Consider the following 57671-nt stretch of genomic DNA (forward strand, 5'->3'; position numbering starts at 1 on the left):
TATTACACAAAGTCATACACTTGGTTTTAGCGGTGGAACAGACACAGGCGTATTCGATTTGAGTTTAGGATATTTAAAAGGTGATGGTATTACGATATTCACAGGATACCAAAGGTTTACCAGTAAATTAAACGCTTCTTTAAAAGTTGCAGACAATTTTACAATTAACGGCCGCGTGTTGTTTTCTAAAGCAAGCAATAATCAAGTTGTGGCCAACAGTGTAGTTTTCAATAGATATTTAGGAAACTCGCCAACTACAAAATTATATTTAGAAGACGGAACTTTAGCTCCAGGACAAAACAACATTAACGGAAATCCATTGTACCAGATGGGGAAAGTTAAAGGGAAAAATGAAAACGATAAGCTTCAAATGAGTGTAGATGGTGAATTAAGACTTGCGAAAGATTTTACTTTCACACCAGCCATTTCATTATACAGTGAGAATGAAAATGACAATACTTTTCAACAGGCATTTTTAAGCGGAAGCAGTGGTTTGGTTGATAATACAAGAACTGCAACAAGATTGAGCAATCAAACCTATCAAGTGCAATACGAAGGAGTTTTTGCTTATAAAAAAGATTGGGAAAATATTGGAAACTTTGATGCTAAACTAGGAGTTTCAAAATACGATAGAACCATTAAATATTTTAATGCAGCAGGAAAAGGAAGCCCTTCAGATTTAGCGCAGACTTTAGACTCATCTCCAATTCCGGTTTCAGTTTACAGCAACAATACCAAATTGGTTTTAAATAGTGTTTTCGGACGTGTTAATTACGATTATAAAAACAGATATTTTGCAACGGCTTCATTTCGTTATGACGGTTCTTCAAGTTTAGGGCCAGATAATAGATATGGTTTCTTTCCTGGAATTTCTGCAGGATGGAATATGCAGGAAGAGAAATTCTGGGCCAACACAATGCCAAAATTCTTTTCTTCTCTTAAACTTCGTGGAAGTTATGGTGTAAATGGAAACTTAGGAACTTTAGGAGATTTCCAAGCTGGAGGATTATATGCTGGAACTACAAACGGACTTCCAAATAGCTACAATGGGCAATCGGCGATTATCAACTCTCAAATTGCAAATCCAGGATTGAAATGGGAACAATCTGAAACGATAAATGGTGGTTTTGATATCGGATTAAACGAAGATAAAATTAGAATCATTGGAGATTTCTACAACAAATTGACATCAGACTTATTGACGAATCTGACATTGCCTTCAAATAGTGGTTTCTCAACTGTTTTAACCAATTTAGGAGGATTAAGAAGTAAAGGTTTTGAGCTAGAAGTTCAGGCAAATGTTTACAATAAAAATGATTGGAAAGTAAATGTTGGAGCAAACGTTTCGCACAATACCAATACAGTTGAAAAACTTCCATTTAATGGAAATGGAAATAATAGAATTGGAGGAACTGAGATCTGGGATGCAAAAAGTGGTAAATATGTATATGTAGGAGGTTTACAGGAAGGACAAAAAATTGGAAATTTCTACGCTCATAAACAATTGTATATTCTTTCAACTCAAGCAGAAGCAGATGCATACAATGCAAAAGTTCACGATACTTATGTAACGAAAACGGCTGCAAATGGTGGTAATCCTGATGGAAGAAAATTTGCTGGAGACGCAGTTTTTGAAGATACAGATAATAACGGAATCATTGATAGCCGAGATAGACAATATATGGGGAATATGTTCCCAACATTCGTAGGAGGTTTCAATTTTGATACTTCATACAAAGGTTTCTCTCTAACAGTTAGAACGGATTATTCTTTAGGAGCAACAATTTACAACGAAGCAAGAGCACGTTTCTTAGGTCAGTTTCAAGGTAACTACGGATTATTGGCAGAAAGCGCACAAGCATGGCAGAAAGAAGGAGATATTACAGATGTTCCTCGTTACCGTTGGGCAGATCAAACCAATCAGAACAACTTATTCAGATCTGAAGCGAGTGGAGCAGCTTATAATACCAATATGTTCCAAGGTAACAGCCGTTACTACGAAAGCGGAGATTATTTATGCATAAGAGAAATTACGTTCAGTTATAGTTTTCCAAAAACACTTATCGAAAAAGCAAGTTTAACATCACTTCGCCTGTATGTTACAGGAAGTAATTTATACTACTTTACAAAATACAAAGGATTAAGCCCAGAAGTACAAGGTATTGACGGAGGATCTAGTTTAGGATTAAACGCAGCTGGTTCTACAGGAACTTACCCAGTACCTAGAAACATTATTCTTGGTTTAAATATCAGTTTGTAAATTTTTAATTAAAAAATCATGAAAAAGAAATTTCTTTTATACACAATACTTTTTTCAAGTCTTTCTCTTTTTAATTCTTGTCAAGATGATTTAGAATTAACATCTGATAGTGTTATTACATCTGATAGTTTCTGGAAAACAGAAGATGATGCCAAAGCAGGCGTAAACGGAATGTATGTTAACTTCAGAATCCAAACTCAGCAAAATTATTATTTGTTAGGAGGGGCAAGAAGTGCAGAAATTACAGGAGGAGTTCAATCTCCTTTAACATTGGCAAATTACTACAACAACAATCTTACACCACAAAATATAGATGTAGATTGGGCTGGTTTGTATACTGTAATTCATTCGGCAAACTTGGTTTTAAAATATGTGCCAAAAATTACATTTAGTCCGTCAACAGTAAAAGAGCAAAAAAGATATATTGCTCAAGCCTATACAATGCGTGCGTTATGTTATTTCATTATGGCGCGTTCTTGGGGAGGAGTGCCAATTGTAACAGAACCAACAGAAAATACCAATCAGTCGCAATACATTATTCCGCGAAATACGATTGAAGAAACATTTGCCTTTATTAAATCAGATATTGATCAGGCCATTGCTAATTTTCCAGATGCAAACAATAACAAAACACAATTGGCTCTTCCATCAGTTTATGCTTTAAAAGCAGAGGTGAATTTATGGACAGCAAAACAATTAAACGGAGGAACAGCAGATTTAAATAATGCTTTAGCGGCAATAAATGCAATTCCGGGAACACCGACTTTAATGCCAAGTTTCAAAGATGTTTTTGCTTTTGACAAAAAAGGAAATGCCGAAGTGCTTTTTGCAGTCCGTTATTCATTAGCCGATTTAACGTCATCACTACTAGATAACTGGAACCAGTTTATGTTTGTTGGACCAAGTGATTTTGCACCATTAACATCAGCACAGGCAACAGCCGTTTTCGGTACACTAGGAACAGGGTCAGGAAATGCTGGTATTTCGAGAGTACAGCCAGACATTACAAGATTCAATTTTGCAGCTACAGATACCAGAAAAGATGCAACATATCTAACTTTATATAACGGTACAACTCCAGTAGTTACAGGTTTGGTAAAATACAACGGAACTGTAGACGGAACAATCAGAAGATTTGTGAGTGATATCATTATTTACCGTTGGGCAGATATTTTATTAATGAAAGCAGAGATTAAAAATGCTTTAGGTCAGGATCCAACCACAGAAATGAATTTGGTAATGAAAAGAGCTGACGCATCGGCTTCATTTACAAATGATACTCCAGCAGCAAATGACGATGTGATTTTAAGAGAGCGTTTAAAAGAAATGGCCTTTGAAGGAAAATCATGGTGGGATATTGTTCGTTTTAATAAAACAAGTATAGTTCCGTCAATGGCAGGAAAACAAGTATTGTTTCCAATTTCTCAAAACACAATCAATTTCAATCCTAAAATTGTTCAGAATCCGGGATATACCAATTAAACGAAACAAAGAATAAAAAAAACTAAAGTTTAAAATCAAACTGGAAATGAAAGCTTTTCCAGTTTGATAAAACGAAAAAATTAAAAATAAAAGTCATGAAAATCGAACATTTACAAGGTCTTATTTCAGCTCCATTTACTCCATTTGATGAGAGTGGAAAATTGGATGTGAGCCTGATTCCAGCTTATTATACTTTTCTAAAAAGAAATGGCGTAGCAGGAGCATTTATAATTGGTTCTACTGGCGAAGGGGTTTCGATGTCATTAGAAGAGAAAAAAACGGTTGCAAAAGCATGGGCAGACTGCTCTAATCATGATGCTGACTTTAAAGTAATGGTTTTCTTGGGCGGAACTTGCTTAACAGATTGTATCGAACTGGCAAAGTATTCGTATGAAATTGGTTTATATGCAGTTTCAATTACAGCTCCGTTTTACTTTAAACCTGGAAACGTTGATACGCTTGCAGAAACCTGTATCAAAGTGGGAGAAAGTGTTCCAAATATGCCATTGTATTATTATCATATTCCTGTTTTAACAGGAGTTAATATTCCGATGTTTGACTTAGTAAGAGCTTTGGATGGAAAACTGCCAAATTTTGCTGGAGTTAAATATACGCATGAGGATTTTATGGATTTCCAAAGCTGTATGAGTTATGCTGATGGAAAATTTGATATGCTTTGGGGACGTGACGAAAATATGCTATCGGCATTGGTTTTAGGGGCAAAAGGTGCAGTTGGAAGTACTTTTAATTATGCAGCTCCTTTATACTACGATCTAATTGATGCTTTTAATAATAATGATTTAGTGAAAGCCAGAAAGTTACAGCAGAAGTCAATTGATATGATTCGTTTCTTAGGAAAGTACGGAGGAATCTCAGTTGGAAAAGCTTACATGAAATTGGTTGGACATAATTTAGGCGAATTCAGATTACCAGTCAAAAACATGAGTGCAGCACAATTTGAATTGTTCAAAAAAGATGTTGAAGGTTTAAATTTCGACGAGTTTAAATCAAAATAATACGTTTCGTTTTCGGTTAAAACAAACAACTATGAATCGATTTTTTTCTTTCTCAATCCTTACTATTTCAATTATGTCAGCAACAGTTGGTCTTTCGCAGCAAAAAAATATTTCAAAAATAGAATGGCAAAAAGCAGCGCAGCTTCAAAATGCCGATGGAAGTCTTTCTCTAGGTTTTGCAGGACCAATTAATGGTGTGACAAATGATGTTTTGATTGTCGCTGGAGGAGCCAATTTTCAAGATAAAATGCCTTGGGAAGGAGGGAAGAAGCATTATTCAAAAGAAATTCATGTTTTAGAAAAAAGCGATAAAACCTTTCATTGGAATAAAAAATCAATAGCAGAATTACCAGAACCAATTGCATATTGTGGCAATGTTTCAACCAGTTTAGGAATCGTGTACGTTGGAGGAGAAAACGAAAAAGGTTTATCCAACAAAGCACATGTTTTAAATTGGAATTTTGAAAAAAACGAAATCGAAATAAAAGCATTGCCCCATTTTCCAATTAAAATAACCAATATAGCTCTTGTAAATGTGAGTAATGTAGTGTATGCAATTGGGGGCGATGAAGCCACAAAAAGTTCTGATTTGGTTTTTAGCATTGATTTGAATAAAACACAATTAGAATGGAAATCAGAACCAAAATTACCTTTTGCATTAGCAAATTCAGTTGCAGTGGTTCAGGATGAAGTCATTTATGTTGTTGGAGGAAGAACCAAAACAGCTTCTGGAATAAGTGATTTGCACAACACAACATTGGCTTTCAACCTGAAAAAACAAATTTGGGAAACTAAAGCAGTTATAACGGACGGAAAGAAAACGACCAATTTTTCAGCAGGAGCAGGAGTCGCCTTTGGGAAACACAATATCATTATTACGGGAGGAGATAACGGAGAAACATTTCATAAAATAGAAACCTATTTATCTCAAATTTCAAAGACAGCTTCAGAAGAAGAAAAGGCAAAATTAATTGCCGAAAAAAATATCTTAAATACAACACATCAAGGATTTTATAATGCCGTTTTATTGTACGATACTTTAAAAAATAAATGGACAAAAATTGGCGAATTGCCATTTCTGGCTCATGTCACGACAACAGCAGTACTTTGGAACGATAAAATTGTTTTATCAAATGGAGAAATAAAACCTGGTATTCGCACACCAGATGTTATGATTGGAACTGTAGAATAAAAATAAAAATCTAAGTTAATTAAGTTAAGTTGCTTAGAAACCTGATAGGTTTTTAAAACCTGTCAGGTTTAATTAAAGATTGCTAATAAAAAACCAAAAATCAACCAAAACCAAAATGAAAAACTCTAAATATTATCCTTGGCTCGTAGTCGCGTTACTTTGGATTGTAGCTTTATTAAACTACATGGACAGGCAGATGCTCGCAACCATGAGACCATCCATGGAAAGTGACATTCCGGAATTAGTTTCTGGTGAAAATTTTGGACGTCTAATGGCTGTTTTTCTTTGGATTTATGCTTTGATGAGCCCAGTGTCTGGAATTATCGCTGATAAATTAAATAGAAAATGGCTAATCATTGGGAGTTTATTCGTTTGGTCTGCCGTAACGTATGCAATGGGATACGCTAAAACTTATGATGAGATTTATTGGTTAAGAGCCATTATGGGCGTGAGCGAAGCGTTATACATTCCAGCAGGATTGTCTTTAATTGCCGATTATCATCAGCAGAAAACAAGATCACTTGCCATTGGTATTCACATGACAGGACTTTATGTAGGTTCTGCTTTGGGAGGTTTTGGGGCTACAATTGCAGCACGCTATTCTTGGCATTCGACTTTTCATCATTTCGGAATTATTGGAGTAGTTTATTCGGTTATTTTGGTTTTCTTTTTGTACGAGAAAAAGACAAAGATTTTTGATCCAGAGTTTAACAAAACCCATGAAAAAGCTCCTTTGCTAAAAGGTCTGGCGTTACTATTTACCAATATTTCTTTTTGGGTAATTCTGTTCTATTTTGCGATAATAAGTTTACCGGGATGGGCAACTAAAAACTGGCTTCCAACGCTATTCTCGGATAATTTAGGAATTTCTATGGATCAGGCTGGACCTTTGGCAACCATTACAATTTCATTTTCTTCCTTGCTTGGAGTTGTATTTGGCGGAATTTTATCGGATAAATGGGTTCAAAAAAATATAAAAGGAAGAATTTATACCAGCGCGATTGGTTTAAGCTTGACCATTCCCGCACTATTATTGATCGGATTTGGGCATTCGTTGTTTCACGTGGTTGGCGCAGTTCTGTGTTTTGGTATAGGATACGGAATGTTTGATGCAAATAATATGCCCATAATCTGTCAATTTGTTTCTTCAAAATATCGGGCGACGGCTTATGGTATTTTAAATATGACGGGGGTTGGCTGTGGCGCATTGGTCACCTCCTTATTAGGGAAATCAGCCGATGCTGGTAATTTGGGTTATGGTTTTTCTTTGATGGCCGGTATCGTCCTGATTGCCCTTATCACGCAAATTAGCTTTTTGCGTCCTAAAGTAAATGATTTCGAAGGAGCTTAAGTCAAAGTCACCTTTTTTTAAAATTAGATTGTTAGTTGCTTTTTTGGTTTTATAAGCCCGGGCGGAGCTATGCCGTTTCGCTCGGCTCATAACACCTCAATTTTAGTACAATGTAAAGAAGAATGAGAACACAAAAACGAAATTTACTACTGCTCATAACAGCATTCATTTTCCTATTTAATTTGGGGATGAATGCGCAGCAGACTGATATAAAAGTAGCTTGTATTGGAGATTCTGTTACAGCTGGCTATCTTTTGGCCAATTCGAAATCAGAATCGTATCCTTCACAATTGCAGATTTTGATGGGAAGTCAATATGAAGTGAAAAATTTTGGTTACAGCGGTGCAACTCTTTTAAAAAAAGGAAGTAAACCTTATTATAAAACTAAAGAATGCTCTGATGCCATTGCCTATCAGCCGGATATTGCGATTATCCATTTGGGACTAAATGATACCGATCCGAGAAATTGGCCGAATTACAAAGACGATTTTAATGCCGATTATTCTTGGCTGATTGATGCATTAAGAAAAGAGAATCCGAAGGTGAAAATTTACATCTGTCGTATGACTCCGATTTTTAACGAACATCCTCGTTTTAAATCGGGAACACGAGATTGGTTTTGGCAGATTCAGGAACATATTAATGAAATTGCTAAAGCAAATAAAGTCCATTTAATTGACCTTCACGAAAAATTATATTCACGTCCAGATCTTTTTCCAGATGCCTTACATCCAACAAAAGACGGAGCAAAGATATTAGCACAAACCGTTTACGAGAATGTTACGCAAGATTTTGGCGGATTAAAATTGCCTGCTGTTTTTACGGATAATATGGTTTTACAGCGAAATCTGCCGATTGTAATTTACGGAAATGCAAACGGAGGAGAAAAAGTGGAAGTGGGTTTTGATAAGCAAAAAGTAACAGTTTCTGCAAATGAATACGGAAAATGGAAAGCTGTTTTTCCTGCTATGAAATCGGGAGAAATACAGCAGATTTCGATTTCAACTTCCAATCAAAATCTTACTTTAAAAAATATTTTAATTGGAGACGTCTGGTTTTGTTCAGGACAATCAAATATGGCTTTTCCTTTGAAAAAAGCAGAAAACGGAATTTCCGAATTACAAAAAGCGGCAGCAAATACAAAACTTAGATTATTCAATTTTGAAGTCATTCAGGAAACCGATGAAAAAGCATGGGATTCGATCACTTTAGAGAAAACAAATCAATTAAAATACTTTTCAGGAAACTGGAGAATTTGTGATTCTTTAAGTGCCAAAGACTTTTCGGCAGTGGCGTATTATTTTGGACAAAATATTGTTCAGGAAGAAAATGTGCCAATTGGTTTAATTCAGGTTGCGGTTGGCGGTTCTCCAATCGAATCTTGGATCGATCGATATACTTTAGAACATGATGATAAAGAAGTGGATGTATTGACCAACTGGCGAAAATCTGATTTTTTAATGCCTTGGGTTCGATCTCGTGCTGACGAAAATTTAAAAAATGCTGTAAATCCAAAACAGCGTCATCCTTACGATCCTTGTTACACTTATGAAGCTGGAGTTTCTCAGTTTACCGATTTTCCAATCAAAGGAATTTTATGGTATCAAGGCGAAAGCAATGCGCATAATGTCGAATTATACGAGCATTCTCTACCAGAATTAGTAAAAAGCTGGCGGGAAGCATGGGGAATTTCATTGCCGTTTTATTTTGTGCAGCTATCAAGCATAAATCGTCCGTCTTGGGCATTGTTTAGAGATGCACAAAATAGAGTTCAGAAAAAGATTCCAAATAGTGCGATGGCAGTTAGTATGGATTTTGGCGACGAAACCAATGTGCATCCGATAAAAAAAGAACCCATTGGAGATCGATTGGCATTATTGGCTTTAAAATATACCTACGGAAAAAAAAGAACTGCCGAGGGACCAGTGCCAATAAAAGTCATTGAGAAAGGAGATGTTATTCTGGTTTCTTTTTCAAATGCAAAACAGCTATTTACAGCGGATAAAAAAGAGGTAATCGGATTTGAATTAGTAACCGATAAAGGAATTCGGATTGAAAGTAAAGCAATAATTATAAAAGATCAAGTGCAGATTAGCATTCCGAAAGACCAGAAAATAAAAGAAATTTTATACGCATACATGCCTTATACGACAGCAAATCTGGTAAACGAAGCCAGTCTTCCATGTTCCACTTTTAGGCTAGAACTGGATTCTGTGCACCAAAACTAGAAAACGTCTCTTACACTATATTTTTTCTTTAGATGAACTGAATTTACATCTAAAGCGATTTCACCTATCAACATAACAAAACCTGAATCGAATTTCAGGTGTAAAAACATATATTAAAATGAGCTATTCAAAAACTGATTTAATAGAATTAAAAGAGTTTTATCAGAACCAATTATTAGATAATACAGTTCCATTTTGGTTTCCGCGTTCAATAGATACTAAGCATGGTGGTTACTTACTGATGCGGAACCAAACTGGAGATTTAATAGATACCGATAAATCAGTTTGGTTTCAAGGACGTACTTCATGGCTGCTATCTACACTTTACAATACAATCGAACCCAAACAAGAATGGCTTGAAGGCGCAAAATCTGGAATCGATTTTTTAAATAAACATTGTTTTGATACAGATGGACGTATGTTTTTTCATGTCACACAAGATGGAAGTCCGATACGCAAACGCCGTTATTATTTTTCTGAAACTTTTGCAGTAATTGCTTTGAGTGCTTATGCAAAAGCGAGCGGAGATGAAGCGGCCGCAGAACAAGCACGTCATCTTTTTGGAGAATGTATCAAATACACCACAACTCCAGGTTTATTAGAACCAAAATATACCAATGTAAGACCTTCAAAAGGAATTGGTTCTCCAATGATTATGATCAATACTGCACAACAATTAAGAGAAAATATTGGCGACTCGCGTTGTGATGAATGGATTATGAAATGGATAGCCGAAATCGAAAATGACTTTGTAAAACACGATATAAAATGTGTGATGGAACAAGTCGCTCCAGATGGTTCTATAATTGATCATATTGACGGAAGAACATTAAATCCGGGACATGCGATAGAAGGCGCGTGGTTTATTCTGCATGAAGCAAAATACAGAAACAACGATCCGCATTTAATTGAACTAGGCTGTAAAATGCTCGATTATATGTGGGAACGTGGCTGGGACAAGGAACACGGAGGAATTCTATATTTCCTTGACGTTTACGGAAATCCTGTTCAGGAATATTGGCAGGATATGAAATTCTGGTGGCCACATAATGAGGTGATTATTGCAACCTTATTGGCTTACACCATGACAGGAAATGAGAAATATGCCAAATGGCATAAAATGATTCACGATTACTCGTACAGTAAATTTCATGATAAAGAAAATGGCGAATGGTTTGGGTATTTGCATAGAGATGGCAGCGTAGCGCAAACGGCAAAAGGGAATCTTTATAAAGGACCGTTTCATTTGCCAAGACAAGAGTGGTATTGTACTCAAATATTACATGAATATCTAGAAAACAATTAAAATCCGTTTCTTCCAATTATCCGCCGATCCATCAAGTTTTTAGATACTAGTTTTTGCTTATTAACCAATTTATAACCAAATATTAAAAACTATGAAAAATGTATTATTCTATTTTTGTTTGTGTTTGATGTGTTTCTACACTATAAATACAAAAGGGCAAAGCGGTAAGGTTTTAAACCTTGATGGAACTTCGGCTTACATGACAGTGGCAGATCATCCAGATTTAGACTTTGGTTCGGGTCAAAATAAAACCGTAACCTGTTGGATTAAAACCACAACGAATACTGGAACTCCAAGAATTTTTGCCAAAAGAAATGGCACATCTGGAAATGGCTATGAGTTTTGGACAGGAAACGGAACGAATGCCGGAAAATTTGCCATGAATGCAAGCGGAACAGGAACTCCAACAAATATTAGTACAGCAGGATATTCTGCTAATTCGATTGCTGACGGAACCTGGCATCATATTGCTTTGGTTATTGATGCTTCGAGTAATCGAACGATTTATGGTTATCTAGATGGTGTTTTGGCCAATACAGGAAAAACATTTACTTCTGTAACTTCTGATTTTTCTAATGCCGTAAACTTTGTAATAGGAGCAACTTCAGATGCTTCCAATAGTTTCAAATGGGCAGGACAAATCGATAATGTCCGAATTTGGAATAAAGCGATGACCGCAATGGAATTACAGGCAGATATGATCGCAGTTGTAAATGCTCCTACAACAGATCTTTTGGCGGCATGGAATTTTGAAAACGTAACGGGAACCTCAGTTCCAGATGTTTCAGGAAATAACCATCCAGGAACTCTGATTGGAACATTTACATTTTCAAATGCTTTTCCGATGGTTTTAAATTTAGATGGAATAAATGATTATATGCTTGTTGCGAATCATAGCGATTTTAATTTAGCAGCGGCACAAAATTTAACCATAACCTGCAAAATCAAAACCACTGATTTTGGAAAACGTATTTTAAGCAAACGACCAAATGGTTCAGGAATTGGATATGAATTTATCAATAACACTTCGGCAGGAGGAGGGCAGTTTGGAGTAAACCTGACCACAAGTGCGGGAGCGGCAGGACCTCCGTACGGGACTTCGAATATTGCCAATAATGTATGGCATCATTTAGCAATGGTTGTAGATGTTGCTACAACAAGCTGTAAAATTTACGTTGATGGAGTTTTACAGCAAACTAAAACATCCACAAATATTGGAGGAACCAATACAGTTTCTAATACTGGAGATTTATTTTTTGGAACTCTAAGCAATTTTGCCTCATACATGAATGCACAAATCGATGATATTCGTTTTTGGAGTAAAGCCATGACAGCAGCTGAAGTGGTAACAGATAAAACAGCCGTAATTACAGGATCAGAAACGAGTTTACTCGCAGCTTGGGATTTTGAAAACGTAAGTGGCATAAATGTTCCAGATATTACAGGAAATAATCATCCTGGGACTTTAATGAATGGAGCATCAGTAATTGCACAGACAAACGAAATGCAGATTAATTCTGTTTCATTAATACAAACCGAATTGCCAACAGGTTTAGGCGACACAGATCAGCGAATTATAGCGGTAAAAGCTTCTGTTTCGGGTAATTTAAATCCGTTGACTGTAAGTGCTTTAAAGTTTACGATGACTGGGACGACAAATATTTCAGATGTAACCAATATCAAAATTTATTCGAGTGGCAGTACATCGGTTTTTAATCCGACAACGGCGACTTTGTTTGCGACAGTTTCTCCGTCAAGCGGAAATCTTACAGCTAATGGCTCAAAAGCATTAGTTTCTGGAGATAATTATTTTTGGATTATTTATGATGTTTCGGCTAGCGCAACAGAAGGAAATTTATTAGATGCAACCTGCGAATCGATTGTGGCAAATACTGTAACGTATACTACAACAATAAATACAGTATCAGGAAATAGAGTGATTTTGCTAGCCAATACACTTTTGTTTACTCCTGGCGATGCAGGTTCTGCAAGTTATCGTATTCCAGCAATCATCACTGCTGCCGATGGTTCGCTGGTAACGGTAACAGACAAAAGATGGAATGGAGCAGGCGATTTAGCAGCCAAAATAGATCCAGTTGTCCGCAGAAGTACAGATAACGGAAAAACTTGGTCTTCGCCACTAACAATTGCCAATTTTGGAGAGGCAACAGGAGCAGGCGATGCGGCATTAGTTTTAGACAAAACAACGGGCGAATTATTATGTTTGGTCTCGGCTGAAAAAGGTTTTTTTGCTTCGACAAATGCAGCACCAGCAAAAGTTTTGGTTATTCGTAGTACCGATAACGGAGTAACTTGGGGAGCGCCTGTAGATATTACCAGTCAGATTTACGGACCAAACCCAAATTGGAAAGGATTATTTGTGGCTTCAGGAAGAGCACATCAATTGCGTGACGGAAAAATTGTTGCAGCAATTGCCGTTCGAGAAAATGTTTCAGGAGTCGAACATATTAATAATTATATGATCACGAGTGCCGATCACGGCGTTACTTGGACAGCTTCTACAGGAAGAGCAGAATTGGATGGTGATGAAGCCAAAGTGGTAGAGTTAAATAACGGAAATATTATGATGAGTATCCGAAATTCAGGAACACGCCGTTTTAATATTTCAACTGACAAAGGCTTGAGTTGGGGAACAGCTTATAATCAAACGAGTATTACAGACCCAAATTGCGATGGCGATTTTATACGTTATACTTCTACACTTGATGGTTATGATAAAAATCGATTATTGCATTCTATTCCGTTTGCCAGCAGCCGTAAAAATGTGAGTGTGCAAATGAGTACTGATGAAGGAACAACTTGGGGAACACCAAAAACTATTTTTGCAGGAGCATCGGCTTATTCGAGCTTAACAATTTTGCCAGACGGAACAATTGGTATTTATTATGAAAATGGAGAAAGTTCAACCTATCAAATGTATTTTGTGCGTTTTAGTTTAAACTGGCTGACAAATGGAACTGATACTTTTTTGCCTCCATCAAATTTATCGGCGAAAAAAGTAGGAGAAGCTGCAATTGAAAATCAGAATTTTGGAATTGAAATAAGTCCAAATCCAGTTACTGATTTGGTGAAAATTAAATTTAATAATGCAGACGGAATTGCAAACATTAAATTATTTGATTTATCTGGAAAATTAATCCGATCTACCTCTGTAAATTTGAACGAAAAAGAAATTTCATTTTCATTAGCAGATCAGCCGCAGGGCATTTATCTGTTAAATGTAAATGATGCAAAGACTTCAATTAGCAGTAAAATTATAAAGAAATAAATTAAAACATGAAACAGGCGATTGTAAATGCTGTGGTGCATACAGGCGATGAAATAATTGAAAATGGAGTGGTAATTATTGAAAACGGAAAAGTTATTTCGGTGCAAAAAGAAATCCCAAATGATTTGGAAAAAATTGATTTGGGAGGAAATCATCTTTCGGCAGGATTTATAGATATTCAGATCAATGGAGGAGAAAGACTGTATTTCAGTCAGACTCCAAACGAAGAAACGATTCAGGATATTTATGACGCCAGTTTAAAATATGGCACAACGCATGTTTTACCTTGTTTGATATCTTCTTCAAAAGAAACCATTTTAGAAGGAATTGAAGCAGTTCGCGCTTACATGAAAAAGCACAATAATGGCGTTATCGGAATGCATTTAGAAGGACCATTTTTAAATCCGTTACGACGCGGTGCACACAGCATTGATCAGGTTAGAAAACCGACTGATGAAGAATTGGATGAAATTATCGAAAAAGGAAAAGATGTCATTAAAGTAATTACAATCGCTCCGGAATGTTTTACAGAACAGCAATTAAATAAGCTGATTGAAAGCGGGATAACCATTTCAATCGGGCATTCGACTATTTCACACAAAGAAGCACAACCTTATTTTGCAAAAGGAATAAATCTGGTAACGCATTTGTTTAATGCCATGACACAGTTTGGTCATCGTGAACCAGGTTTGGTTGGAGCCGTTTTTGAAAACGAAGAGGTTTATGCCCCAGTTATTCTAGATGGCGCACATTGTGATTATGCCTCGGCAAGAGTGGCATATAAATTAAAAAAAGATAAATTCTTTCTAATAAGTGATGCAACTTTTTTAGGTCGAAAAGTAGCCAATTTTAAGTGGGATAATTTTGATGCTCATTTAGAAAATGGTTTTTATAGAAATGAAGATGGCAATCTGGCGGGAGCAACAATTTCAATGGCAGAAGCAGTACAAAATGCTTATAACCATCTGCACGTTTCTGCAGATGAAGCAATAAAAATGGCTTCTACAAGAGTAGCTTCTGCTATTGGTATGCAAGATAGAGTTGGAAAAATAAAATCTGGATTTCCTGCCAGTTTTGTCAAATTCAATGCTGATTTAAGCGAAATAGAAACACTTAATTTCTCTTAAACAGACTCATTTATTTTACAATGATTAAAGAAAAACAGCTTCCAATTTTAAGTCAGTTAAAAGAATGGAAAGTAATTTTTATTGGAATTATTTTCGCTTTTTTGTGGGCGTCTGCCTCGACAGCCACAAAAATCGGACTCCATTTTGCACAGCCTTTTGTGATTTCCATTTTTAGATTTTTAATTGCAGGAAGCATCATGCTTGTAATTTCACATGTTATAATGGCAAAACGACTGCCTCAAAAAAAAGAGTGGATTCAAATCAGTATTTATGGTTTGCTGAACATTACTTTTTATTTGGGGCTGTATGTTATTGCTATGCAAAAAGTATCCGCAGGTTTAGGGAGTTTAGCAGTAGCAACTAATCCGGTTTTTATTGTTTTGATTTCTGCAGTTTGGTTATCTCATAAAATCAATTTTAAAAGTGTAATCAGTTTAGTGCTTTGTTTTGCGGGTGTTTTTTTTGCGGCCTATCCCTTATTACAAAGCAGCTTTGCAACTCCCGGCGGAATACTCATTTTAATTGTCAGCATGATTGCTTACTCATTAGGAACTATATATTACTCAAAACAAGAATGGAACGGATTACACATTCTAACCATTAACGGCTGGCAGACCATAATTGGAGCTCTATTTCTGCTTCCAGCTTTAGGATTGACTTACGAATCGGATAAAAACACTTTTAATGCCGATTTTTGGTTTTCGACAGCATGGTTAGCAATTGCTGTCTCTATTGGAGCCATTCAGTTTTGGCTGTATCTTTTAAAGATAGATCCAGTAAAAGCTTCGTATTGGCTTTTCCTATGTCCTATATTCGGATTTTTAATCGCCTATTTTGTTGTCAATGAACCTTTGACTTTATATACTTTAGTCGGTGTTATCTTCGTTATATTAGGATTGTATATCAATCTTTATTCAAAAAAACAGAAGATAAAAAGATAACATAAGATGTTTGAAAATCAAAGTATTAAGTAATTTAAAAGTATAGTGTAAGTATACAAAATTCACAATTAGTAAACTTATAGTTCATATTTTTCTTGCAATACACTTGTTTTTAAAAATCATATTTATAGTTTTGCACCATATTTTTAACCCCAAACCTACTGACATACTGATGAGAAAAAACACTCACTTTTTTGTATTTGCCCTATTGGCAAGTATTATTTTTGGTTGTAGTGACGATGGAGATTCGTACAAACCAAATTATCTGCCAAGCATAGACGCTACAGCTTTACCAGCAGAAAATAAGCCAATGACCATGTTTGAAGATGATGAAAGTCCTTCAAAAATGTACGATAAAACAGACCGATGGTTTCGAGTAAACGAACCGCTTCAGGTTATCCAAAAAGGAAAAGATTCTGTACAGATTTCGTTGTATTCTCCAGTCGGACTTACAAATGTGAAAATCTATGCGAAACTGCCAAATTATGATAAAAAATTTGTGCTTTACACTTTTTCTAAAATACCAGCTTTTCATCGTTCGTTTCATAAACTTCCTTTAACAGAAAAAGCAAACGATTATTTATTAGAAACTGGAAATACAGTAACGATCGAGAAAATTGAAGGATTTTCTTCTGGAGCAATTCAATTTTCAGTAGAATCGGATGATCCTTTATTTCTAAAATTCAAAAAAATAAAATCAAATCATTTGGTTCAGTTTCATGATGGATACCACATTAATGAAATGGGTAAATTTCTTCCTATGAATCCAGCTTTGGCAAAAGAAGCGATTACCATGATTATCAATTATTCTTATGCCTTGAGTCATCCCTTGTATTACAGCACGTTCACCAATTTTGATAAATACAAACAAGAACAAGCCGCTGCAGCTGGAACAGGCATAAACGGTGCGTTAAACTGGCACGGAAATGCAGAAGATAAAGACGGTGTTTATGATTATTATTCTAAAGAAGAAATCGAAAAAATATACTGGAATTATTTAGATAAAAGAACCGTTTGGATGGCAATGGTTGGAGGAGATTCTGCTTGGGGTGGAGGAAATCTAGCATCGCAATGGGAATCGGGTTACGTAACGGGCCATTGGGTCGGAGAAATGTCGGTTTGGTCGCACGAATATTCGCATCACATCGGTTTCAGTCACAGCAGTAATTTAGCAAATAGCGGTGAAGGCGGTGGCCAACAGGAAATGCTGACAGATTTCTATAAATATTTAATTTATCTGAATGATCTTCCTTTTACAGATCCAGACGTTTTGAAAACGTATGAGAAAACAAATTACGTAAGCGGAAATTATAAAAAACCAGTGTTTAAAATTAATCCGAAAAATCCATTTTTAGTCAAATACAAAGGCGAAGGAAAATGGAACTAAAATATAAAACAACGATGAAAAATATTTTGCCCCTGATATTTGCTCTTTGCTTTTTTACCAATTGCAGTAAAGACGACAATGAGACCAAAGACTATAGTTATTATTACCCAACAGATGAAGCTTCGATTACAGCGGAAAACATTCCAGGGAGTGCAGAAGCATTTGATCCGAAAGGAATCGCAGTTGCAAACGAAAAACTATACGTTATCAACGGAAATGTTTTAGAAGTATTTAATGCTCTGACATTAGCTCACATTAAAACAATTAAAGAATATACAAAAGGAACAACGACAATTCCGCTTACAAGTCTTACTTCGGTTGCGGTTGACAATGGGCGCATTTATGTTGGAAGTACAGAATCTAGATTATTTGTTTTTGACGAAACTACAAATGCTGGAATCAGTACGGTAGGAAACGGACAATGGTGGCAGACTTTTGTGCACGTTTTTGGTGTTGTGGTAAAAGACGAATTGATATTCGTAAAAGAAAAGGAAAAAAGCATTAAAGTATTTGAAACTTCTCAGATTACAGAGACTAGCAATTGGAATTTAGAACCAATCGCTAAATTAAATACCTTAAATGGCTACACCGAAGTATATTCTATGGATGTGTATGGCGGAAATCTTGTGGTTGCAGGAAGAGATACAAAAAGTTACCTGTACTATGATATTGCAAACATTAAAGCAAATGCTAAGAATTCGCTAACAACTCCAATTGAACCAGATAAATTGCAATTTGTAGACATAAAACCAATTGCAGTTTCTTTTAGTAAAGATTGGGCAGTAACTACAGAAAATGAAGGAAGCACATCTTATTTAAGATTGTATCCAAAAGAAGAATTTATCAGAAAAAATTATAAAGCGGTTTTGAATGCTTCAGATATTTTTGGCGAGAATAAGTTCGGAACTATTGTGGGAACGGCACAGCTTGATGATCGTATTTTCTTATCAGATAATACCAATAAGAAAGTTAGAGTGGTAAAACTGAATAAATCTTCAATTGCAGAACAAAATAATTAGGTTTTAAATTCTAATTTTAAAAATTCCAAATTCCAATCCCGAAGTCTCGGAACAAATTGGAATTTGGATTTTTTTTTAATTGAAATGAAATTTGGAATTTGGGTTTTAATGATTGGAATTTCAAAATAACCTACTACATTGATAGGGTATTAAAAGTTTTAACAATTTATAGCTAAAAATTAAAAATAACTGTTTAAATTTGCACTCGCTATGAAGAAAGATAACCAGAAAATGAATAATTATTATCGTTACAGCATGATGTGCTGTGCTATTGTAATGGTATTTATTGATCTGGCTTAATATATAAAATGATAAAATTTATTTCAAGAAGGCCTTTCAACTAATTAATGGAAGGCTTTTTTGTTTTTAAACTGTAAAGAATGATTGAATTAAAAAATGTAACCAAAACTTTTCATCAGAAAGACAGAATTGTTGCTGCTTTGTCTGATATCTCTTTAAAGGTTCCTGAAGGGAAAATTTTTGGTGTAATTGGAACTTCCGGAGCAGGAAAAAGTACGCTGATTCGCTGCGTGAATTTGTTGGAAAGGCCAACTTCTGGCGAAATTATCGTTGACGGAAAAGCTTTAATGCAGTTATCAAACGCAGAACTGACGATTGAAAGAAGACAAATCGGAATGATTTTTCAGCATTTTAATCTGCTTTCTTCAAGAACGGTTTTTGAAAATGTGGCTTTTCCTTTAGAATTGGCTGGAACTTCAAAAAGCGAAATCAAAACTCGTGTTTTAGAATTATTGCAATTGGTTGGATTGGCAGAAAAAGCCAACGATTATCCAGCAAGTCTTTCAGGAGGGCAGAAGCAGCGTGTTGCTATTGCAAGAACTTTAGCCAATAATCCGAAAGTTTTATTGTGCGATGAAGCAACAAGTGCGCTAGATCCTGCAACAACTAGATCGATTTTAAATTTACTGAAAGACATTAATAAACGTCTTAATATTACCGTTTTACTAATTACGCACCAAATGGAAGTTGTAAAATCTATTTGTGATGAAGTTGCAGTGATCAGTCACGGAAAATTAATCGAGCAGGGAAGTGTTGGAGAAATTTTCGCCGACCCGAAACATGAATTGACAAGGGAATTTATTTCTTCTTCTCTTCATATCGAAGTTCCGTCTGTGTATCAAGATAAATTGGAAAAAGAAGATAATGGAAATTTGAATCCGTTATTGAAATTGGAAATGACAGGGAAATCGGTTAATGAACCTGTTATCTCAGAAGTTTCAAGACTTTTCGATACCGATTTTAAAATCGTTAGTGCACAAATGGATCAGGCTGGCGAAGTGAATTTTGGCGTAATGCTGATCGAACTTTCAGGAAAACGCGAAAATTACGATGCTGCTATTCAATATTTTAATTCAAAACACATTAAAACAGAAATAATAGGTTATGTCTGATTCTCTTATAGATTTATTGTTAAAAGGAACATGGGAAACCATTGTTATGACTTTTGTATCGGGCTTTTTCGGTTTTTTGCTAGGACTTCCAACAGGAATTTTATTGTTCTTAACGCGTAAAAATCAAATTCTAGAACAGCCAGTTTTAAATAGAACATTATCAGTTGTGGTTAATGTTTTCCGTTCTATTCCATTCATTATTTTAATCGTTTGGATGATTCCGTTTACACGTGCCATTGTTGGAACTTCAATTGGTGTGAGTGCGGCTTTGGTTCCGTTGAGCATTGGTGCGGCGCCATTTATTGCTCGATTGGTAGAAAATAGTCTGTTAAGCCTTCCTTCAGGATTAATCGAAGCAGCAAGAGCTTTGGGAGCAACTCCTTTGCAAATTGTGTACAAAGTATTATTGCCAGAAGCTTTGCCTTCTTTAATCAATGCAGCTTCCATTACTTTAATCACTCTTGTTGGATATTCTGCAATGGGCGGAGCTGTTGGAGCAGGCGGTTTAGGACAAGTTGGATATCAGTACGGTTATATTGGTTATGATGCTGTAACAATGAACTCGGTTTTGGCTTTATTGGTCATTTTGGTATTCGTAATTCAGTTTGCGGGAGATAGATTATCAAAACGTTTTGATCACCGATAAGATTTAGTCGAAAGTCAAAAGTCGAAAGTCAAAAGTCGAAAGTCAAAAGTGAAATGTTAGAAGTTAAAATTTAAAAAAGATATAAATTATTATGAAAAGAAATATTTTAAAAATAGCTGGAGTTTTGGCTTTGGCGATTGTTTTATCCAATTGTGGAAACAAAAAAAATAATGATCCTCATTTTATAAAAGTAGGTGTGGCTTCTGGTCCAGAATTGAAAGTGGCGGAAGCGGCTAAAAAAGTGGCAAAAGAAAAATACGGATTGGAAGTAGAATTGGTTTCCTTCAACGATTATGTAATTCCAAACGAAGCTTTGAGTCAGGGTGATATTGATGCAAATGCTTTTCAGCATAAACCGTATTTAGACGAACAATCAAAACAGCGCGGTTACAAATTGGCTATTATCGGAAAAACATTTGTGTATCCGATTGCAGCTTATTCTAAAAAAATAAAAAGCCTTTCTGAATTGAAAAACGAAAGCACGATTATTATTCCAAATGATCCAACAAACGGAGGACGTTCGTTATTGCTTTTACAGAAAAACGGATTATTGAAATTGAAAGATGGCGTTGGTTTATTGCCAAAGGTAACTGACATTGTGAGCAATCCTAAAAATTTAAAAATATTAGAACTAGAAGCGCCTCAATTGCCTCGTGCATTAGACGACGAAAATGTTTCTATTGCGATCATCAACAATACTTTTGCTTCTGCAGCAGGATTGGTTCCTTCTCGTGATGCTTTGTTTGTTGAAGATAAAGAATCGCCTTATGTGAATTTGGTAGTAAGTCGTGAAGACAATAAAAACGAAGAAAAAGTAAAACAGTTTTTACAAGCTTTTCAATCTCCAGAAGTTGAAAAAGCAGCCGAGCAAGAATTTAAAGGCGGAGCTGTAAAAGGCTGGTAAAAGAATGTGAGATGTAAAATGTGAGATGTAAAATGTTATTGATAAAGACATTTCGCATCTCACATTTTACATTTTACAATTCACAATTATATAAAACAATCTGTTGATTTTGTAAGGCTTACCTTTTTTAGATGAACTAAATTGGAGTTCAATTTTTAAAACAAATGTCATGAGAGCGATTTGGACAGGTTCGGTAAGTTTTGGGTTGATTAATATTCCGATAAAAATGTTTTCGGCTGTAGAGGAAAGCAGTCTAGATATGGATATGTTGGATGCAAAAGATCATGCTAATATCAAATTTAAACGGGTTAATGAAAATACGGGCAAAGAAGTAGATTACGCCAATATCGTAAAAGGATATAATCTGGAAGGCAAATATATTATTTTGGAAGATTCTGATTTTGAAGCCGCAGATGCCATTAAAACCAAAACAATTGATATTGAAAGTTTTGCTTTCGAAAAAGAAATCCAAAGTATTTATTACGAACAGCCGTATTATTTGGAGCCCGACAAAGGCGCAATGAATGCTTACGGATTGCTTCGTGATGCGCTTGAGGCTTCAGGGAAAGTGGGTGTTACTAGATTTGTTTTAAGAAACAAAGAAAGTCTGGCAATTTTAAAACCCTATAAAAACGTGATTGTTTTAAACCGAATCCGATTCGAACAGGAAATTAGAAGTACGAGTGAATTAAAGCTTCCGCCAATGTCTAAAAAATCCACAAAAGAAATGGATATGGCCGAAAAACTAATCGATCAGCTGACAGAGAAGTTTGATATTTCTGGGTTTAAAGACGAATATACTGCCAAACTTTTGGATATCATTAAAAAGAAAGCAAAAGGAAAACCACAGAAAGCGACTCCAAAATTAAAAGTCGTACACAAACAAAGCGACGATTTAATGGAAATGCTGAAAGCCAGTCTCGAAAATAAAAAGAAAAAATCGTCTTAACTGTTTTGGTTATTTTCCAGTTTGTGAATAATCTTTTTAATATTAGCCCCTTTAGATAAAACAGGTTTCCACAGATCGCCTTTTTTCTCAAAACGACTTAATACATTTTTAATCGTAAATTGCGATGGATGCAGTTTGTCATTCACTTCAACCCATTCCAAAGGCGTAGAAACTGTAGCGCCAGGTTGTGGTCTAACAGAATACGGTGCGGCCAAAGTTTGTCCGCGTCGGTTTTGCAAAAAATCAATGTACAATTTATTATTTCTCTTTTTAATGCTTCGATCGACTGTAGTACTATCAGGAAGTCTGGATTGCACTTCTTTGGCAATCAATTCGCCTAGAATTTTTATAGAATCATAATCGTATTGTGCTCCAAGCGGAATGTAAATATGAAGCCCCGAAGCTCCAGAAGTTTTGCAGAGGCATTCGGTTTCTAATTCGTCTAAAACTTCTTTTACAACCAAAGCAGTTTGCACAACTTGCATGAAATCATCTTTTGCAGGATCTAAATCAATTACCAGCCAATCTGGATTCTGAATATGTTTGATGGTCGAGTTCCACGGATTCATTTCAATACAGCCTAAATTGGCCATATACAGCAATGTTTCTTTATTATTGCAGATTAGATAATCAATGTCGGCATTGTTGGATTCTGAGAAGATTTTTTTGGTTTTAAGCCATTTCGGAATTTTATCGACATCAACATCTTTTTGATAAAAACTTGGAGAATCAATTCCGTTCGGGAAACGGTTCATCGACTCTGGACGATCTTTTAAATAGGGCAGAATCAGTTCTGAAACTTCATTATAATATTGCACAATATCGCCTTTTGTAATCTTATCTTTTGGAAAATAAATTTTATTCTGATTAGTGAGATGTAAAGTCGTTTTACCAATTTTTAGATCGTAATCATTTTCGGCCTTGTGGTTATTTGAATGTCCCATTTCAATTAAATTAGAATCTTTATTACTATTGTTATTTCCATTCTCATTGCCATTAAAATTAACTTCCGCAGCCTTTTTATCAATCCTTAATCCAAGAAAAACAGGATGTCTTAAATGCTGATCTTGGGTCCACTCCGAAAATTTAACCCGACATACAACTTTTGGTTTTACCCATTGAATCGGATCGCGTAAAGGAACTTTTTCATCAAGTGGTGATTTTTCAAAAAAATGCGGTTTTAGTTTAGTGTATAATTCTTTAAGGATTGCTTCTGTAAAACCCGTTCCGCATTTGCCAATATATTTTATTTTTTTGGCTTCATATTGACCAAGCAGAAGCGCACCGAAATACTTTCTCGAATTTTTAGGTTCAGTGATTCCGATAATTATAGCTTCTTCTTCGTTTACAGTTTTTATTTTAAGCCAGTTTGTACTTCTTCTATTTACAGCATAAATGCTGTCGGTTCTTTTGGCCATTATGCCTTCTGTTTTATTTCTAACGGCTTTTTCAAACTGTTTAATTCCATCTCCAGTAGTATGTTCTGAATAAAAAACATTCGAAAAAGAATATTTGTTGAAGAGAATTTTCAAGAGTTCTTTTCGTTCCAAGAGCGATAATTCGGTAATCAGATTTCCATCCAGATTCAATAAATCAAAAACATAATATTTAAGATTTCCAATTCCAGTTTTCATATAGTTTTGAAGCAGTTGGAAATCGGTTTTGCCAGAATTATTTTCAATCACAATTTCGCCATCCAAAACAACTGTATGATCTATTTGTTTTAATTCGTCTGCAATGGGTTTAAAACTTGCATTAAAAGAAATTTTATTCCTACTGAATAAATCGACTTGCTGCGCATTAATGACAGCAATGGTTCTATAGCCGTCATATTTATTTTCGAAAACCCATTCATCATCATTAAAAGGTTCTTCACGTACGCTGGCAAGCATTGGCTTTATAAATTCAGCTATTTCAACTTTCGAACTAGACTTTTTTTTTACAGCTTTTTTCTCGACTGTTTTTTCTTCTGTTTTTGAAGCCAGTTTTTCAGATTTGTCTATCAGCTGTTCCAAAGTTCTTTTAGAAATAACCGATTTATTTTTTTCTAAAATGTCTTCACTAGAAGCATATTTATCATTTTTTTTGATAAAAAGCCAGGCATTTTCTTGTTTGCCGTGAAGTTTAACCAACGAAAATTCGCCTTTTAGTTTTTTGCCTTTTAAAACAAAACTCAAACGTCCTTTTTCTAAATCGCTTAATAATTGTTTTTCGTCAGAAGCTGTTTTTTCATCAGAAGTATAGGTTCCGTTATCCCACACAATTACATTTCCTGCGCCATAATTTCCTTCTGGAATTGTGCCTTCAAAATCCTTGTAACTGTACGGATGATCTTCAACCATCATGGCGAGACGTTTTATTTCAGGATCCATTGACGGACCTTTTGGCACTGCCCAGCTTTTTAAAACGCCATCCATTTCTAACCTAAAATCATAATGAAGATGAGATGCGGCATGCTTCTGCACTACAAAAATCAATTCGTTAGCCGATTTTTCAACTTTTCCTTTAGGTTCACGGGTTTGTTTAAAATCTCTTTTTTGATGGTATTTAGACAGTGACATAAGCTTTCAAAAGAATTAAAAGGGTTAATGAAAGAGAGTAAAGTGCCGTTGCAGTGACAGCAAAAATAATATGGGCAAAGAACAGCTGAATATAATAACCTTTAAAATCAATTGGGGGTTGATGATTGGTCATTTTAAATATGATAATCCAGCTGAATATGCCAATTACACCACTGATAACTCCTAGTAGGAGAGCATTGAGTGGAGAAACTGGTACTATGTTCTTTACCCATACTATTTGATATCCCATAACAAATAGAAAACCTATAACGTAATGTATCAGCCATCCCCAAGTTTTCTGAGATTTTTCAGAAAGGCTGATGTTTGTTTTCTTTAGAGCAAAACTCAATAAAACAGGTTCTTTATACAATTCTTGAAAGTTTTTAGACATCACATAACTAAACCAAGTCATGGCCGATGTCGCTCCAATGGAAACTAAAATTAATTGTATAATAATATAAATCATAAAGCTCTTTTTTTGAACTAAAACTCTATTTCAAAGTTACTTTTAAAATGACTTTTTCTGTTATAATATTAAAAAATGGAATTATATAATTATAAGTAAAGTGCTGATTATCAATTTGTGTTTTGGTTAAAATATTATAATCCTGAAATTTAATTGTATAATTTTTGAGCTAAAAAGCAGTATAACTTTGTTAACCTATTTTTGAGAAACCCTCAATTGAAATAGTACATTGAATGATAAACTGTAAAATCAACAGAAAATGAAAAATTCGAAAAAAACAAATCAAGACAATTCTGAAGGAAAACAGAACGATTTAGAATATAACAAATCAAATGCTGAAAATGAATTTTTAACCACCAACCAAGGCGTTAAAATAAATGATGACAACAATTCTTTAAAGTCTGGAAAAAGAGGTCCTTCTCTTTTAGAAGATTTCATATTACGAGAAAAAATCACCCATTTTGATCATGAACGAATTCCAGAGCGTATTGTTCATGCGCGAGGTTCGGGAGCTCATGGTTATTTTGAATTGTACAAAACCATGGGAAAATATACCAAAGCAGGCTTTTTAAACAATACCAGTATTAAAACACCCGTTTTTGTTCGATTTTCGACTGTTGCCGGTTCTAGAGGATCTACCGATTTAGCTCGAGATGTTCGAGGTTTTGCAGTTAAATTCTATACTCAGGAAGGCGTTTTTGATTTGGTTGGAAATAATATGCCTGTATTTTTTATTCAGGATGCCATGAAATTTCCAGACTTAATTCATGCTGTTAAAGCAGAACCGCACAATGAAATTCCGCAGGCTGCTTCGGCACATGATACCTTTTGGGATTTTATTTCGCTAATGCCCGAATCCATGCACATGATTATGTGGGTAATGAGCGACAGGGCGATTCCGAGAAGTTTAAGAATGATGGAAGGTTTTGGAGTGCATACTTTTAGATTTATTAATGAGAAAAATGAATCGCATTTTGTAAAATTTCATTGGAAACCAAAATTAGGAACACATGCAGTTGCTTGGGATGAAGCACAGAAAATATCAGGAAAAAATTCAGATTTTCATAAACAGGATTTATGGGAAGCTATAGAAGCAGGAAATTTTCCAGAATGGGAATTGGGCGTGCAGATAATTCCTGAAAGCGACGAACATAAATTTGATTTCGATTTGCTTGATCCAACGAAATTAGTTCCCGAAGAATTGGTTCCAGTAACCATTATAGGTAAAATGGTTTTGAATAAAAATCCAGATAACTTTTTTGCAGAAACTGAACAGGTGGCTTTTCACCCAGGACACATCGTTCCTGGTATTGATTTTTCAAATGATCCTTTATTGCAAGGCCGATTATTTTCGTATACTGATACGCAATTATCAAGATTAGGAAGTCCAAATTTTCACGAAATTCCAATTAATAGAACCATCGCGCCAATGCACAATAATCAGCGTGATGGACATATGCGTCAGGAAATTGTAAAAGGTAAAGTGAGTTATCATCCAAATTCTTTAGGAGGCGGATGCCCATTTCAAGCCAAAATGGATCAGGGCGGATTTGTAAGTTTTAATGAACGCGTAGATGCTCATAAAGTTAGAGCAAGAAGTAATAGTTTTTCGGATCATTTTAGTCAAGCAGCGCTTTTCTACAACAGCCAAACGCCTATAGAACAAGATCATATTGCCAGTGCTTTGTCTTTTGAATTGGGAAAAGTGGAAACGGTTTCGATTAGAGAAAGAATGCTCGGACTTTTAAATCAGGTAAGTACTGATTTAGCGGCATTGGTTACTAAAAATTTAGGAATTCCCGTTCCAAAAAATATCGAAAAACCAATTAATCATGGAGTAGCAGCAGATGATGAAGGAAATCAAGAACCGTCAAAAGTAAAACCGAACGTAGGAAGTTCAGACGCTTTAAGTATGCTTAAAAATCCAACCATTTCGAATACGATTGCAACGAGACAAATTGCTTTTTTGTGTGCTGATGGCGTAAGTGCAGATTCAATAAAAGTTATGAAAACAGCCTTGCAAAATGCAGGAGCAAAAGCCGTTATTATAGCGCCACATTTAGGGACAATTGTTTCTCAAGAGGGGACAAAAATTCCGGTAGAGCAAACTTATAAAATTGCGGCGTCAGTACTTTTTGATGGTGTCTTTATTCCAAGTGGAAAAGGAATTGCAGATCTTTCAAAATTAAAAGAAGTAAAAGAGTTTTTAAACGATTCGTACCATCACTGTAAATTTATTGCAGCTGAAGCTGAAGGAGTACAAGTCTTAAAAAACAACAGTGATATAAAAGCAAAAGATCCTGGAGTTTTGACAAGCGAAAATGGCGCAGACAAATTACTAGCTACTTCATTTATAAAAGCTTTGGGAAGACATCGTTTTTGGGAAAGAGAAAAAAGTCTTTGATAAAAATAAAAAAACCATTCTTTACGGAATGGTTTTTTTATGAAAAATTGTTTCGTTCAATTAATAATATTTTCAAGACATTCGCCCAAAATAGAAACTGCTTTTTCCATTTCTTCCTTTTCCAAATGCCCAAATCCTAAGCGTGTCGCTGTGAGGTTTTTGGTTTGATATAAAATGGTCTTTGGCAGAAATAAACCCTGTTTAGAACATTCTTTTTGAAACTGAATTAGATTAAAATGATCCAGCCATTCAACCCAAATTGCCAATCCTCTTGGCGGAATTTTAAACTTGATTTTGCCTTTTAGTTTTTCATTAAGAATCGAAACAAAATAATCGCGACGTTCTTTGTAGATTTTTTTATTTTTCTTTGAAAGACGATGCACTTCGCCTTCGGTAATCCATTCGGTAAGAACTTGTTCCTTTATGACATCAATTCTAGGTTCAAGAATGTTTTGATGCTTTTCGAGTTCTTTAATAAATTCCGCTGGTGCGGCGACAAAACCGTAACTGAATCCTGATGGCAATGATTTTCCGAAAGAACCAATATAAACTACTTTGTGATTAGAGTCAAAAGCAGCTAAAGGAAGAACAGGATTATTATCATAATGAAATTCAAAATCGTAATCGTCTTCCAAAATCACAAACCCGTATTGATTGGCCAAATCCAAAACTTCGATTCTTTTTTTAGCGCTAAGCGAAATAGTGGTTGGATAATGATAATTGGATGTCAAATATAAAACCCTGATTTTGGTTGTTTCGCAGATTTCTTTTAAACGTTTAGTATCAATTCCGTCTTCATTTGCCGGAATAGAAATAATTTGAGCGCCAGTATTTGTCAATGTCATATTCGACATATAATATCCCGGCGAGGCTACGATGACTTTATCGCCTGGAGTAATAAGCACTTTTGTAACCAGATACAAAGCGATTTCGTGACTGCTTGTCGTAAGAAGATTTGAAGTTGAAATGCGAATGCCTCGGGTAAGATTCAGATAATTAGAAAAATGAGTTTTAAAATTCGAATGTGAACGCAATTCTATCTGTTCGTAGGTTTTAGATGTTTTTCTTCTTTTTAATTTTGAAACATATAATCTAGCCAAAACATCGGTTTGTACCAATCGTAAATCGGGCATTCCGTCATTAAATTGATACGGCAAATTGCTAATTTCAATCGGACTTTCAAGAATAGTAGATCGCTGAAAACTAAAGCCAGTATTGTCTGGAGTGGTATTTTGTTCTTTCGAAAAAGCAAATTCAGCTTTGTTTTTTTGTTTTTGCTGTGATAAAATAAAAGTTCCTTTGTTCGGAAGTGTTTCAATCCAGCCTTGTGATTCTAAATCCTGAAAGGCTTTGATTAAAGTGTTTCGGTTAACAGAAAGTACTTTACATAAAATTCTAGTGCCAGGAAGTTTAGTACCTTCGGGAAGAAACCCCGTTTGTATGGCTTTGATAAATTCAAAAACAAGCTGCAGATAAATAGCAGTGCTTTCTTCGGGTTTAAGCTGAATAAAGCTTTTAAAAGGAATTTCAACCGGACTATCCATAATTTATAAACTGACACTTTTGTTGGTACGGCAAGATACTGCTTTTCTTAAAATTTTTAGAAAAAAAGAAAAATGATCTTTACATAAGTGTTAGAACGATGACCAAATCAAACTATTAAGTCCGGCTGAAATTATTTAATTCATTCCGTAGGAATGTCTCATTGGTAGAATTAAAAATTTGTATTGCGGTTATACGTTCCGTAGGAACGTTTGGTTGGTAAAACAGAACGCTGTTATATAAAATCAGGTGTTCCTCTGGAACACAATGCAAAATGACATATTCTTTTTCTACCGACCAGATATTCCTACGGAATATTAAATTGTAACTCGTTGTGGTAATTTATTATAATCTTAATTACACTTTAAAAATCAGTTTCTTTTTATAGAAAATCCATAAAATGAACGACCAGAAAACAGCATAAGATAAAGCATAAGCGAGTGATGCATTTAATGGGTTTTCAAAACAAGGAACAATTCCGTGGTTATAAATATACGCTTGAAGTCCAATTTCTTCTCCAGCTTTTTCGGGATCGGCTACTTTTATGCCACTTAACACTCTCGGAATTATTCCAGAAAAGAAAAATACAATCATCGGGTTTACACCCCAAATCAGAAATAATTTCGTCCATTTTTTATGCCCTTTAATGTCAATTATATAATACAAAAGCGTTAAACATAGCGTTGCAATTCCGGCTGTATACAAAACATAAGAACTTGTCCAAAGTGATTTGTTAATAGGGAAGAAGATGTTCCAAATTAAACCTCCAATTACTAAAGCAGTTCCAGCAATGGCGGTCTTTTTTACGATTTCCATTTTATCAACAGATAAATTTAGTAGCTGGCCAATGTACATTCCTAAAATTCCAGTTCCAATGGCTGGCAAAGTGCTTAAGATTCCTTCTGGATCCCAAGTTTTAGAGGATGCCCATAAATGTCCGTTTAGAAGTGTATCGTCTATCCAAGCGGCAAGATTAGTTCCTTTGTCGAAATTGGCAGGACCAAATCCAGGAACCGGAACAAAAGCCATTACAAGCCAATATCCAATTAAAAGTGTGGCTAAAACTAAAAGCTGTGTTTTTAAATTAGTTTTTAAATACAAAATAGAAGTAAAGAAATACACAATGGCAATACGCTGTAAAACGCCAGGGATTCTGGTGTCTTCAAAATGCTCCAAACCACTAAATGATAATGAGATGAGAATTAGAAATACTCCAACGGCAAGAATGGTTTTGACTTTCATTGAAAAGTTTCCTAAAAGGGCATAAGCAACAGCAAAAGCAATTAGCAATCTTACTCCTAATAGAGGAATGCCTTCTAAACCAAATAAATGGATTCTGCTGAAAACGCTTAAAAACAATCCTAAACAGAAGATTCGCAGAGAACGAACTAAAATTTTATTGAAAACGCTTCCGTCAAAATGTTTTACAGGCATTGCAAATGGAATAGCCGTTCCCATTATAAAAACAAAAAACGGGAAAACTAAGTCAGTAGGCGTACAGCCATGCCATTCAGCATGTTCTAAAGGCGGGTAAATAGATGACCAGCTTCCCGGATTATTGACAATCGTCATTAAGAGAATAGTAAATCCTCTAAAGACATCGAGTGAGGTTAAACGTTCTTTTGTCATTGGGTTTTATAGTTTATGGTTTATGGTTGATTGTTTATGGTTGATGGTTTGTAGTTTATAGTTTTTGGTTTATAGTTTGGAATTTGGAATTTAAATTTTGGAATTTTTATTTCATAATTGCATCTTGAATGATCTGTTGGATTTCTTCTCTGATTTTTCCTTTGGCTAATTTATTTTCGTCATTTACTACTTCTGGATATGTTCTGTTGGATAGGAATACATACACAATTTCGGTTTCTGGATCTGCCCAAGCCACGTTGCCTGTAAAACCTGTGTGGCCAAAACTGGCTTCAGAAACACAGTCGCAAGTTGGTCCGCCTTTGTGTACTCTTTTATCAAATCCTAAACCTCTCAGGACGCCTTGATTTTTGTAATAGCAAGTATTAAAAGCATCAAAAGTTTGTGGAGAAAAATATTGAATTCCGCCATAATTTCCTTTTTGAAGATAAAGCTGCATCATTTTGGCTACATCCATCGCATTAGAAAATATTCCTGCATGACCAGCAACTCCGCCTTCCATTGCAGCTGCCATATCGTGCACATAACCTTGAATAACCTGATGTCTGAAATAGTTGTCAATTTCGGTTGGTGCAATATTGCTTTTGTCAAATTTGTCTAATGGATTATAAAGCGTATTGGTCATTCCTAGTGTACTGTAGAAATTTTCTTGGCTCAGCTCTTCTAATTTTTTATGTGTTTTTCTTTCTAAATATTCTTTTAAAATGATAAAAGTAAAATCACTGTATTTGTATTCTTTTTTTAGCGGTACAGGACTTTCAGCAATAATTTTCATAATCGTATCATGATAATCATTTCGAATATAAAGATTGTCTGCAACTTTTGTTGTAAAACCGTTTTCTGCTGCTTTTCGGTAGTATTTTTCAGAAGGTTGGTTGTTGCTGTCTAAAGTTGCTTTGTAAAACGGAATCCATGCCTGAAGTCCTGCGTAATGATTTAAAAGATCTTTGAAAGTGATATTTTCTTTGTTTGTTTTAGCAAAGAATGGAAGCATATCTTTCAGTTTGGTATCCAGCTCTACTTTATTTTTATCGTACAATTGCATCACATTTGGCAGTGTTGAAATCATTTTTGAAATTGAAGCCACATCGTATAAATCTGAATCGGTTACTTTTTTTCCGTTATCATAAGTTTGCGCTCCATACGATTTCTGAAAAATAACATTTCCTTTTCTGGCCACTAAAACCTGCATTCCTGGAGTCATTTTACTATCAATTGCTTTTTGCGCCACAGCATCGATTTTTGATAGAATTGCCGGATTCATATTTACATTTTCTGGAGCTGTAAAAGCCAGACGATTTAGCTTTTCGGTAGTCAAACCATCATTTACATGGAAAGCATCATTTATAGAAACAGGCAATTTCCCTTTGGCTTCAATGGCACCAAAAAGCAATCCTGCCGAAACAACCTGACTAATATCTGAGTTTTGGTAAGAAACTACCAATCCTTCAATATCATCAAAATTATTGATTGACAATAACGAATATGGTTTTGCAAAAATGTCTAGAATAACTTTGTTGTGTTTTGCAATTTCTTTTAGCCAAAGCATTTCTTGAAATGTGAATTCTTGTTTTTCCCAAGCTTTATTTACTTTATGATAGCTGATAATTACCTTGTCAAATTTTTTCAATTCTTTATTCAGACTGTCTAGATTGGTGTCTTTGACTTCTGTAATATTAGTGTATTTTTTTAGTGTAGAAATAAAAGCGCTGTTGGTGTCTTCACCCAATTTTATATAGGCGATTTTTTCGCTTAAATCTTTTATCGGAAGAATTTCTTTTTCGTTTTTTAAAACTGTAATGGCATTTTCATACAGTTTATAATGTAAAGCATCATTCTGAGACGGATTCAAATCTTCATACAAATTATTTAAATCAATTGGTTTGTATTTATTTAATCCTGCTTTGTACTTAAAATGAAGAATTTTTTTAACCGAATGTGCCAATCGTTCTTCTGTAATTACTTGCGTATTGTAAGCCTCTTCCAAGTTCTGAAAAGCAACGGGTACATTTTCTGGACAAAGTAAAATATCGTTTCCTGCTAAAATAACAGCAATTTCTAGATCTCCAGGACCTTTAAAATTAGCTGCACCTTTCATCGCCAAACCGTCTGTAAAAATTAAGCCATTAAAACCTAACTCTTTTTGAAGCAGATTGGTCACCACATTATAGGATGCAGAAGAAGGACAATTTGGCTGTGATTCTAAACTCGGAATATTAAGGTGCGCCACCATTACAGAAGCTAGACCTTCGTCAAATAATTTTTTGTATGGATATAGTTCGACTAATTCCATACGTTCTTTAGAGAAATTAACGGTCGGTAAAGCATGATGCGAATCGGTTGAAGTATCGCCGTGTCCAGGAAAGTGTTTTCCGGTGCAGAAAACGCCATTTCCTTGTATTCCTTTCATTAAAGCAAGTGCTTTTTCGGTTACATTAACTTTATCTTCACCAAAAGAACGGTTTCCGATAATTGGATTTTTCGGATTGGTATTAATATCTAAAACTGGTGCAAAATTGAAATGAACGCCGATTCGTTTGTTTTCGGCTGCCATATTTCTTCCCACATTTTCAATTAAACTTAAATCTTGAATAGCGCCCAAAGTCATGTTCCAAGGATAACGGTAAGTTGAATCTAATCGCATGGCTAATCCCCATTCAGCATCGATTCCAATCATCAAAGGAACTTTTGCTTTTGACTGATATAAGTTGGTTAATTTCGCTTGACGAACTGGTCCGCCTTGAAAGAAAATTACGTTTCCTATTTTATAATCTTCAATCATTTTACTAATCTGATTAACGTGTACAGAATCTTTGTTGGAATAGGCAGAAACCATAAACAATTGTCCGATTTTTTCCTGTACCGTCATTTTACTGTAAATGCTGTCAACCCAAGCCGTTTCTTTATCAGAATCTTTAAAGAAAGTTTTTTTGTCTGAAGTGTTTTTTTGTATGTAAACAACAGTGTCTTTTAAAGGAATATCCTTTTTATCATCTGCTGCACCATTATTTTTTTTGGATGCGCAATTGGTAATTAAAAATATAAAAGTGGCGTATAAACTGATTTTTACAAATGGATTTTTCATATCATTTTTTTAAGAATCAATTTGAGTTTAATGTATTTAAATTCAAATTGATTCATCAATAGTATTAAGCTGAATTAGAAACTTATTTCTTTTTCACTGCGTGAACTGGTAATAAATAATCCTAAATAAGTAATTAATCCGTTTAGTATAATTAATTCATTATCAAAAACATATCCTGCAAATAAAACTTTAGAATATTCATTGATGAAATAGGTGAATAATGGAGAAAGCAAGCAGATAAACGGAACCAGTTTGTCGTTTACATGTCTCGATTTTTGGAATAAACCAAAAGCATATAATCCTAATAATGGACCGTAAGTATAAGAGGCAACTTTAAAAATCATTCCAACTACCGAACTGTCATTGATTGAGTTGAAAATTAGAATGATAAAAAATACCAAAATAGAAAAACTGATATGTACTAAATGTCTAATTCTTACCGTGTTTTTCTTATGGCTGTTTTCTGCTTTGTCCATGCCTAAAAAGTCAACGCAAAAAGAAGTTGTTAAGGCTGTTAAGGCAGAATCTGTGGTTGCAAAAGTGGCAGCAATAATTCCTAACAAAAATACAATTGCGGGAACAAGTGCTAAATGATTTAATGCAATTTCAGGAAAAAGTAAATCGGTTCTTGGTTTTCCTGTAACTAAATCGGTTGGAACAGCAATTCCGTTTTTGTTTGCATAGATATATAACAACGCTCCAACACTCAAAAAGAAAATATTAATGATAACAAAGATCCCTGTAAAAGTGAACATGTTTTTCTGTGCTTCGCCGATGTTTTTGCAACTCAAGTTTTTTTGCATTAAATCTTGATCTAGACCAGTCATAGCAATAGTTACGAACATTCCGCCCAAAATTTGTTTTACAAAATGGAATTTACTTCCCATAAAATCATCAAAGAAAAAGATCTTAGAATAATTGCTGTTTTTTACTTCCTCAAATGCGCTGATGGCAGTTAAATCCATACGATCACAGATGAAATAAATAGTAAGGAAAACAGAAGTAACCAAAAAGAATGTCTGTAACGTATCTGTAATAATAATTGTTTTTAGTCCGCCTCTGTAAGTATAAGAGAAGATTAAAAGCAACGAAATTAAAACAGTAAACGCAAAAGGAATATGATAAAAATCGAACACAAAACGCTGTAAAACGATCACGACCAAATACAATCTGAAAGCAGAACTTATTGTTCGGCTGATTAAGAAAATAGAAGCTGCTGTTTTGTAGCTGAAAAAGCCCATTCTTTGCTCAATATATCCATAAATCGAAGTCAGATTCATTCTGTAATATAAAGGCAATAAAAGTTTTGTAATGACAATAAATCCAAGTGCATTTCCTAAAACAAACTGAAAATATTTAAATTGTTCACCGCTTGGCGCGCCAACTTCTCCAGGAACAGAGATAAAAGTTACTCCAGAAAGAGCAGTTCCGATCATTCCGAAAGCCACTAAATACCATTTTGAATTTTTATTGGCAGTAAAAAAAGCGTCGTTTCCGCTGTCTTTTCTGCTGACTCTATGCGATATATAGAACAATGTTCCGAAATAAATGATAATAAGGAGAAGAATGGTACTTGGTGTCATTTTATAGTTTTGGTGATTTTTGGTTTTTTATAAATTATTTAAAGCCATTGGCTGCAATTATTTTAACACATAGACACATAGTTTTTTTTCAAAATTTAAAAAAAGGCGTTTCACTAATTTAAGTAAACATAGGTGAAATTATGTGTGGAAACTAGTTTCTTTTATTTTCTTTTTTTTTACACAAAAATCTATGTTTCTATGTGTTAGATATAAACAAAAAGCTGTTCCTTAATTTGACCTGACGGATTTTATTCTGTCAGGTCGGTGTTAAAAACTCCAAAAAATGAATTTATCCAGTTTTTGAATTTGTATAAATCTATAAAAAGATTTTGATAGTGAGGTTTTTAGTTTTCCTGATTTTTGGTGTGCGTTAATAAAACAGCTCGTACACTTTTATGTTTTTGCAATAATTCGTCGGCTGCGTCATATTCTAAATCAAGTTCTTCCATTATCATTTTAATGGCGCGTTTTACCAGTTTTTCGTTAGAAAGCTGCATGTCAACCATTTTGTTGCCTTTTACTTTTCCTAATTTGATCATTACCGAAGTAGAAATCATATTCAAAGTTAATTTTTGAGCTGTTCCTGCTTTCATTCTCGTACTTCCTGTTAAGAATTCAGGACCTACAATTAACTCAATCGGATAATCAGCTTCTTGTGCGATAAGTCCGTTGCTGATACAAGAGATACTTCCTGTTTTAATGTTGTGTTCTTTAGCTTTTTTTAGTGCTCCTAAAACGTATGGAGTATTGCCAGAAGCAGCGATTCCGATAATCATATCTAAGCTTGAAATTTCGTACTTAGCTAAATCTTTCCATGCTTGTTCGGTATCGTCCTCTGCATTTTCTACTGCTTTTCTAATGGCTGTGTCTCCGCCGGCAATAATTCCGATAATCATATCATGAGAAACACCAAAAGTTGGTGGACATTCCGATGCATCTAAAATTCCAATTCTCCCAGAAGTTCCAGCTCCGATATAAAATAATCTTCCGCCCAATTGCATTTTTTTTACAATGGCTTTAACCAGTTTTTCTATTTTAGGAATTTGCTCTTCAATAATATGCGGAACTTTTTTGTCTTCTGTATTAATGTTTGTAAGAAGTTCTTTCACGCTCATTTGATCCAAGTCTTTGTACAAAGATTCTTGTTCAGTTTCAGGATTTTTATTTTTCATTTTTCTTTTTTTTTGATTTTTGAAACTAAAATTTTTCAATTTCAGGATCTCTATTTTACATTAATAGGTTGATATTTTTATTTAGAATAGAATTTAATTTTAAAAACATAGAAACACAGGTTTTGATTTTTGTTTAAAAAGGTAACCAATCTTTAAAAAGCAAACCAAAGAGAACTACATTTCTGCTAGCAATATATATGTGTGTGTTTATGCTAATGAAACGCTTTTTTGTAAGTCTATCAAAGTCTATGTTTCTATTGTTTAAAAAATTTAGTCTAAGAGAACTGAATTAGAAATATTATTTATAAATCAGATATTTTGTTCGCATTTTTTTGAAAGCTTCTAGATCTTTCTGCCAAGATTGTCTTATCTGAGCTTCAGAAACGCCGCTTTCTATTTGCTGCTGTAATTTTTTTGTTCCTGCCAGTTTGGTAAAAAATGCATTGAAGAATTTTGTTTTATCGCTCGTATTCTGATACGCTTTAATAAGCCATTTTAGTTCTAATTGTTTCAATTTTGGATAAGCTGTCAAATCTTCGCCAAAACATTCTTTTCCATTGTATAAAGGATCTTTTGCGCCAAAATTGGGTTTCGGAGTAAAACTGAAATTGGTTTTGGTTAAATATGGAGAACCGTAAATTTGAAATTGTTTTTCAGTTCCGCGTCCCATACTCACATTTGTTCCTTCAAAAAGACATAAACTTGCATATAAATTTATAGACTGGTCATTTGGTAAATTCGGAGATGGTTTTACCAATAAACTGTATGAGATTGTTCTGCTGTAATCGACACAAGGAATAACCGTTAGTTTACATTGAGCGCCATCTTTTAGCCATTTTTCTCCATTTACCATTTGAGCATATTCACCGATTGTCATTCCGTGCAAAAGTGGAATAGGGTGCATGCCAACAAAACTTGTAAATTCTTTTTCTAAAAGTGGTCCGTCAACGATAGAGCCATTTGGATTAGGTCTGTCAAAAACAATAAGCGGAACGTTATTTTCTGCACAAGCTTCCATTACATAATGTAATGAAGAAATGTAGGTATAGAATCGTGCTCCTACATCCTGCAGATCAAAAATCATGACATCAATTCCAGATAACTGCGCTGGTTTTGGCTTTTTGTTGTCGCCATAAAGCGAAATAATCGGCAGACCTGTTTTTGGATCTTTTCCGTCAACGATATGTTCACCGGCATCGGCTGTTCCTCTAAATCCGTGCTCGGGAGCAAAAATTGTCTGAACAGCAATTTTTTTCTCCAATAAAAAATCAACGACATGGGTCTTGTTGGATAAAATTCCAGTCTGATTGGTAACAATTCCGACTTTTTTATCTTTTAATAGCGGAAGATATTTTTCGTAATTGTCAGCTCCAGTTTTTATAACAGTGTTATTGATTTCTTTTAAAATATCGATTTTTTTGGGCTGAATGTTTGCCGAATATGACGTAGCATGAAACAGAAATGCTGTAACAAAAGCACTTTTTGCTATAAATTTTATCATTTTAAATACAGTTATTAGTTAAAGACGAATTGGACTAATAAAATTAATATTTTATCGGAGTATATGAATGTTTAAGGCAGATTTGGGGAAATCTAAAAACTAACAAGATATAACCTGCATGAATCAGGATTAATTTTTTATTTGGTCTTTTTATTGGTCACAATGCGTCTAAAAAGAGTATTTTAAAATACTGCCTCCGAAAAGTCTCACGTCGGAGGCAGTTGTATTAGATGTGGTATTTTAGTTTTTACCGAATTACCAGCCTGGGTTTTGTTTTAATTCTACACCTTCTGCAGCGTATAAATTGATATCATTTGTTGGAATAGCACTCAAGTAATTTTTTGGTGATATAAATAATCTTGATACACCAGCTGCATAAGGAATTACATATCCTTGTGCGTTTACTTTTGTTTTAGAGTTAGTTCCTATTAAAGCCATTATTCTAGCTCCTAAAATAACATCTGGATTAGAATTAGTATCCAAATAATCTCCTTTTTTCCAACGCATAAGATCTTCTTTTCTCATTGTTGTCCAAGCCATAAACTCAATTCTACGCTCGCGACGAATCTCCCATATAATTGGATTTACAATTCCTGAAATTTGTTCTAATGCAGTTGTTCTTTGCGGATCATCTATCTGAACGCCGTTTGCACTTGCACTTGCACCATCTGTAGTCAAAGTAGCAATTCCAGCACGTGTACGAACTTTGTTAAGTGATAAATTTAGATCTGCAGTAGTAATTGTACCTAATTCTGCACATGCTTCAGCATAATTCAAGTAAACTTCGCTTAGTGTGAAAACAGGAGCGTCAATTTGATTTTGTCCAATTGTTGTAACCTCTGTACCTGTAGTAGCAGGATTATTATACAATTGGAAAACATAACCTGTTATAGAGGTTAAACCGTTGTAAGGTTTGTCAGAGTAAGCATAATCTGCTGTACTGAAAGCTTTAGCAAATCTTGGATCTCTGTTAGCAAAAGTATTGGCAATAGTGTTATCTCCTAGATATTGAGCATTGCCAGTTTGTTTAATAGGCAATCCGTTAGTAGTTACATAACTTTCTGCAGCAAATTTTGTCAATCCGTTTTGAACAGTAGATGTATTAGTGTAGGCTTGGATTCCGTTTCCTAAAACACCTTTTATGTATCTTTTTGTTAAGATTACTTCAGTATTTCCTAATAATTCAACAGAATTGTAAAGTGATTTCCAATCTGCGTTTAATTTGTAAGCGTTGTTATTCATTACGGCTAAAGAAGCATCTTTAGCTTTTTGAAGATACGTATTTCCATTCTGAGCCAAATTGTATTTTCTGTAAGTGCCTTCACCCAAACATACTCGGCTTAATAATGCATAAGCAGTATATTTGTTTACCGTTACATTGCTATCATCTACATTTAATAACAACGGAATCGCTTCTTCTAAGTCTTTAATTACATTGTCTATTACTTCTGCTCTAGATAGAGCAGGTTTGTAAACATTTGCATCGCTTTGAGCTAAATATTGGTCTGTGTATGGTACATCGCCAAACTGCTGTGCTAAACGAAAATAAGTGTGAGCTCTAAAGAACTTAGCAACACCTATGTAGTGATTTTTCTTTGTCTGATCCATAGGAACATTTGGAACTCTTTCTAACATAAGATTGCAACGACGAATCAAAGTGTAATATTCGTTCCAGTTTGAGTTAGTTGCATTTGGAGCTGTTAGGAAGTTCGTGAAAACGTTCATCGCCAAGTTGTCATCTATTAAACCTGTAGCCGAAGCATGAAAGTAAAAATCAGCGGTAGTACCAGCATTATTTCCGTATCCATTAAAGGTATTATAGTTCAACCAAGAAAATGTTTTTACGTTATTTTCTGAAGTCCAAAAATTGTTGTCAGTGAATACATCTTCCGGAGGTGTATCCAAAAAATCTGAACAGCTAACAGTTAGACTTGCAAAAGTTAGCAAGGCAACTGATAGTTTTATCTTAGAGTTTATGATTAATTTTCTCATCTTAATTAATTTTTGATTTTTAAATACCTTTATTAAAACGCAAGTTGTATACCAACCGACCATGTTTTAGAATAAGGGAAAGTTCTTCCCCACATTGATTCACTTTCATTAATTTCTGGGTCAACTGGTAATTTACTGCTTTTCCAAGTAGCTAAGTTGAAACCTGAAACGTATGGTCTAATTTTGTCAAATCCAGCTTTTTGAGAAATGCTTTTTGGGAAAGTATATCCAAGAGTCATCGATTTTAAACGTAAATAAGACATATCTAATAAATAACGAGTTTGTGCCACAAAATTGTTTGATCCAGGCGCATAAGTTCCAAAAGCATTAGTTGCATGTCCAGGGTATGGATTAGGGAAATAGGCATCTGTATTTTCTGGTGTCCAGTAATCATTTTGGTTCTGATACATAGCATCTGTTCTGTTGTAGAATGGCAATACTAAGTCTGAAGTTGTCCAGTAGTCACGTTTTCCAACTCCTTGGAAGAAAGCATCAATATCAAATCCGTATAAAGCACCACCTAAACGAACTCCATATTGGTAGCGAGGTGTAGTGTTACCAATAACTTTTAAATCTCCAGGTTTAAGAGCAGTTCCATCTCCTCTTGAGATTACCCCGTCTCCATCTAAATCTTTATACATTACATCTCCAGGGCCAAATTTAAACGCTCCACTTCTTATATTTTTATAATCAATACCGTTTACTATTAATCCTGTCGCATCAATTTGATCTGTTGTTTGAATTAATCGGTCTGTTTCCAATCCCCAGATTTCACCCAATTTTTGACCTGAGTAAAAAGATGAAGTGCTGATTAACTTAGCAGAGTTGTTCCATTCAGTTACTTCTGTAGTATTGTCTGAAAGCGTAAGATCTGCATAAACACTAATATCTTTGTTGATTTGTTTATTAAAGTTAAGAGCAAGTTCCCAACCAGTTGTTCTTAAATTTCCAGAGTTTGTGTTGGCAGCAGCCTGACCAAATGAACCTGGAAGTGTTTTACCTGGAGCTAACATTCCTTTAGTGTCACGTTGGTAGTAATCAAATGTTAAACCTAACATGCTAAATATTCTAATATCAATTCCAATATCTTGAGTAGTTACCTTTTCCCAAGTTAAATTCGGGTCAACATTTGTTGGCTGATTAACAGTAGGAGGAATAGTTGTACCACTACCAATCCAATAAGGGTTAGGATTAGTTGTAACGTTAGTCATAACTGGTAAAAAGGCATTGTTAGCAATGTTTTGATTTCCGATTGAACCAATAGATCCACGAATTTTCAAATCATTTAACCAGCTTTTTGTTCCTTCCATAAAGCTCTCTTCTGAAATTCTATATCCAACAGAAGCAGAAGGGAAGAATCCCCATTGCTCATTAGTAGGGAATTTTGACGAACCATCATAACGTCCGTTTACCTCCAATAGATATTTACCTTTGTAATCGTAATTTACACGTGCAAAAAATCCTGCAATTGCATATCTTGATAAACCAGGATTTAGAATGTCATTAGCAACAAGAGGCGAAGTAAATTGGTCGCCAATAGCTAAGTTAAATTCTGGTTTGGTTTTGTCCAAAAGTGTATTTCTACGAGCATAAGTTCTTTCTTGATCGTACCATTCTGTATTCAAACCACCTAATACTTTAAAGTTGTGGTTTTCTCCTAATGTCTTAGTATAATTTCCAAAGATATTGGCTACGTTTCTAGTGTAAGATGTTTTGGCTTGCGCAACAAAATCGTTGGCAGTTTCCATTGAAGTAGGTTTTCCAGCAACTAAGTCAGCAGCACTTGTCCACCAGTCCCAAAGCGGTACTTGACCACCATTCATTTTTAGACTTGAAAAATTGGTATTAAAGCTATATTCTCCAACGATATTAAAATCTTTAGTAATTTGAGCAGTAAGTCTTCCGCTTATCCTCATATCATTTGATTTACTTTCGTTTTGAGATGCATTTGCCATATAACCAGGCGCATGTCTAAAGTAAGTACCATTATAAGTTCCATAAGGGAAATAAGAACCCCAACGCATATAGTAGCCGAAATATCCATTACCAACAGTATCAATACCATTGTTGTAGTAGTTAAAAGGAGAATCATATTCTTGGAAAGTTCCCAATACTTTAAAATCTCCAGTAAGCCAGCTTGCTAACTCCGTTGTCATACCAAGATTAAGATTGAATCTTTGGTTGGTTTCATTATTGATTTTCATTACACCATCTTGATTAGAAAGTCCTAACGAAACAATAAATGAACTTTTGTCGCTCAAAGAACCTTGAGCTGATAAATTATGAAGTGTTTGTACCGCATTCTTTTTTAACATTTCATCATGCGGATTCCAAATTCTGTAGAAATATTCTTTTCCTCCAATAACATCAAAATCTTCTCCTAAGATCATGTTTTTGTCATTTGGATTTCTAGTTGCAGCATATTTTTCTTTCCAGTTAATGATACCAGGCAATAATGTTTTATAGTTCATACCGAAAGATTCTGGATTCGCATTTCCAGCTCTAGCCTGCGCATCAATCATTGCTGGAAGCTCTACAGTTGGGTCATTAAACTGAACCAAAGAAATTGGGTTGCTCCAACCTGTATTATTGCTATAAGCGAATCTTACTTTTCCTTTTGAATTTTTACCACTCTTAGTAGTAATTAAAATAACTCCAAATGCAGCACGTGCACCGTAAATAGAAGCAGAAGCAGCATCTTTAAGCACAGACATAGATTCTACGTCTTCTGCATTTAGCATCGACAATTCGCCTGGAACACCATCGACTAAAATAAGTGGTGATCCTTTAGCTTCTCCATTTATAATAGTTCCAGCTCCACGAATGTTAACGTTTGATCCCTTACTGATATTACCAGAATTAAAAGTAATATTAAGTCCAGGAGTTGTTCCTTGCAGACCTCTTGTGATATCAGTAATAGGCACACTTCCTAGGGCTTTTTTAACATCTACTTTTGCAACCGCTCCCGTAAGATTAGCTTTTTTCTGAGAGGCAAAACCTACAACAACAACTTCGTCTAGTTTCGAAGTGCTTTCTGAAAGGCCAACATCTATTTTCTGTTGGCTCTCCACTTTAATAGATTGGGTTTCGTAACCCATGTAACTAAAGTTTAGAGTTCGCCCCGGTGCTACAGAAATACTGTAGTGCCCATCAAAGTCAGTTGTAGTACCGTTATTTGTTCCCTGAATAACTACGCTGACTCCAGGAATTGGAATTCCGTCTGCTTTGCTTTTTACTGTTCCAGTAACTGTTTTTGCTTGTCCAAATGCTGCTTGAATGCACAAAAACAACACTGAAAGAAAGAGTAATTTTTTCATGATTAATCTGGTTTTTTATGGTTGTTGTTGAGCAAATATATTTAATTATTGCATATAAATGCATTATTTTGAATTTTTTTTCGAAAAATAATTTGAAAAACGCAAAATAACGCAAGTTTTTAAGAGAAAATAATTATTGAGTTTATTTTAAGAATCTTATCAGTGCATGATTTTGCAGTTTTTAGGCTATTTTCTGATATAGAATGAAATATTTGATATATTTGTGATGAATTTTAACTTTTATAAAAAAATGCTGAAGGCCGAAAGACATAAATATATAATGACTAAACTTATTGAAGACCAAAAAGTTGTTACAACAGATTTAGCTTTGGCTCTCGATTTGTCTGAAGATACAATAAGAAGAGATTTGAACGAGTTAGACAGTAAAAAGCTGTTAGAGAAAGTATACGGTGGTGCGGTTCAAGTTAAAGAGAAGTCTGCCAATGTGTTTGATATAGCAATAGCTGCAGAAGAGCAGAAAAAACAAATCGTGACAAAAGCATTGTCTCTACTTCATGATGATCAGGTTATTATAATGAGCGGAGGAAGCACCAATTTGGTTTTTGCAAAGTTAATTCCGGCCGATTTAAAGGCTACAATATATACGTATAGCTTACCGATAGCCATGCAATTGTCTCAGCACCCTAATATCGATTTGATTTTTATTGGTGGAAAAATGCAGAAAAACGCAATGGTAACAATAGGTATGGATGTAATTCAGGTGGTTTCTAAAATTAAAGCCGACATTTGTTTTATTGGTGCCAGCAGCATCAATATCAAACAAGGTCTTACAGAAGTAGGTTACGAAATCTCAATCGTCAAAAAAGCAATGATAGAGGCTTCTGACAGAGTGGTTTCCATGTTTGCTTCAAACAAATTAAATACCAAAATGCCGCACGGCGTATGCGATCTTACACAATTGGATACGATTGTGACAGAGTTAGATCCAGAAGATGAAAAACTAGACGAATATAGAAAATCTGGAGTGTTTATCTTATAACTTTAAACTTATACAATGTGGTTTTTGCGTTTTGTTGCGTTATTTTAATTTTATTATGTTAAAAAACGCAAAATAATGTATTTGTATGCTTTTTGTATCTATATTTGTTAAAACTAATTTTATTAGTAAGATATATTTATGAAAATCATTTCTTGGTTTACTTGCCATTTCTTTGGTGCTTTAAAGGAAGTTCAAAGCTTTTAAAAGGAATTTTAATAAATATTGAATTCTAATAAAATTTAGAATGTATTGTTTTGCCAAACTGCTTTTTAGCGAAGTGCAGAAATAAAACATTTATTAAAGAACCAAAAGCAACAGAACCAAATTAAATGTCCGATTCTCTCCAACTACAAGAATTAGAAACTTCACTAGAAGGAACTCTTTTTTATGATGACCTTCATAAAAATATATATGCCACAGATGCCTCTGCCTATAGAATTATGCCGCTTGCCGTGGCTATTCCAAAATCAGAAAAAGATATTATAAATATTATTCGGTTTGCTTCAAAAAATAAAATTTCTATAACACCAAGAACGGCAGGAACTTCACTTGCAGGTCAAACTGTCGGAAGCGGAATCATTGTCGATGTTTCTAAACATTTTAATAAAATTATTTCTTTTGATCCTAAAAAGAAAACCATAACGGTTCAGCCTGGAGTAATTCGCGATGAACTTAATTTATATCTAAAGCCACATGGACTGTTTTTTGCCCCTACTACATCAACAACCAATAGATGTATGATTGGCGGAATGGTCGGAAATAATTCGTCAGGAACAACTTCGATTCGCTACGGTGTTACGCGAGATAAAATTGTAGAAATAAAAGCCATTTTAAGTGATGGAACTACCGCAGTATTTAAAGATTTAACTTCTGAAGAGTTTATCGAGAAAACAAAAGGAGATTCTTTAGAAAATAAAATTTACAAAACGATTTACGAAGAACTTTCGAACAAAGAAAATCAGGAAGAAATTTTAAAAGAATTTCCAAAACCAGAAATTCATAGACGAAATACCGGTTATGCGATTGATGTTCTACTAAAATCGAAACTTTTTTCAGGAACAGAAGATACCATCAATTTAGGAAAACTCCTTTGCGGAAGTGAGGGAACATTGGCTTTTACCACGGAAATTACTTTGAAAGTAGATGATTTGCCACCAGTAAACAATATTATGGTTGTGGCGCATTTTCATACGATTCAGGAAAGTTTGGAAGCTGTAGTTACCGCAATGAAGCATCATTTGTACACTTGCGAAATGATGGATGATACAATATTAGATTGTACCAAAACCAATAGAGAACAGGCTAAAAACCGATTTTTTATTGTAGGCGAACCAAAAGCAGTTATTATGCTTGAGGTAGGATCGCACATTAGCATGGAAGATGCCGAACTGCAAGCTGATGCTTTAATTAAAGATCTTCAAATTAATGGTTTCGGATATGCCTTGCCAAAAATTTACGGAGCCGATATTGACAAAGTAAACGAGGTAAGAAAAGCGGGTCTTGGACTTTTAGGAAGTATTGTGGGAGACGATAAGGCAGCCGATTCTATTGAAGATACAGCGGTTGAATTAAGTGATCTTCCCAATTATATTGCCGATTTTGCGGCGATGATGGAAAGACACGGACAAAGTGCCATTTATTATGCACATGCCGGAGCGGGAGAGCTGCATTTGCGTCCGAAGATAAATTTGAAGACAAAAGAAGGATTACATCAGTTTAGAAATTTATCTACTGAAGTAGCTCATTTGGTAAAAAAATATAGAGGTTCGTTAAGCGGTGAACATGGCGACGGAATTCTACGTGGAGAATTCTTGCCGTTTATGATTGGCGATAAAAATTACGAATTGCTAAAACGAGTAAAAAAAGCGTTTGACCCGAACACGATTTTGAATGTTGGGAAAATTGTAAATGCTTCTAAAATGGATGAAAATCTTCGTTTTGAAGCGGGACGAGTAGAACCGGAAATAAAAACGATTCAGGATTTCTCGGATAGTTTAGGGGTTTTACGTGCTGCCGAAAAATGCAATGGTTCGGGCGACTGCCGAAAAATGCCTTCTGCTGGTGGAACTTTATGTCCGAGTTATCGTGCTACGAGAAATGAAAAAGATACTACGCGAGCACGTGCCAATGCTTTACGCGAATATCTAACAAATTCGGAAAAAGAAAATAAATTCGATCACGAAGAATTATACAAGGTTTTTGAATTGTGTGTAAGCTGTAAAGCTTGTGCGAGCGAATGTCCGAGTAATGTTGATGTAGCGACTTTAAAAGCTGAATTTTTATACCAATATCAAAAAGCAAACGGATTTTCTTTCCGAAATAAAATATTTGCTTTCAATTCGAAATTGAATGAATTGGGAAGTATTGCGCCATCTATTACCAATTGGGCTTCTAATCTTTCATTCGTTAAAAAAAGAATGGGAATTGCGCCTGAAAGACAAGTGCCTTTATTGGCTCCAAAAACATTTAGAAAATGGTATGAAAAGAACAAAAAACATAACATAAATAGTTCTTTTGAAAATGGTAGTGTTTATCTTTTTTGTGATGAATTTACCAACTATTATGATGTTTCAGTCGGAATCGATGCCTACGAACTCTTAACAGAATTAGGCTATAGAGTAATTGTAATTGATCATGAGGAAAGCGGAAGAGCTTTTATCTCAAAAGGCTTTTTGGAAGAAGCGCAGGAAATTGCCAATAAAAATGTCAATACTTTTAAAAATATAATTTCTGAAAATACACCTTTAATAGGTCTTGAACCTTCGGCGATATTGACTTTCAGAGATGAATATATTCGATTGGCTGCTGATAAGGAAAGTGCTGAAAAATTAGCTAAAAACACCTTTACAGTCGAAGAGTTTTTCAAAAGAGAAATTGGAAACGGAAAAATTCACGCAGATCAATTTTCTGAAAAAGAGAAAAATATTAAAATTCATGGGCATTGTCATCAAAAATCATTGAGCTCAGTTGAAGCTTCTTTTGCGATGCTGAATGTCCCAAAAAATAATACGGTTACAATTTATAATTCTGGTTGTTGCGGAATGGCAGGTTCATTTGGTTACGAAAAAGAACATTATGAAATCAGTATGAAAATGGGAGAAGATACTTTGTTTCCTAAAATCAGGGCAACAGAGTCATCAACAGAAATTGCAGCCGCAGGAACCAGCTGCCGCCACCAGATTTTTGACGGAACCAGCAGAAAAGCTTTGCATCCTGTGACTATTTTAAAAGATTGTCTGAAATAGTTTTTTGTATTTTTCCAGTGCTTTTCAAAAATAGTATTTTATTAAAACATCAATTATGAAAAAAACAATTTATTCAATCTTACTGCTGCTTTTCATTTTTACAGCCAAAGCGGCTAAGGTTGATACTTTACAGGTTTTTAGTGCTTCTATGCAGAAGAATATTAAAACTTGTGTGGTAGTTCCAGACAATTATAAAAAGAGTAAGAAAGCATTTCCTGTTGTTTATCTGCTTCATGGCTATAGCGGAAATTATAGATCTTGGGCAAAAGATTTTAAAGAACTCGGAAAGCAAGTTGATCAATACGGTTTTATAGTGGTTGGTGTAGACGGGAATTATTCAAGCTGGTATTTTGATAGTCCTATAGATCCGAGTTTTAAATATGAAACTTATGTGGTAAAAGAACTAGTTCCGTTTATTGATAAACAATACAGAACAATTGCAGACCGTAAAGGAAGAGCCATTTCAGGTTTGAGCATGGGCGGACATGGCGCTTTATACTTATCATTCAGACATCAAGATGTATTTGGTGCGGCAGGAAGTATGAGCGGAGGAGTAGATTTTCGTCCGTTTCCTGAAAATTGGGATATCAAAAAACGATTAGGCCCAATTACAGAATTTCCAGAAAATTGGAACAAGAACACCGTTACCAATATGTTAGACTTGGTAAAAGACAATAAATTAAAACTGATTATTGATTGTGGGGTTGATGATTTCTTTATGAAAGTAAACAGAGAACTTCACGCAAAAATGTTAGACCTGAAGATAAATCACGATTATATAGAACGTCCAGGCGAACATAATTTAAAGTACTGGGAGAATTCCTTAAAATATCAGCTGCTGTTTTTTTACAATTATTTTAATGATGCTGAAAAAATGCAGTAAACGTTAAGTGCATTGCCATTTTGTTGATTTATGGCAATACATAAATTTTGGTTGGTTATCCTAACAGGTTTTCTAAGCCTGTTAGGTATTTTTTTCGCCACGACCCGAGCGATAGCGAATAGGCGAAGCAATTGCACAAATTTTCGCGAAGAAAACCTGCTAGATCTGCGAGAGAAAATAAGAGCCACAGATTAAAAGGATTAAAAAAGATTTTTTTGCCACGAATAAGACAAATTTCACGAAGAAAATCTTCTGCATCTGCTAGATCTGCGAGAGAAAATAAGAGCCACAGATTAAAGGATTAAAAAGATTTTTTCGCCACGCATAATAAAAATTTCCGCAAATAAAATCTGTAGTATTTGCTAAATCTACATGAGAAAAAACATAAATATAGGATAGAGGGACATTGTAACTCACCTGACATAATACAATCTTGATATAATTTAAGTAAGGCACAATAAATAAAAAAAACACCAATGAAAAATCTATTTTTAAGAATATTATTGCTTTTTGTAATAGTTTCTGGGTTCTCTCAAAATTCAGGAAAATCAGAAAATATCAAATTTGTACAGCTAACAGATTTGCACGTTTCAGTAGGAAATGACAATGACTTTTTATTGCAGAATATTGTAAAAGAAATCAACAATTCAGATTTTGAATTTGCGGTTGTAACTGGAGATTTAACCAATCGCGGTGCTGATGATGAGTTAAAACAAGTTCATTCTATCCTTTCTCAATTGAAAATTCCATATTATGTAATTTCTGGAAATCATGAAACGAACTGGAGTGAAAGCGCCGGTTTGACGTATAAAAAAATATTTGGCGAGGATAGATTCGTATTTTCAAAAGGTGATTATGTCTTTATAGGCTTTCCGTGCGGACCTTACATGAAAATGGGAGATGGTTTTGTAAAACATGAAGATGTGCTTTGGCTTGATAAAACTTTAAAAGAAAATCTTAAAAACAACAATAAAAAAGTGCTAAATTTTGCTCATTATCCACTAGATAACAGCGTGAGTAACTACAAAGAAGTGCTTTCAGTTTTAGAAAAATATCCAACTGTTGCCACTTTTTGCGGTCACGGACACACTTTAAGAAAATATAATTTCTCTGGTTTGAGTGGTATAATGGGAACTTCGATAACTTCCCTTGACGGAAAAACAAAAAGCTATAATCAGGTAATTATCAGCAAAGACAGTATCAGTATCTATCAAAAGGAAATTGATAAACCGGGAGTTTTTAAATTTTCGGTGCCATCAAAACCTTCCAAAATTGAAATTCCGAAAGATAGTGTAACGATGCAAACTCCTTTTATAAAAGATATTGCTTCTATTTACAGCCTTCCTGCATTCGATAAAAAGAACCTTTATTTCACTAACTCAATTGGCGAAATAAAATCAGTTAACCTGAAAAGTAAAAGTGTAAACTGGAAAACGGAAACAGGAAATTCAATTTATTTTTCACCAATAATTGTAAAAAACAATTTGGTTATAGGAACTATTGAAGGAAATCTATTAGGTTTTGATACTCAATCAGGAAAACAAAAATGGACAATTCCTGTTGGTGGTGTTTTAGTAGGTTCGCCAATTGCTGAAAACAATAAAATTTATACGGCGAGTTCTACGGCATTTGTTTGTGCAGACGCGGTAAGTGGTAAAGTGATTTGGCAGAGCAATTTACCAGCTTCTTATTCACAGGGAACTCCGCTAATACAAGACAATAAAATCATTTTTGGGGTTTGGGATTCGTATGTGTATTGTTTGGATAAAAATACAGGAAAACTGATCTGGAAATGGAACAATGGCAACGATAAACAAATTTTATATTCTGCTGGAAATGTCAATATGGTTGCATCAAAAAACAGACTTTATTTTGTTACGCCTCAACGTTTCTTAACCATTTTAGATATTGAAACGGGAAAAAACCTTTTAAGAACTTCAAAGTGGAAAATTAGAGAATCAATGGGTAAAAGCCAAGACGGAAAATGGTTTTATGGCAAAACAATGGATGGTGAATTGGTAAGGGTACCGCTTAATGATACTATTGAACTGACTGAAGAAAATGTTGTAAGCCAAAGCAAAGTTTTGGATTTAAAATGGGGATATGAACACAATCCTGCGGCGATATTAGAAAAAAATAATAAAATATATTTAGGAAGCCGAAAAGGTGAAGTTGTAATTGTTGATGCCACAAAATTTGAAATCATCAAACAAATCAATTTGGGAAGTTCAAGCATAAATGGCTTTACACTTGATGATAAAGGACAAGTTTGGGCATCTTTAATAGAAGGCGGAATTTATTTATTGGAATAGTTTTTAGCCACAGATTTAAAGGATTAAAAAGATTTTTTCGCAACAAATGAAATCCTTTAAATCTGCTTAATCTGCGAGAGAAAATAACCATTAAATAATAAAAACTTTGCGTCTCTGTACCTTTGCGAGATTTAAAAAAGGAAAAGAAACTTTTGCGAACATAGCGTAAACCACTGCGCTCTTTGCGGTTAAATTTTTCTACCAAAAATATTATACTAACGACCTAAAATAATAATTTATGAAAAGTCTAAAAATTATGATTTTGGTATTGCTGATTCAGACCAAAATTTTCAGTCAGCAATCTCCAAAAAGAGAAATGCGAGCCACTTGGATTTCTACCGTAGAAAATATCGATTGGCCGTCTAAACCAGGATTATCAGACAAAGAAATGAAGAACGAAATGATTGCCATTTTGGATATTCTACGTTCTTATAATCTGAATACTGTAATTTTTCAAATTCGTCCAACTGCAGATGCATTTTATAAATCAACAAAAGAACCAGCATCGCATTGGATAACCGGAACTCAAGGCGTTGCACCAGGTTTCGATCCGTTGCAGATGATGATTGACGAAGCAGGAAAACGCGGAATGAACGTTCATGTGTGGCTTAATCCGTATCGTGTTCAAAAAGATACGGTAAGAGATGTGCTTTCAAAAAATCATTTATATTTTAAAAGACCAGACCTTTTTCTGACGTACGGAAAAACGAGATATTTTAATCCAGGTTTGCAGGAAACCAGAAATTTTGTTGCTTCTGTTGTAGGCGAAATTGTTCGTAAATACGATATTCAGGCTGTGCATATGGATGATTATTTTTATCCGTATAAAATTGAAGGACAGGAGTTTCCAGATGATAAAGCATTTGCTAAAGAACCGCGCCAGTTTACAGATAAAGACGATTGGAGAAGAGACAATGTCGATTTAATCATCAAGCAAATCAGAGATACTATTATTGCCAATAAACCAGAAGTCGAGTTCGGAATTTCGCCATTTGGAGTTTGGAGAAATATTGCCAAAGATTCGCAAGGTTCTAATACAAGAGCAGGAGCAACCAATTATGATGATTTGTATGCGAATATCTTAAAATGGCAAAAAGAAAACTGGATCGATTATGTAACGCCTCAAATCTATTGGCACATTGGTTTTGATAGAGCCAATTTTGAAGTTCTGGCAAAATGGTGGGCAGAACACAAATATGGAGCAAATGTTTACGTTGGTCATGGTGATTATAAAATTTCAACTACGGCTAAAGAACCAGAATGGAGAAGTCCTGATCAAATTGTAAAACAAATCGAAATGATTCGTAAAATGCCTCAAATCGATGGTTCTATGCATTTTACCGCTTCGAATTTTCTAAAAAAAGGAGATACGCTTAGAAAACCTCTTATTGAAAAAGAATACAAATACATCGCTCTAACTCCCGAAGCCAACAGAATTACAAGATTAAAACCAGAACCGCCAACAAATGCGGTGATTGCTAAAAAAGGCGATAAAGCAGTTTTGACTTGGAAAGCGGCATTGAATGACAAAAAATATGTAATCTACAAATTCCCAAAAGGAAGAATAACCGATTTCTCAAATCCTCAGAATATTTATTATGTGACAACGGCTCTAAAACTTGAAGTGCCAAACGCCGATTTGGAAAACTACGTTTATGCGCTCACCGCTTTGAGTCAGACCCAGACAGAAAGCAGTCCGATTGAATTTTCAATAAAATAAAATATAAAAGAAATGAGAAAAAGTATTCTTCTATTAGCCCTATTTCTAAGTTCGCTTAGTTTTGTACAAGCCCAAAAATTAGACCTAATTCCAAAACCTGTATCCGTTCAGCAAAGCGCAGGACAGTTTGTTTTGCCTTCGCCATTAAAAATTGTTGTAGACAAAAAACTAAAAAATAGTGCCGAATATATTACGACAGGTTTTTCCAAAAATACTGGAATTACCCCAATTGTTTCGATTGGGAAAAAACACAGAAAGAACACTATTTCATTTCTTGTAGATAAGAAATTGGATCTTCCAAATGAAGGTTATCAATTGGAAATAAACGAAAAAGGAATTTTCGTAAAAGGAAAAACGGAGAAAGGCGTTTTAAACGGATTCCAGACTTTACTGCAAATTTGCTCTGCAAAAGAAGTTAAAAAAGGAACTGTTCCGTTTGTGAAAATTGAAGATTATCCTCGTTTTGATTGGCGTGGAATGATGTTGGATTGTTCAAGACAATTCTTCGACAAACAAACCGTAAAAAATTATATCGATTGGCTGGCTGCTCATAAAATGAATGTTTTTCATTGGCATTTAACAGACGATAACGGCTGGAGAATCGAAATTAAATCATTGCCAGATTTAACTTTAAAAGGCGCTTGGAGAGGACCTGGAGAAGTTTTGCTTCCATCTTATGGTTCTGGAGACAAACGTTACGGAGGTTTTTACACACAAGAAGATATTAAAGAAGTTGTGGCTTATGCCGCAGATCGTGGTATTTCTGTAATGCCAGAAATTGAAATTCCGGGACATTCGCGTGCGGTAACGGCTTCGTATCCAGAAGTGGGTTGCGCGATAACGCAGGAACTTAAAAGTGTTCAGGGAGAAGTGAAAAATGTTTGGTGTGTAGGCCGTGAAGAAAATTATGATCTTCTAGATTCAATCATTAGAGAACTATCTGGATTATTTCCTTTTGAATACATCCATGTTGCGGGAGACGAAGTCAACCGTGCCAATTGGGAACATTGCCCAAAATGTCAAGCTTTAATGGCAAAAGAAGGATTTACAGATAGTTTTCAGCTTCAGAATTATTTCTTTAAAAGAGTTCAGAAAATTGTAGACAAATACCATAAAAAAACAGATGGATGGAATGAAATTCTGAAAGGCGGAGAAATCAATCCAAATACGCTAATTTCTGCTTGGCAAGGAATTAGTTACGGAATTGAATCGGCAAAAAAAGGATATAAAACCATCATGATGCCAGGGCAATTTACATATTACGATATGGCACAATCTGAAACAGAACGTGGCCATCGTTGGGCAGCAATCACAGATACCAAAAGAGCCTATTCGTTTGAACCAATTCCAGATACCGATTTAACTCCAGAAGAACAGAAAAATATCATTGGCGTTCAAGGTGCTTTGTGGAGTGAATATTTAGATCGTCCTGCAAGAATTATGGAATATCAAAGTTATCCGAGAATCAGTGCGTTGTCTGAAATTGGATGGTCTAAAAAAGAAGATAAAAACTGGGATGATTTTTATGGAAGATTAACCAATAGCCATTTAAAAAGATTGGCTGATATGGGAATTGCTTTCAGGGATTTTCCTCCAACAGCGATTTATAAAAACGGAACAATTACTGTAACGCCACCTTATGAAGGTGCTGTTGTGCGATTTGATAAAGATGGAAATGAACCAACAAGACAATCGCCTTTGTATACAGGACCAATTCAAACGAAGGATTATGAACGCTATATGTTCAGAGTATTTTTTAATGAATATTCGGCAAGTCCTGCGGTGAAAGCTGAAAAATTGCCTGTAGCCAATTGGAATACTTCAAAAGCAGAAGTTTTGACTATTTCGGAAAATATCTCAGATCATGTAGATAAAAAAGGTATTTGGTATTTAAGTTTTAATCCAACAGATGATGGAGCGAACGGAACAATCAAAAATCTTTCGCTTTTCGAAAATGATAAATTAGTGCAGACTTATGCAGACGAAAAAGCATTAAAATCAAAACCTCGATTGAGATTTTTGATTGATAATTACAACGAAAAAAATACATATCGATTAGATTTTACAATTGAAAATAAAGAAGAGAAAAAATCTGCGGCAAATGTAAAATTCATCTGTACGCCTTATCAGGAACCAGAAGTAAAAGTGACTTCATCGATGGCAGAAAATCCGAAGTTTCCAATTTCGAATCTGCAGGATTATAATGAAGAATCGTATTTGCGTACCGATGTTGCCTGCAAAGACGGCGACTGGATTTTGTATACCTTTACTAATCCTGTAACCACTTCTAAAATAGATGTTTTAACTGGAATTCCGCATCACCCAAGATTTATCATTAACAATGGTTTTGTGGAGTTTTCATACAATGGAACTGATTTCATAAAAGGCGATAATTTTGATTACGGAAATGCATCCATTTATCCGAAAAAGCCTGTAAAAGCAGTTAGAATACAAATTACAGGAACCAATAATGAGCCTTTGATGGCAGGACAAGACTTAAAAATTAATCCATAGTACTATGAAAAATATTGGTATTAAAATTATAATGGTTTCCTTGATTTTCTTGGGAGTAAAAGGTTATTCGCAGAAAAAGGCAAAGCAATCTTTTGATGTAAAAAGAAATGAAGTTTACATTGATTCGATGATGACAAATGCGCTGGAAAAAGGCTTTTTTCCAGGAGCGCAAATTATCGTGGGTACAGGAGATTCTAATCTGATATCTAAAAATTATGGTTATCATGATTATGCGAAAAAGCAATTAGTAAAACCAGATGACGTTTTTGATTTGGCTTCAATGTCTAAAGTTTTAGGAGCGACTCTTGTGACAATGCGTTTGGTTGGAGATGGAAAAATTAAATTGACAGATCAAGTGGGCGAAATTGTTCCGATGTACAAAAACACAGCGATTGCCGATTTAACGCTTTTTGAACTTTTAACGCATACTTCTGGATTAACGCCAAGTATCACTTTTTATCAAGCACTGCTTTCTACACCAGATAATTCGCCTTTTTTGAGCGATAAAAAATCGGAGCAATATGTTGAGCCTTTTGATAATATGTATGTAAATAAAAACATCATTTACGATTCAAAATATTTGGTTTTTGAGCCAAAAGAAAATTGGGTTCAGATTTATAAAAACATGTGGTTGAATCCAGAATTTTATCCGTCGGTTTATGAAAGGATTGCGAAAGCAAATACAAATCCGAGAGGGAAATATTTGTATAGCGATTTAAATTTGCTTTTGGTGAAGCAAATGATTGAAACGAAAACAGGCAAAAAACTCGATCAGTTTACCAATGAAATTTATACTGAATTAGGCATTTCAAAAATTGGATATAATCCGCTAAAATGGACTTCAATAGATAATATAATGCCGACTGAAGTAGATAATTTCTTTAGAAAAGATACTGTAAAAGGTTATGTGCACGATGAAGCAGCGGCCATTTTTGGAGGCGTTTCTGGAAATGCAGGTTTGTTTGCCAACGCAGAATCGATTGCCGTAATCTGTAAAATGTTAATGAACAACGGAAATTACAAAGGAAAACAGATTTTAAAAGCCAATGTCGTAAAAGAGTTTACAGATTCTCCGCTTGCCAAAGAAGGAATTTATCGTGGTTTAGGTTTTGACAAAAGAAAACCAGACGAGTTTTTTACAAAAGACGATTTTGGACATACGGGTTTTACGGGGACATTTTTCTTTATGAATAGAAATACAAACCGATTTGTAATCATTTTAACGAATCGAGTTAATCCAACTAGAACAAACAGATTAATGTACAAGGATGATTTTAGTGCTAAAATCTGGAGGCAAATTAATAAATGATTTTTTTGTTAGCCACGAATTGCTTCGCCTGTTCGCTATCGCTCGAGTCACGAATTATTTCAAATGTTTGGTGTAATTCAGCGCGTGTTTTTAGCACACAGATTGTAAAAGAGAAATTTGTGAATTCGTGGCAAAAAAAAAATTTAACTCAGAAAAATAAAATAAGAGTTAAATATTTGATTTATAAGTAATATCTCTCAGTTTTGCTTAGATTTTAGAAAAATAGATCACAATATCATCCGGTCTAGTTGTAATTATAAAACCGGTATACTTTATTGGTACGGTAAGAAGCTACTTTTGCCAAAAAAATAGTAAACCAAAATGAAAAAAATCTATTTTGCTGCCTTTGCAGTAATTTGTACCAATTTTTACGCACAGACAAAGAAAGATTCCATCAACCAAATGGATGAAGTTATTATTAATGAAGGCCGTTTTAATACACCAATTTCTAAACAAAATAGAAATGTATATGTTATTTCGAGCGAAACTATTAAAAAACTGCCAGGAAGAACCTTGCAAGAAGTATTGCAGTATGCCAACGGAGTAGATATCAGACAAAGAGGGCCTTTTGGAACTCAAGCCGACATTAGTGTTGATGGAGGAAGTTTTGAGCAGACTGTTGTTTTATTAAACGGAGCAAAAGTAATCGACTCACAAACTGCCCATAATATGCTAAATCTGCCTCTTCCGGTTGAAGCAATTGAAAGAATCGAAGTCGTTCGTGGACCAGCAGCGAGAATTTACGGAATTAACAGTTTAACAGGAGCAATTAATATTATTACCAAAAAGCCAACCGATTCTGGTTTTATGGTAAGCACTTACGCTGGATCTAATTTTGAAAAAGACACTCAAGATACAGGAGATACTTTTTACGGAGCAGGAGTTCAGGCGGGAGCTGTTTTAGGTAAA

Annotated in this window: 35 protein-coding genes (2 of these 35 only partly in view); 25 read left to right on the forward strand and 10 right to left on the reverse strand. The window is 34.7% G+C overall.

Annotated elements, in window-relative coordinates; genetic code table 11:
- The 16 genes from AC5ZCW_RS07610 to ku all read left to right on the forward strand — a co-directional run.
- A protein-coding gene (locus AC5ZCW_RS07610) for a SusC/RagA family TonB-linked outer membrane protein (protein ID WP_496118883.1) crosses the window boundary here: on the forward strand, window positions 1–2260 show its 3' portion. Its footprint begins 1175 nt before the window's first position; 2260 of the gene's 3435 nt are visible here — the last part of the coding sequence; the start codon falls outside the window, past its left edge; its stop codon occupies window positions 2258–2260.
- A gap of 18 nt (window positions 2261–2278) precedes the next feature.
- Window positions 2279–3742, forward strand: coding sequence for a RagB/SusD family nutrient uptake outer membrane protein (locus AC5ZCW_RS07615; protein WP_496118884.1), 1464 nt, complete (start codon window positions 2279–2281; stop codon window positions 3740–3742).
- Between the two features lie 95 nt (window positions 3743–3837).
- The gene (locus AC5ZCW_RS07620; protein ID WP_343541501.1) at window positions 3838–4758 is read left to right on the forward strand and encodes a dihydrodipicolinate synthase family protein; all 921 of its coding nucleotides are present in this window, start codon (window positions 3838–3840) and stop codon (window positions 4756–4758) included.
- Window positions 4759–4789: 31 nt separating this feature from the next.
- Window positions 4790–5950 (forward strand): galactose oxidase, encoded by a 1161-nt coding sequence (locus tag AC5ZCW_RS07625; RefSeq protein WP_496118885.1) that lies wholly within the window; start codon window positions 4790–4792, stop codon window positions 5948–5950.
- Between the two features lie 115 nt (window positions 5951–6065).
- The gene (locus AC5ZCW_RS07630) at window positions 6066–7301 is read left to right on the forward strand and encodes an MFS transporter (protein WP_281633463.1); all 1236 of its coding nucleotides are present in this window, start codon (window positions 6066–6068) and stop codon (window positions 7299–7301) included.
- A 122-nt stretch (window positions 7302–7423) separates the two neighbouring features.
- Window positions 7424–9529: a GDSL-type esterase/lipase family protein gene (locus tag AC5ZCW_RS07635; RefSeq protein WP_496118886.1), complete on the forward strand. Its 2106-nt coding sequence runs from the start codon at window positions 7424–7426 to the stop codon at window positions 9527–9529.
- Between the two features lie 118 nt (window positions 9530–9647).
- Window positions 9648–10835 carry an AGE family epimerase/isomerase gene (locus AC5ZCW_RS07640; RefSeq protein ID WP_496118887.1) on the forward strand — a complete coding sequence of 396 codons (1188 nt, stop codon included), beginning with the start codon at window positions 9648–9650 and terminating at the stop codon, window positions 10833–10835.
- A 91-nt stretch (window positions 10836–10926) separates the two neighbouring features.
- Entirely contained in the window at window positions 10927–14124 is a 3198-nt protein-coding gene (locus AC5ZCW_RS07645) for a LamG-like jellyroll fold domain-containing protein (RefSeq protein WP_496118888.1), read from the forward strand.
- An 8-nt stretch (window positions 14125–14132) separates the two neighbouring features.
- Window positions 14133–15251 (forward strand): N-acetylglucosamine-6-phosphate deacetylase, encoded by a 1119-nt coding sequence (nagA, locus tag AC5ZCW_RS07650; protein ID WP_496118889.1) that lies wholly within the window; start codon window positions 14133–14135, stop codon window positions 15249–15251.
- A 20-nt stretch (window positions 15252–15271) separates the two neighbouring features.
- Complete coding sequence (locus AC5ZCW_RS07655; protein WP_496118890.1) at window positions 15272–16192, forward strand: DMT family transporter; 921 nt, start codon at window positions 15272–15274, stop codon at window positions 16190–16192.
- Between the two features lie 172 nt (window positions 16193–16364).
- Window positions 16365–17579, forward strand: coding sequence for a hypothetical protein (locus AC5ZCW_RS07660; protein WP_496118891.1), 1215 nt, complete (start codon window positions 16365–16367; stop codon window positions 17577–17579).
- Between the two features lie 14 nt (window positions 17580–17593).
- The gene (locus tag AC5ZCW_RS07665; RefSeq protein ID WP_496118892.1) at window positions 17594–18598 is read left to right on the forward strand and encodes an NHL repeat-containing protein; all 1005 of its coding nucleotides are present in this window, start codon (window positions 17594–17596) and stop codon (window positions 18596–18598) included.
- A 380-nt stretch (window positions 18599–18978) separates the two neighbouring features.
- On the forward strand, window positions 18979–20010 hold the full coding sequence (gene metN / locus AC5ZCW_RS07670; RefSeq protein ID WP_496118893.1) for a methionine ABC transporter ATP-binding protein MetN: 1032 nt from the start codon (window positions 18979–18981) through the stop codon (window positions 20008–20010).
- Window positions 20003–20656: a methionine ABC transporter permease MetI gene (locus AC5ZCW_RS07675; RefSeq protein WP_248727742.1), complete on the forward strand. Its 654-nt coding sequence runs from the start codon at window positions 20003–20005 to the stop codon at window positions 20654–20656. Before metN ends, AC5ZCW_RS07675 begins: the two co-directional genes overlap by 8 nt.
- 91 nt (window positions 20657–20747) lie before the next feature.
- The gene (metQ, locus tag AC5ZCW_RS07680; RefSeq protein WP_496118895.1) at window positions 20748–21560 is read left to right on the forward strand and encodes a methionine ABC transporter substrate-binding lipoprotein MetQ; all 813 of its coding nucleotides are present in this window, start codon (window positions 20748–20750) and stop codon (window positions 21558–21560) included.
- A gap of 169 nt (window positions 21561–21729) precedes the next feature.
- Window positions 21730–22509: a non-homologous end joining protein Ku gene (gene ku / locus AC5ZCW_RS07685; RefSeq protein ID WP_496118897.1), complete on the forward strand. Its 780-nt coding sequence runs from the start codon at window positions 21730–21732 to the stop codon at window positions 22507–22509.
- Here the strand turns inward: ku and ligD are convergent.
- Both ligD and AC5ZCW_RS07695 read right to left on the reverse strand, forming a co-directional pair.
- A complete protein-coding gene (gene ligD, locus AC5ZCW_RS07690; RefSeq protein ID WP_496118899.1) occupies window positions 22506–25070 on the reverse strand; it encodes a DNA ligase D in 2565 nt (854 codons plus the stop codon). The genes ku and ligD overlap by 4 nt on opposite strands.
- Window positions 25057–25536: a hypothetical protein gene (locus AC5ZCW_RS07695; RefSeq protein WP_343541522.1), complete on the reverse strand. Its 480-nt coding sequence runs from the start codon at window positions 25534–25536 to the stop codon at window positions 25057–25059. Before AC5ZCW_RS07695 ends, ligD begins: the two co-directional genes overlap by 14 nt.
- 259 nt (window positions 25537–25795) lie before the next feature.
- On the opposite strand from AC5ZCW_RS07695, the gene AC5ZCW_RS07700 reads away from it, so the two are divergent.
- The gene (locus AC5ZCW_RS07700) at window positions 25796–27940 is read left to right on the forward strand and encodes a catalase (RefSeq protein WP_496118901.1); all 2145 of its coding nucleotides are present in this window, start codon (window positions 25796–25798) and stop codon (window positions 27938–27940) included.
- Between the two features lie 56 nt (window positions 27941–27996).
- Here AC5ZCW_RS07700 and AC5ZCW_RS07705 read toward each other — a convergent pair whose 3' ends face one another.
- The 8 genes from AC5ZCW_RS07705 to AC5ZCW_RS07740 form a co-directional block, all read right to left on the reverse strand.
- On the reverse strand, window positions 27997–29484 hold the full coding sequence (locus AC5ZCW_RS07705; protein WP_496118903.1) for an aminotransferase-like domain-containing protein: 1488 nt from the start codon (window positions 29482–29484) through the stop codon (window positions 27997–27999).
- A gap of 355 nt (window positions 29485–29839) precedes the next feature.
- Window positions 29840–31111, reverse strand: coding sequence for an acyltransferase family protein (locus AC5ZCW_RS07710; RefSeq protein ID WP_496118905.1), 1272 nt, complete (start codon window positions 31109–31111; stop codon window positions 29840–29842).
- Between the two features lie 106 nt (window positions 31112–31217).
- Window positions 31218–34214, reverse strand: coding sequence for a serine hydrolase domain-containing protein (locus tag AC5ZCW_RS07715; RefSeq protein ID WP_496118907.1), 2997 nt, complete (start codon window positions 34212–34214; stop codon window positions 31218–31220).
- A gap of 74 nt (window positions 34215–34288) precedes the next feature.
- Entirely contained in the window at window positions 34289–35797 is a 1509-nt protein-coding gene (locus AC5ZCW_RS07720) for a sodium:solute symporter (RefSeq protein WP_496118909.1), read from the reverse strand.
- Window positions 35798–36141: 344 nt separating this feature from the next.
- Window positions 36142–36969 carry an N-acetylmuramic acid 6-phosphate etherase gene (murQ, locus tag AC5ZCW_RS07725; protein WP_496118911.1) on the reverse strand — a complete coding sequence of 276 codons (828 nt, stop codon included), beginning with the start codon at window positions 36967–36969 and terminating at the stop codon, window positions 36142–36144.
- 298 nt (window positions 36970–37267) lie between these two features.
- Window positions 37268–38470, reverse strand: a complete 1203-nt coding sequence (locus AC5ZCW_RS07730; protein WP_496118913.1) for an exo-beta-N-acetylmuramidase NamZ family protein — start codon at window positions 38468–38470, stop codon at window positions 37268–37270.
- A 255-nt stretch (window positions 38471–38725) separates the two neighbouring features.
- Entirely contained in the window at window positions 38726–40462 is a 1737-nt protein-coding gene (locus tag AC5ZCW_RS07735) for a RagB/SusD family nutrient uptake outer membrane protein (protein WP_343541531.1), read from the reverse strand.
- A 32-nt stretch (window positions 40463–40494) separates the two neighbouring features.
- The gene (locus AC5ZCW_RS07740) at window positions 40495–43779 is read right to left on the reverse strand and encodes a SusC/RagA family TonB-linked outer membrane protein (RefSeq protein WP_496118915.1); all 3285 of its coding nucleotides are present in this window, start codon (window positions 43777–43779) and stop codon (window positions 40495–40497) included.
- A 250-nt stretch (window positions 43780–44029) separates the two neighbouring features.
- Here AC5ZCW_RS07740 and AC5ZCW_RS07745 point away from each other — a divergent pair, with 250 nt between their 5' ends.
- The 8 genes from AC5ZCW_RS07745 to AC5ZCW_RS07780 form a co-directional block, all read left to right on the forward strand.
- The gene (locus AC5ZCW_RS07745) at window positions 44030–44779 is read left to right on the forward strand and encodes a DeoR/GlpR family DNA-binding transcription regulator (protein WP_281633441.1); all 750 of its coding nucleotides are present in this window, start codon (window positions 44030–44032) and stop codon (window positions 44777–44779) included.
- Window positions 44780–45108: 329 nt separating this feature from the next.
- The gene (locus tag AC5ZCW_RS07750; RefSeq protein WP_496118917.1) at window positions 45109–48024 is read left to right on the forward strand and encodes an FAD-binding and (Fe-S)-binding domain-containing protein; all 2916 of its coding nucleotides are present in this window, start codon (window positions 45109–45111) and stop codon (window positions 48022–48024) included.
- 55 nt (window positions 48025–48079) lie between these two features.
- Window positions 48080–48907, forward strand: coding sequence for an alpha/beta hydrolase (locus AC5ZCW_RS07755; protein WP_496118919.1), 828 nt, complete (start codon window positions 48080–48082; stop codon window positions 48905–48907).
- Between the two features lie 476 nt (window positions 48908–49383).
- Window positions 49384–51219 carry an outer membrane protein assembly factor BamB family protein gene (locus AC5ZCW_RS07760; protein ID WP_496118921.1) on the forward strand — a complete coding sequence of 612 codons (1836 nt, stop codon included), beginning with the start codon at window positions 49384–49386 and terminating at the stop codon, window positions 51217–51219.
- Between the two features lie 238 nt (window positions 51220–51457).
- Window positions 51458–52939, forward strand: coding sequence for a glycoside hydrolase family 10-like protein (locus tag AC5ZCW_RS07765; protein WP_496118923.1), 1482 nt, complete (start codon window positions 51458–51460; stop codon window positions 52937–52939).
- Between the two features lie 12 nt (window positions 52940–52951).
- On the forward strand, window positions 52952–55453 hold the full coding sequence (locus AC5ZCW_RS07770) for a beta-N-acetylhexosaminidase (protein ID WP_496118925.1): 2502 nt from the start codon (window positions 52952–52954) through the stop codon (window positions 55451–55453).
- A 4-nt stretch (window positions 55454–55457) separates the two neighbouring features.
- Window positions 55458–56762 (forward strand): serine hydrolase domain-containing protein, encoded by a 1305-nt coding sequence (locus tag AC5ZCW_RS07775; protein WP_496118927.1) that lies wholly within the window; start codon window positions 55458–55460, stop codon window positions 56760–56762.
- A 321-nt stretch (window positions 56763–57083) separates the two neighbouring features.
- Window positions 57084–57671, forward strand: partial view of a TonB-dependent receptor plug domain-containing protein gene (locus AC5ZCW_RS07780; protein WP_496118929.1) — the 5' end (the start) only. It continues 1275 nt past the right edge of the window; 588 of the gene's 1863 nt are visible here — the first part of the coding sequence; its start codon is at window positions 57084–57086; the stop codon falls past the right edge of the window.

The sequence above is a fragment of the Flavobacterium sp. PLA-DH12 genome (assembly GCF_059511845.1).

Coding starts and splice junctions, on each gene's coding strand:
- AC5ZCW_RS07615 (WP_496118884.1), top strand. CDS start 2,279: ATGAAAAAGAAATTTCTTTTATACACAATACTTTTTTCAAGTCTTTCT.
- AC5ZCW_RS07620 (WP_343541501.1), top strand. CDS start 3,838: ATGAAAATCGAACATTTACAAGGTCTTATTTCAGCTCCATTTACTCCA.
- AC5ZCW_RS07625 (WP_496118885.1), top strand. CDS start 4,790: ATGAATCGATTTTTTTCTTTCTCAATCCTTACTATTTCAATTATGTCA.
- AC5ZCW_RS07630 (WP_281633463.1), top strand. CDS start 6,066: ATGAAAAACTCTAAATATTATCCTTGGCTCGTAGTCGCGTTACTTTGG.
- AC5ZCW_RS07635 (WP_496118886.1), top strand. CDS start 7,424: ATGAGAACACAAAAACGAAATTTACTACTGCTCATAACAGCATTCATT.
- AC5ZCW_RS07640 (WP_496118887.1), top strand. CDS start 9,648: ATGAGCTATTCAAAAACTGATTTAATAGAATTAAAAGAGTTTTATCAG.
- AC5ZCW_RS07645 (WP_496118888.1), top strand. CDS start 10,927: ATGAAAAATGTATTATTCTATTTTTGTTTGTGTTTGATGTGTTTCTAC.
- nagA (WP_496118889.1), top strand. CDS start 14,133: ATGAAACAGGCGATTGTAAATGCTGTGGTGCATACAGGCGATGAAATA.
- AC5ZCW_RS07655 (WP_496118890.1), top strand. CDS start 15,272: ATGATTAAAGAAAAACAGCTTCCAATTTTAAGTCAGTTAAAAGAATGG.
- AC5ZCW_RS07660 (WP_496118891.1), top strand. CDS start 16,365: ATGAGAAAAAACACTCACTTTTTTGTATTTGCCCTATTGGCAAGTATT.
- AC5ZCW_RS07665 (WP_496118892.1), top strand. CDS start 17,594: ATGAAAAATATTTTGCCCCTGATATTTGCTCTTTGCTTTTTTACCAAT.
- metN (WP_496118893.1), top strand. CDS start 18,979: ATGATTGAATTAAAAAATGTAACCAAAACTTTTCATCAGAAAGACAGA.
- AC5ZCW_RS07675 (WP_248727742.1), top strand. CDS start 20,003: ATGTCTGATTCTCTTATAGATTTATTGTTAAAAGGAACATGGGAAACC.
- metQ (WP_496118895.1), top strand. CDS start 20,748: ATGAAAAGAAATATTTTAAAAATAGCTGGAGTTTTGGCTTTGGCGATT.
- ku (WP_496118897.1), top strand. CDS start 21,730: ATGAGAGCGATTTGGACAGGTTCGGTAAGTTTTGGGTTGATTAATATT.
- ligD (WP_496118899.1), bottom strand. CDS start 25,070: ATGTCACTGTCTAAATACCATCAAAAAAGAGATTTTAAACAAACCCGT.
- AC5ZCW_RS07695 (WP_343541522.1), bottom strand. CDS start 25,536: ATGATTTATATTATTATACAATTAATTTTAGTTTCCATTGGAGCGACA.
- AC5ZCW_RS07700 (WP_496118901.1), top strand. CDS start 25,796: ATGAAAAATTCGAAAAAAACAAATCAAGACAATTCTGAAGGAAAACAG.
- AC5ZCW_RS07705 (WP_496118903.1), bottom strand. CDS start 29,484: ATGGATAGTCCGGTTGAAATTCCTTTTAAAAGCTTTATTCAGCTTAAA.
- AC5ZCW_RS07710 (WP_496118905.1), bottom strand. CDS start 31,111: ATGACAAAAGAACGTTTAACCTCACTCGATGTCTTTAGAGGATTTACT.
- AC5ZCW_RS07715 (WP_496118907.1), bottom strand. CDS start 34,214: ATGAAAAATCCATTTGTAAAAATCAGTTTATACGCCACTTTTATATTT.
- AC5ZCW_RS07720 (WP_496118909.1), bottom strand. CDS start 35,797: ATGACACCAAGTACCATTCTTCTCCTTATTATCATTTATTTCGGAACA.
- murQ (WP_496118911.1), bottom strand. CDS start 36,969: ATGAAAAATAAAAATCCTGAAACTGAACAAGAATCTTTGTACAAAGAC.
- AC5ZCW_RS07730 (WP_496118913.1), bottom strand. CDS start 38,470: ATGATAAAATTTATAGCAAAAAGTGCTTTTGTTACAGCATTTCTGTTT.
- AC5ZCW_RS07735 (WP_343541531.1), bottom strand. CDS start 40,462: ATGAGAAAATTAATCATAAACTCTAAGATAAAACTATCAGTTGCCTTG.
- AC5ZCW_RS07740 (WP_496118915.1), bottom strand. CDS start 43,779: ATGAAAAAATTACTCTTTCTTTCAGTGTTGTTTTTGTGCATTCAAGCA.
- AC5ZCW_RS07745 (WP_281633441.1), top strand. CDS start 44,030: ATGCTGAAGGCCGAAAGACATAAATATATAATGACTAAACTTATTGAA.
- AC5ZCW_RS07750 (WP_496118917.1), top strand. CDS start 45,109: ATGTCCGATTCTCTCCAACTACAAGAATTAGAAACTTCACTAGAAGGA.
- AC5ZCW_RS07755 (WP_496118919.1), top strand. CDS start 48,080: ATGAAAAAAACAATTTATTCAATCTTACTGCTGCTTTTCATTTTTACA.
- AC5ZCW_RS07760 (WP_496118921.1), top strand. CDS start 49,384: ATGAAAAATCTATTTTTAAGAATATTATTGCTTTTTGTAATAGTTTCT.
- AC5ZCW_RS07765 (WP_496118923.1), top strand. CDS start 51,458: ATGAAAAGTCTAAAAATTATGATTTTGGTATTGCTGATTCAGACCAAA.
- AC5ZCW_RS07770 (WP_496118925.1), top strand. CDS start 52,952: ATGAGAAAAAGTATTCTTCTATTAGCCCTATTTCTAAGTTCGCTTAGT.
- AC5ZCW_RS07775 (WP_496118927.1), top strand. CDS start 55,458: ATGAAAAATATTGGTATTAAAATTATAATGGTTTCCTTGATTTTCTTG.